Genomic DNA, 50,665 nt, shown 5'->3' with positions numbered 1-50,665 from the left:
AGGATCGTTGGGCGCGACTCTCATCATGGCGCGGGGACATATCCCCATAACGACGCCGGATAGATTTGAGCAAACCAACTACGCCATCAAAAATCAGTGTTGCAAAAACGGGGGCGACCATAGATTTTACTTCCTCGGACGCGGGTTGACCCTGGATTTGCCCGCGGGATCGTTAGCTATAATCGCGCGGTCAGGCGCTGTGATCCAGCGTCACGACAGGCAGGAAGGGTTACCCCCCATTCCCTGATCAACTCAGTTGCCGTTCCCCACAGGAGACTGGCATGTCAGACCGACTCATCATTTTCGACACCACCTTGCGCGACGGAGAACAATCGCCCGGTGCGTCGATGACCAAAGAAGAAAAACTGCGCATCGCCCGGCAACTCGAGCGCATGCGCGTCGATGTGATCGAAGCAGGCTTCGCAGCGAGCTCCGAAGGAGACTTCCAGGCTATTCGAGCAATCGCCAGCGAGGTGAAGGACAGCATTGTCTGTTCTCTGGCGCGGGCGAACGAGCGTGACATTTCGCGAGCCGCCGAGGCGCTGAAACCGGCCAGCCGTTCCCGCATTCATACTTTCATCGCTACATCCGCGCTGCACATGGAGAAGAAACTGCGCATGTCGCCTGATCAGGTCTATGACCAGGCGCGGCGCGCAGTGCGTCTTGCGCGCGGTTATACCGATGACGTGGAGTTCTCGCCGGAAGACGGGAGCCGTTCCGACCTCGACTTTCTCTGTCGCGTGATAGAAGGCGTGATCGACGAAGGTGCGACTACCATCAACGTCCCTGATACGGTCGGCTATGCCGTTCCGGATGGCTACGCTGCCTTGATCCGCGAACTTCGTGAACGCATTCCCAATTCTGATCGGGCAGTCTTTTCGGTCCACTGTCACGATGATCTCGGCCTGGCCGTGGCCAACTCACTGGCGGCCGTCAAGTCGGGCGGGGCCAGACAGATCGAATGTACTATCAACGGCCTTGGCGAGCGAGCGGGCAATACGGCGCTCGAGGAAGTCGTGATGGCAGTCAAGACGCGACGGGATGTCTTCGGCCTTGATGTGCGCGTGGACTCGACTCAGATTGTCGAAGCTTCGCGGCTGGTTTCGGCGATCACTGGGTTTACGGTGCAACCGAACAAGGCGGTAGTCGGCGCCAATGCATTCGCCCATGCATCAGGCATCCACCAGGACGGCGTGCTGAAAGCGCGCGACACCTACGAAATCATGCGCGCGGAAGACGTAGGCTGGAGCTCGAACAAGATCGTGCTCGGCAAGCTGTCTGGTCGAAATGCATTCAAGCAGCGGTTGCGGGAGTTAGGAATCGAGATCGACAGCGAAGCTGAACTGAATGCAGCGTTCGTTCGCTTCAAGGCCCTCGCCGATCAGGAAGCAACCGTGTCCGACGAAGCACTCGTCGCTTTGTCGCAGCAAGGCAAGGTCGCGGATACTACCGGTTTGCAGCTCTGACGCAGGGCGTCGGCATGTCTTCGCGTAAGTCGCTATTTCCCGGCTAAGCCAATGGCAATGGTGCGGTCCGAAGAAGACATGCCGTCGAAAACGCCAACCCCAGGGAAACGAACACCTCCGCGTTCGTTCTCCTCCCATTTCAATCTTTCACGGGTCGCCGTGCGAGTCTGGTGAGACCCGTCCCGTCATTGGTCGAATGAAAGTATGAAAACTGATATGCCTACACAATTTGCCGTGTCCCCCACCGCGACTCCGACTCCGCACGATCAGATCGTCGCGAGCATTTCAAACCCCGTGTTCGGTCGGGTGTTCACCGATCACATGGCAACACTCCGCTGGACCAACACGCTTGGCTGGCACGATGCGAAGGTCGAGCCTCGCCGGCCGTTTCAGATCGATCCCGCTTGCGCCGTGTTGCACTATGCGCAGGAGATTTTTGAAGGCATGAAAGCGTATCGCGGCGAAGACGGCTCGATCTCGCTGTTCCGCCCCTTCGAGAATGCCAAGCGGTTTCGTGCCTCGGCAGCGCGTCTTTCCATGGCCGATCTCCCGGAAACGCTCTTCGTCGAGGCGGTGGAATCTCTCGTCAAGGTGGACCGGGACTGGGTGCCTGGTGGCGATGGCAGTCTTTATCTACGTCCGTTCATGTTTGCCTCCGAGAGCTTCCTCGGTGTGCGCGCGTCACACGAGTACGTGTTCTGCGTCATCGCCTGCCCCGTAGGTCCGTACTTCAAGGCAGGCAAGACGTCGGTTACTGTCTGGGTGTCCGACCGATACACTCGCGCGGCGCCGGGTGGAACGGGTTCGGCCAAATGCGGCGGAAACTATGCTGCCAGCCTGATCGCGCAGACCGAGGCTGCAACCAAAGGTTGCGACCAGGTGGTTTTTCTCGATGCCGCTGAGCACAAATGGATCGAAGAGATGGGAGGGATGAATCTCTTCTTCGTCATGGACGATGGCTCTCTGGCGACGCCGCCATTGTCCGGCACGATCCTGCCGGGCATCACCAGGGCTTCGATCATCGAGCTTGCCAGGCGTGAAGGCATCGTAGTCAACGAAACGCCTTATGCTTTCGACGCATGGCGTGCAGACGCCGCGAGCGGCCGTGTCCAGGAGGTGTTCGCTTGTGGGACCGCTGCTGTCGTCACTGCGGTCGGTGAGGTTCGCCATGCCGCTGGCGAATTTCAGATCGGCAACGGGGGAGAGGGGCCCGTGACACAACGCATCCGCACGCAGCTGACCGGAATCCAGCGCGGCAAGCTCGCCGATCCTCTCGAATGGGTATATCGCATCGACTAAGGTTGAGTGCGCCTGGGTCGCGCTCGTCCTCTTCGAAGCGGGTGCGTGCGCGTCATGCGTCGCGCACTTTGCCCGTGAGGGCGACGGTCGGGACAAGGAAGGGCACGATATTGAAATCAGCCATGGAGGGCCACCGGCTGCAGGTCCACTTTCAGGTCGTGGTCGGCAGCCGCGATTGAACTGCGGCGCGCTGTCTGTCGCGAGGCAAGACCCGCGGCAGACAGCGTGTTTCGCCGGATCGACTAGAACATCGTATTGTCGTTGGCCGACTGCTCGGGCACGGGTTGAATCACATCCCAGTGCTCGGCGATCTTGCCGTGCTCGACGCGGAAGATATCCACGATGGCGTTGCCGCGGTCTTGCGGGTTGCTGGTCGAGTGAACATGCAGAAAGACGAGATCGCCGTCGGTCGCACTGCGCACGATGGCCGAACGGGCATCGGGGGCATGCTTGAAGTATTCGGTAAAGAAGCTGATGAACGGCGCGGACCCGGTGGGCACATGCGGATTGTGCTGAATGTAATTCGGTGCGAGCACGGTGCTAGCAGTCCTGAGATCGTGCCGGTTGAACACCGCATCGTAGAAGTTCACGACTAACGCGCGGTTGCGCTCTTCCTGGGCAATATCGCGAACGGCCGGATGAACCGGTGCGACGCTATCTTCTGCTCGGGCCACATGGCTCGCGATCAGCACAAAGAAAGCAGCGGCGGCTGCCGCGCGCTGGAGCAGGGAGATTCTGTTTGGCATGACGGTCCCCTTCTTTTCGTTGAAAGTCGGCGGCTGCAAGGACTTTAGCATTTGCAGGTGGCGACGACGAGACGGATCTTGCCGGTGCATCGACGCTTCCGCGCGGCTGAAACTTTCGCGATCGCTCGATGTAGGTGCTAAGTCCGATGTTTTCGGCCCTTCAGTTAGGGCCTCGACCGCTGAACCCACGGGGGCTCGGGTTAGCCGCGAATATTATTTTTCTGTCTCGGTCATGCCCTTAATGGGGCTGTCGGGTAGGTGGTTACAGACATGGAGCCGAACCCCTGGGTAACGGGGACCCAGTTGCCCATTCCAGACGGCGCCGTTGCCGTGATAAGCCGCATTGTCACGGCAAAAGCTTCTCGATGAGGAATTGAAGCATGAGGAGAGGGGAGCATCTGCCCATCGATCGGCCATCGTCGACGTTCAGGTATCGGCGTCGGTCAGGTGGCGGTAGATTACTATCCCGACATTCGCACTTCGGCAGATGCGAGCGTCAGCTTCACCGCAGTTGGATGCGTACTCCCGACCCTGTGCCGCCGTTCGAGCCGTTGCGGTACGAAGGACAGCTTCCGAGGTATCACAGTCATCCATGCGCGTTCGGGTTCGTCCCGCTCAGTTTGATCGGAGCTCGCGCACTCCTCGACCCAGTCTCCGGCGAAGCAGCGTTCGCAGAGTTGCGCCGTCTGCATAGCCGACTTCTGCGGCAATTGCATCCAGATCCATCGAGCTTGTCTCGATAAGGTGTCTGGCACGCTCGACCCGCCGATCCTGAAAGTAGGACAAGGGGGATTTGCCGAGCACGGCTTCGGCGCGCCTTTGCAGTGTCCTCGGGCTCGTTGCGAGGTCATGCGCAGCCCCTTGCAGCGAGAATCCCCTCGCCAGATTCGCGCGTGTCCATCGCTCGAATCGCTCGATGAGAGGATCACTATGTGCTAGGTGATCGGGGATGATATAGGGCGCCTGGGATACCCGTCCGTCGACCAACATGTACCGCGCCACGAGCGTGGCTAATTCCGGGCTCGCTTGCCGAATCAGCCAGAGAGCGAGATCCAGATGCCCCATCGCCGCGCCAGCGGTCACGAACGGCCCCGAAGGGACGAGCATGCGGTCCTGGTCGAGGCGAACCTCAGGGTAGCGGCTTCGGAATAGCGGGCTGAGCCACCATGTCGTGGTCGCCTCCTGCCCGTCGAGCAGGCCCGATTCGGCGAGGACGAAGGTCCCTATGCAAGCGGCGGCGATTCGGGCACCTTGTCCTTGCCAACGACGCAACTGTGTGCCGGCATCCCGTACGGCCGGACGTTCGAGACATTGCACCAACGTATCAGGTGTTCCGGCACTGATCGCGGGCACCACGATCCAGTCCGGCAGCGGCATGCTGTGCGCCTTTTTCGTAGGAACGCTCATGCCGAGCGCCGTCCTGATTCGGGTTCGGAGGCCGACCAACTCGACGTCGAACGGGCGTGGTTCGCCGGGACGCGCAACCGCTGCCAGCCCGTTCGCGATCCTCATGGCGTCGAGTACCACGGCCATGCCCGTATCGAACACGCCATCCAGGGGAAAAACGAAGATACGCATGGCGTAAACGCCTCGAATAATGTCATTTGAGATGCTATTTCCCCGGCCGGTTTAAGTCTATTCTGCGAGACAGAAAACCTTCAATCGAGGAGCAATGAATGTCTGAGGCTGCAGCAAGGAACGATACCGGTATCGCGCACCCGCTCGACGACGTCGTATGGAACGCGCTCACCAGCAAGCAGCGCCGCTTTGCATTCGGGGACGATCGAGCACTGCGGTTTCCGACCGCCATTGCGCGCTTTGCTGCCATGGCCGATGCCAGTCCGGCATCCTTCGAAGCCTTGCGTAGATTGATCGAGGCGCACGGTCCGGTTGCTTTGGTTACCCCGGGCGAGGTCCTGCCTCCGGCCGGGTTCTCCGTCATCACGCATACGACGCTGCTGCAGATGATCTGGCAAGGCAAGCTCGACCCAACGAGTGCCTTCGAGCACGTCAGGCTCGCCGAGCGTGATGTGCCGGAGATGCTCGCCCTGACCACTGCGACGCAGCCTGGGCCGTTTGGCCCACGCACCATCGAACTCGGCGACTATCTCGGCGTGCGCAGACAGGGCAAGCTGGCCGCAATGGCGGGTGAGCGCATGAGGCTCGACGGATATACCGAAATCAGTGCCGTCTGTGTGGATGCCGCTTTTCGAGGGCAAGGTCATGCGGCCGGCCTGATGAGGCTGCTGATTGCGGCTATCCGCGCGCGAGCCGAAACACCCTTTCTGCACGTGTTCAAACTGAACCACGCCGCTATCGCGCTCTATCGGACGCTGGGTTTTGTCGAACGGCGTGAGATGCATCTCATGGTGCTCGGGGGAGCGACGACATAGCCGGAAGGTAGAGGTGGCGAGTGGCGGCCGCTCGTAACACATGTTACCTGGCGTTCAAGACCGGCATGGTGGAAACGGGCCGTGCGAAGTCCGCCGGGCCGCCATCCCGCACGCTTGCTGTGGTTCGCGGCAGACCCGGTTCAACGTCGTGTCCCGGCGTACCTGCAATGACCAATTCGTCCGCGCGTATCGCGTAGGTGATCCATTTTCGGGCGAACTGAATCCACGTCCTGATCTTTGCATCGAGATATTGTCGGGAAGCGTAAAGCGCGTAAACATTGAGCTCCTGCAGATGATAGTCGGGCAGCACCCTGACCAGCGATCCCGCTCGCAAAGCGGAACGGATGGCGAGCGTCGGAAGGGTTCCGATGCCCATGCCTTCGTGCAATGCCGCCGCCATCGCCTCGGACATATTCACCTTGAAGCGGCTGGCGGGAAGCTGGAATTCGCGTTCTCCGTCCGGGCCCATGAGCAGCCATCGGTCCGACGCAAACATGGGCAACGCCAGTTGCAGACACGCATGGCTCGCTAGATCCTTTACGGTGCGAGGCATGCCATGGACCTCCAGATAGTGCGGAGCGGCGCACAGGACCGTGCGGATAGCCCCCAGATGATGAGAAATGAAGTTCGAATCCGGCAGCGCATCGGGCGACAACCGGATTGCCACGTCGTAGCCTTCCTCCAGAAGGTCTGGCACGTGCTGCGACAACGTCAGGTCAACGGTGACTTCCGGATAGCGCGCCTGATAGGCGGCAATCGCAGGTATGACGTAGTTCTGGCCGATGCTCGGCGTCGCATGAATCCTGATTGTCCCTGCCGGAATGGCGTGGGCGTCCGAAGCCTCCGCCTCGGCCGCGGCGACGGATGCCAGAATCTCGCGGCAACGCTCTAGATACCGTTGACCAGCTTCGGTTAGCGCAACTCGACGGGTCGTGCGGTTCAGGAGCCGGGTGCGCAGATGCCCTTCGAGCTCTGTGACCGAGCGCGATATCACAGGCGGCGTCGTTGACAGCTGATGTGCCGCTTTCGTAAAGCCGCCCGTGTCCACCACTGCGACAAAGGTTTTCATGTTTCTGATGGTATCCATACTCGGCGTCCGCCTTCAAAGAGGGATCGTTTCGGCGAAGAAGCAAAGCAACCTAGTCGGTAGCGGTGGCGGGCGCCAGCCCGTCCTTGCGCTGCCAGCCGCCGCCAAGCGCCTTGACGAGTGAGACGTCGGCGGCCATTCGGCGCGTCTCGATGTCGACCTCCGTCAGTCGCGCGGCAAGCTCGATGTTCTGCGCCTCGATGACGTTGTAGTAGTTGGCCAGCCCACCCGAATAGAGATGCGTCGCCTGTGCCGTAGAATCCGCGGCGGCGGTCACGGCGGCCTGCTGGCTGGTGGCCTCGCGAGCGAGGAGGCGCAGCGACGCGAGACTGTCCTCGACCTCGCCGTACGCATCGAGCACGGTCTGGCGGTATTGCGCCGCCGCCTCCTCATAGGAGGCACGAGCGCGGTCATTGAGCGCGCGACGCTTGCCGCCGTCGAGGAGGTTTACGACGGCCGAAGGGCCCAGTGACCACGCTTCTGCAGGCGCCGTGAAGAGGTGGTTCGGCATTGCAGCCTCGACACCGAGAAGCGCGTTCAGATTGAAGGCCGGGTAATAGGCGGCCTTGGCGACGCCGATGTCCGCATTGGCGGCCGCGACCCGGCGTTCCGCCGCCGCGACATCGGGACGCCGCTCGAGCAGAGCGGCCGGCAGTACCGGCGCGATTTCCGGCGGCGCTGCATCGAGCTTGTTTTCAGGTAACGCGAAGCCCGCCGGCGGCCGTCCCGTGAGGATCGCGATGGCGTGTTCGAGGTTCGTGCGCTTCAGGCGGATTTCGGTGGCCTGCGTCGTGGCGCTTTCGAATTGCGCCTCGGCGGCGGAGACATCCGGTTTGGCCGCGTACCCGATCTTGAACCTTGCCTGCGTAAGTTCCAGCGCTTTGCGATAGTTTTCGACCGTCCGGTCGACCACGTCCTGTTCCGCATCGTCGCCGCGCAGGATGAAGTAGTCGTTGGCGAGCTCGGCATGGAGGCTCAGATCCACCGTTGCGAGATCGGCGGCACTGGCCTGTTCCCGGTCCAAGCCGGCCTTGGCCTGGTTGCGTACGCGGCCCCAGACGTCGATTTCGTAATCGAAGTCGAGTCCGAGGCTGTAGTTCTTGAAGGATCGGTTCGGCAACGGATTCGCCACCTCGCGCGACACGCCCTCGTGCGATGCGGACCCGCTCGCGTTGAGCGAGGGGTAATAATCGGCCTGCGCCGTCCTTGCGTCGGCGCGTGCTTCGTCGTACTGGGCGACGGCAACCTTCAGGTTCTGGTTCGCTGCGCTGACCTGGTCTTCCAGACGGTCGAGCGTCGGGTCCTGGAAGATCCGCCACCATTGCCCGCGTGGCACCGAATCCCTTGGCGTCGCCGGCGTCCAGTCCGCGGACTCCTTGAAGTCGGTGGACGTTGCAATGGGGGGCGGCACGTAGATCGGTGCGAAATCACAGGCGCAGAGCAGGCACGCGACGAGTGGTACGCTGCGTTTCAGAAGTCGCTTCATGACCGGCCTCCCGGCGCCGGATTGCGATCGCTCTGCTGCCTCACGCGCTCGCCGTCAGCGAGCGAAGCAGGCGGGTTGAGAATGATCTTCTCGCCCGGCGCAACCCCAGTCGTGACTTCGACTGTCGGACCGAAGTCGCGGCCTAGCGTGACCGTATGCAGCGTGACGAGGCCACTACTAGTGAGGCTCGCCACGCGGACACCTTCGGCGCGAAACAGCAGCGCGTTGGCTGGAATGTTCACGCCGCGCTGCGCGACCGGCACCTTGAAGTGGACATCGGTATAGCCGCCCGGAAACAGTTCACCGCTCGCGTTGTCGGCTTCGAGCTCGACGAGCAGGGTCCGCGCTCCGGGATTGATTGCGTCGGCGGAGCGCGTGAAGCTCGCCGGGAAAGTCCGTCCCGGATATTCCGGGAACTGCAGCGTAGCCGTGACGCCGGGCTTCACGAGCGCCGCGTAGCTCTGCGGCACCTGGACATAGATCCTGAGCTTGCTGGTGTCGGCAACGCGGAAGAGTTCCGGCCCGCTGCCGCTGCCGGCATTGATGAGGTTGCCGACGTCGGTTTCGCGCGCCGTGACGACGCCGTCATAGGGCGCCGCGACCCGCTCAAACCCGACCAGTTGAGTCAGGCGCTCGACGTTCGCCTCCGCGGCGGCCACGAGTGCGGCTTTGGCTGTGGCATCGCTGGTGGCCTGATCATCCTGCTCGGCTGAGACCGATTGCGTCGGCAGCAACGCGTGGACGCGTTTTGCCGTTTGCTGCGCAATGAGGTTGTTCGCGTTTGCCGTTGCCAGGTCAGCCTTGGCCTGGCGGAGCTGCTGATCGACTTCGGGCGAGTCGATCTCGGCCAGGAGCGTCCCGGCTTTCACGTGCGCACCGATGTCGGTGTACCAACGCTTCACATAGCCGCTGGTGCGCGCGTAGATCGGCGTCTCGGATTCGGCCTGCACCGTGCCGGGCAGCACGAGCGCTTCGTCGGCGGGGCCGGCGGCGGCCGTGATCACGGAGACGGTCGGCAGCGCCTCGTCGTCGGTTACCTTGACGAGCGCCGCCTCGGCACTGTCGCGCGACCAGATGCCCCAGGCGATCGTGCCGATCACGAGGAACGCGCCGCACAGCGGCAGCAGCTTGCGGCCCTGCGTTTGATTTTTACTCATGTTCAAACTCCCTATCCAATACTGGTTGTTGCGTGGGGCCGGCTGCCGGCGCCTTCTTCTCACCGCCGTGGATCAGGCTGAACACGGCGGGCACGAGGAGCAGCGTGGCGACGGTGGCGAAGGCAAGTCCGCCGATGACGGCGCGGCCGAGCGGCGCGTTCTGTTCGCCGCCGTCGCCGAGGCCCAGCGCCATCGGCACCATGCCGATGACCATCGCGAGTGCCGTCATCAGCACGGGACGAAAGCGGGCGAAGCCGGCGTCCGTCGCTGCCTTCGACGCGTCGCCGCCCACCTCAAGCAGACGATCGCGGGCGAAGCTCACCACCAGGATGCTGTTTGCGGTCGCGACGCCGACGCTCATGAGTGCGCCGGTGAGCGCCGGCACGGAGAGCGGCGTGCGGGTCAGGAACAACATCCAGACGATGCCGGCCAGCGCGGCGGGCAGCGCCGTGACGATGATGAAGGCGTCGGTCCAGGACTGGAAATTGATGACGATCAGCAGATAGACGAGCAGGATCGCGAAAGCGAGACCGCCGTAGAGACCCGTGAAGGATGTCTTCATCGTTTGCACCTGGCCGCGCACCACGATGGACGAACCGCGAGGCAGATTCGCTTTCGCCGCATCGACGATCTTGTTGACGTCGGTCGCAACCCCACCGAGATCGCGGTCCTGCACGGCGGCGTAGATGTCGATCGTCGGCTTCACGTTGTAGTGCGAGACCACAGCCGGTCCCACGCTGCGCGTGATCGTGCCCACTGCCCCCAGGATTTTCGACTGGCCGCCTGCGGCCGTGAGCGGCACGTTGCGAAGCGCGTCCAGGGAATCGAGCTGCGGCTGCGGCGTCTGGGTGACGATCGGATAGGAGACGCCGTTTTTCGGATCGAGCCAGAACGTCGGGTTGGTCTGGAAGCTGCCAGTCAGCGTGAACAGCAGGTCGTTGGCCACCTCGCGCTGCGACAGGCCCACATCCTGCGCTCGGCTGCGGTCGACGTTGACGTCGAACTCCGGATAGTCGAGGTCCTGTTGGATGCGCACGTCGGCAATGCCCGACACGTGCCGCACCTGCGAGAGCAGTTGCTGCGCGAACGCGTCGTTGGCCTCGACGTTGAATCCGCTGACCTGGATATCGATAGGCGCCGGGGCGCCGAAGTTCAGGATCTGGCTGACGATGTCGGCAGGCAGGAAAGCGAAGCTCACGCCCGGATACGCCTGCGGCAACGATGCCCGCAACTGACGCACATATTCCGAGGTCGGACGATGCTTCTCTTTCAGCGTGATGAGAATGTCTGCATCGGCAGCGGTAGTCGGCGCGGAGTTGCTGTACGAGAGGTTGAGGGCGCTCACAGGTAGGCCGATATTGTCGACGACGCTAGATATTTCGGACCCCGGAATGGTCTTGCGAACGGTCGCCTCGACCTCATCGGTGAGTCGCGCGGTTTCCTCGACCCGCAGCCCGGCGTGGCCGCGCAGGTGTAGCTTGATCTGACCGCTGTCGACCGACGGAAAGAAGTTGCTGCCGAGCCACGGAATGAGCGCAAGAGACGCCAGCATGCAGCCGAGAAACACCAGGATGAAGAAACGACGCCGTGCAATCATGCGCACCAGGAGCCGGTGGTAGCGCAGCCGCAGTGCCTCGAAGCCACGCTGGAAGGCACCCTGCAGTCTGACGAACGGATTGCGCGAGTCTTGCTCCGCGTCGTGCCCCTCGTGCATCCGCAGCCAGTACTTCGCGAGGGTGGGGATCAGCGTACGGGAGAGCACATAGGACGCGAGCATGGCGAAGACGATCGCCTCCGCCAGCGGCACGAAGAGAAAGCGCGCGACGCCGGAAAGGAAGAACATCGGAGCAAAAACTATGCATATACACAGCGTAGCGACCAGCGCCGGCACGGCGATTTCCTGAGCGCCGGCGAGGATGGCCGTCTCGACTTCAGCGCCACGCTCGAGATGGGCATTGATGCTTTCGATAGCGACCGTGGCATCGTCGACCAGAATGCCGACGGCGAGCGCCAGTCCCCCCAGCGTCATGATGTTGATCGTCTCGCCGAGAAGCGACAGCCCGATCAGCGAGCAGAGCACCGACAGCGGGATCGAAATGGTGATGATGAGCGTCGAGCGCCAGCTCCCAAGGAAGAGCAGGATCATGAGCGCGGTCAACGCGGCGGCTATCACTCCTTCACGGACCACGCCGCTGATGGCCGACTTCACGAATACCGATTGATCGCCGATCGGTTGAATGTCGAGCGCGGACGGTGACGCGTTGCGCACGGATGGCAGCAGCGCCTTGATCTGGCCGATGATATCGAGGGTCGAGGCGGTGCCTGTCTTCTGGATCGTCATCAGCGACGCGTGTTGGCCATCGACGCGGACAATGTTGGTCTGCGGTGCCGCGCCGTCACGCACATGCGCCACGTCGTGGACGTAGACGAGCGTGCCGTTGACCGTTTTGATCGGCAGGTCGTTGAGGTCCTGAACAGCAACCGGACTGCCGTTCAGTTTGATGTTGTACTCGAACTCTCCTACCTTTTGCGTGCCCGCCGGAATGATCAGGTTCTGCGCATTGATCGCGTTGACCACGTCGTCGGCCGAAACGCCGCGCGCCTGCAGCTGCTGCTGGTCGAGATCGACTTGCACCTGACGTACACGCCCCCCGTACGGATACGGAATGGATGCGCCCGCAACGCCAACGAGCTGAGTTCTGACGAAATTGTTGGCGAGGTCGAAGAGACCCTGCTCCGGAATCGTCTTACTGGAAAGCGCCAGCTGGATGATGGGGACGCTGGAGGCGTTATAGGAGACGATAAGCGGCGGCGTGATGCCTGGCGGCAATTGCTTTAGCCACGTTTGTGCACCCGCCGTCAACTGACTCACCGGCAGATCGATGTTCGTGCCGGGACGAAAAAAGTACTTGATAACCGCAACACCCGAGAGCGACTGCGATTCGATATGCTCGATATTGTTGACCGTGATGAGCGTGAACCGCTCGAAGTTGCCGGTGATCCGGTTGCCCATCTCGTTCGGTGGCAGGCCGCTATAGTTCCAGATGACGCTGACGACCGGAATGTTGATATTGGGAAAGATATCCGTCGGCGTACGCAGCACGGTGAGCGGCCCGATTATGCCGAGCAGTAGCGCGAGGACGATAAAGGTATAAGGTCTTCTGAGTGCGATCCTGACGATCCACATAGTGACACTCCAATTGGGTGCAGATGCACTTGTTTCCAGGTTTCGTTGCTGACGGACGACCTGACGGTCGAACCGTCGAACGCACTCAGCTTCGTTGCGTCGCTCTCTTCGTCAATCCGCGCGCGGCACGTCCAGCGTCGTATCGTTGAAACGATTGAAGGTATTGGTAAACACTGTCAGTGCGATCGCAAGCGCAATTTCAACCAGTTGCGCATCGGTGTAACCGGCCTCCTTGATTGCCGCAAACTGTTCCGCGGTTATCGTGCCGCTGCTCTGCTGAATGAGCCGTACGAATTGCACAAGCGCATCACGCTTTGCATCGCCCGTGGGATTGCCTGCGCGGATCTGCTTGAGCGATTCCGGCGAAAGCCCCACGATTTTCCCGAGCATGACGTGGGCGCCAACACAATAGTCGCAGCCATTCAATTCGCTGACGACCACCTTTGTTGTTTCGATATCCTTACCGCCAAGCGTGCCTGCACCGAGGACCGCTTCAGCGTTCATATACGAATTGAGGACATCGGGGGACAAGGCGCCGATCGCGGCAAACAGGTTCGGAACAACGCCACCGGTTACTTTCCTGGTCACGGCGTAGGCTTCTGCAACAGCACCAGTGGCGGATGCGACGTCGGGTATGGAGATACGGCTCATTTGAGATTCCTTCGATGTGTGAATAGGATCCCAAACTTTAAATTAAGGCGTTGCGTTCGCCGAGTCGCGAATGTATCAAAGGCTCGCTCGAAAGGATCAATCTCAGGCTGCAACCGGCATCCGTCTCCCGACGATTCGCCCTTCACGGTTCACGGTGTAATCGGCACGGCTACCGATGCGCTGCCTTTGCCGTAAAGGCGCATGCCCAGCTTCACGGCCGCAAGGAAGCTGTCCAGCGACGCGCGCTGCATTGGGGCAGACAAGCGCGGCAAGACGACGGGCAGGGGGATGAAATGGCGCATCGCCTCGGGGCGCGAGAAGATCAGGGCGATACATGGCGGACGGCGCACTGCGAAAACTGTTGCGTCATCGCGGTGTGCCCGATAAGGGCGTGGCCGGTAAAACGGCGCTGTTCTTCAGCCTGTTTTCGCTAGCGATCCTGGCGATCGCCAAGCGTCGGCTGCAGTCGTCCCATCGGAACAATCCGTTATATGTCTCACGCGCGGTAAGTGAGGCCCGACGACGAGCCACACTCATAGCTTTCGAACCGGGGCTCCTGCGTGATTAGCGAGCGTCGCGTGCGCCTGGTGGCAGGCGCACGACGAGTGGTCCCGCGTTCACTCGCCCCCGCGATCGCGTTCACCAGCCGCGTCTGCCTCGTCGTCCGATACCTGCGGGGTACCGCCCTTAAGTGCCTGCTGCCGCCAGTCGCCCGGCGTCATACCCATCCGCTGAGCAAACACGCGCCCAAACGCAGACACCGACTGATACCCGACCAGATCGGCAACCGTCTCGATGGACGATGTAGATTTTCGCAATGCGTTCGCGGCGGTGCTCACCCGGATATCAGTCAGCAGGTCCATCGCGGAGCAGCCGAGACTCGCCTGAAAATGCCGCATGAACGTGGCGCGCGACATGCAGCATAGCCCGGCCAGTTCCGGAAGCGTCCACGCTCGAGCTGGGTCGCTGAACATTACAGCGGCCGCAGGCGCGAGCCTTGGGTGGGCGGCGAGGGCCAGCACCCCCGTACGTGCGTGACCGGCCTCACCGGCCGCCCGCAACGTCAACGCGAACAGCGCAGACGACAGCGCGTTCAGGATCGCACCGCTGCCCACTGCATTGTCCATCGCTTCGGCCCGCATCAGCGCGACGAGCCGGCTCAGACGTTCGACCTGCGGCAGGCTCTGTGCAGCGCTGCCATAGTCTTCGGTGCGTACCACGAGTTCCGACGGTAGATAGCTTCGGATTAACCGGTCATGAGGCGGCGCAACGAAAAATCGCCCGCACAACATATCCAGCGACTCGCCAGTGCCGCCATTTTCGCTAACCAGGAAACTACCTGAAACGCGTTCCTTGGACGGGACCGGTGCCGCACCGCTGCCGTCGTGCAACACATGCGCCGAACCGTGCGGCAGCAACACGATGTCACCCGCCCGTAATTCATAGGTCGCCCCATCATCCGAATTCTCGAGTAAGGCCGTGCCGGTCAATATGATGTGGTACGGTATTTCCTGAGGTCCGGCCTGGGTGTATTTTTTTTCCCACGGCGCTCCCAACGCGCACCGAGTTTGCAGTTTCCCGGTGACCGTCACGAGTTCCATGAATCGGGTGAGCCAGTCAGTCTGGTATTCCATATCGGACAACCCCATTGATAGCGGCAATACGACCGTTAAGCGCCGTTCGCCTGCCGAGCGCCAGATTCGCGGAGTAGACCGCAAGGCACAGATAGTCTGCGAGCATTCGATTTGCGGGGTGCCAGTGGATCCATGGATTTCATCTGCATCCCCTGTGGCTGGAGCCTGATGTGTCACAAGGCATATGACGTGCCATTAATCGCAATACAAAGAACGCCAGGCCGCTGCCGTATATACGACAGCCAGGTGTCAATGTCAGCGGCCCCGGCTATTCGCATTGTAGAGTTCTTGCGGCGGCGCCTGAGTGCCGCTATGGTCGCCGTCGGTCGAGAGCGCCTTTGGCGCCGTCGTTCGCTTCAGGCCGGCGCGCGACACAAGGCACCGATCTTGTTACCGTCCGGATCGCGCAGATAGGCGAGATAGAGGCTCTCTGACGCGGCCTCACGCATGCCGGGCGGCGCTTCAGCCGAAGCTCCACCGTTAGCGACCCCTGCGGCATGCCACCGATCGACCTGCTCGGTCGACTGGCAGGCAAAGCCAATCGTTCCACCATTGGCAGGGCTAGCACGCTGACCATTGATCGGCTGGGTGACGATAAAAAGCCCGGTGTCGGTGCGATAGACATAGCGCCTGCGCGCATCGTTATCGTCGCTGAGGCCCTCACCATAGCCGAGCGCGCCCAGCACAGCATCGTAAAAGTGCTTTGCTTTTTTCAGGTCGTTGGTACCGACCACTACGTGACTAAACATTGCTTCCATCCTACTTAAGTAAATAAACCACGCCCCATCCGATGCCGTGGCCGGTGCGCATGAAATACGACAATGCGCAACGGCCCAGCGACGCATAAATGCGCAATCACCGACGCGAAAAGACGTTTGGTGAGACGCGTGCGCCTTATCCGATCACACCGTGACGATGTTCGTGATGACCTCGATGTTGCCATGCACAGACTTCGAGTACGGGCAATGCTGATGGGTCAGTTGCGCGAGTTCCTCGACGACTTCCGTTCCCAGACCCGGCACGCGGACGGTGAGTTCGGCGCCCAGGCAATACCCGGCACCGGAGGACCCAATGCTTACCTGGATGTCCACGGAATAGTCGGGCGGCAGCGTGACCTTCTTCAGCGAGGCCACCCTCCCGAACACTGTGGTGTAACAGGCCGACCACGCGCCCGCAAACAACTGCTCGGCTCTCGGGTGCAGGTCGGTAGCGATGAACTCGAGGCTTTCGACGCCAGGCGCCGACAGCTTGAGGTCGAGGGCGCCGGGCTCGACATTGGGGTCGCGATTGATCGTGGCGTGGGTCGTGCCTGAGGCGAGAACTTTCTCGATCTTTTCCATGATTGATTCCTTCGATGTGTGGATAGGAGCCCAGACTTTAAATTGGGGCATTACGTTCGCCCAGTCGTGAACGGGTCAAAGGCACGCTCGAAAGGATCAATCGGTGGCAGGTGGCGTCAGTTCGCGACGCTTTACCAACGGCACAACCGCTGCTGTGGGTTCGCCGGGATCGGTCGACCCTTCTACTCGGCACCGTTGTACGCGTTCCGTCGAGGCCAAAGGAATCCGTTACGCGTACGGGCGCTTCGATGCGGAAACGGGCACGCGGCGCGAGCTCCTGCAACATGCCCGTAGCGGGCTGGACCACTTGGATCCGCCTGTAACGGACGGGCTTGCGAAAGGAGGCCAGTGATCCCGTACAACAACGCGGGCGTGACCACCTCTAGCGGCGAAGCGTCTGGATCGATTGATCCTTTCGAGCGTGCCTTTGACCCGTTCACGACTGGGCGAACGTAACGCCTCAAATTAAAGTTGGGGCTCCTTATCCACACATCGAAGGATCGCTAGCATGAAGTCCCTTATTCAAGCCGTTGTTGTTGCCGCTGCCCTTGCTGCTCCCGTTGCCGTGTTTGCCCAATCGAATGCGCCTGTCACCCGTGCACAGGTACGCGCCGAACTGATCCAGCTCGAGAAAGCGGGCTATAACCCCGCCGCCGCCGACGACACGACATATCCGGCCGACATCCAGGCTGCTGAAGCCAAGGTGGCAGCACAAAACGCTGCAACGGGCGTCGGCGGTGTCGCCAGCGACTCGTCGGACACGGGACGCCCGGCCGTCTCGAAGGCCGACTGGGACGCGATGTACAGCCATCCGTAACACGTTGATGGTTGTCGTGCCAACAGGATGCCGAAGGCATCTGGTCATTGAGCACGGTCCCCTAAGTGCGCAGCAACTCAACGTTGGATCTGTCGCTGTCACGGTGCCGCGATGGCGTTGTGACAAGACTGATTAAATGGAAGCTATTTTTTATTTGGAGTCAACCATGACCGGAAATACCGATGCCGAAATCCGCCACATTTATGAACGCTGGCACGAAACCATCCTGAGCCGCGATCTGGAAGGTCTGATGGCGCTCTATGCCGAGGACGCCATCCTCGAAACCCCTTTGATCCTGGTGACGCTGAAAGACAGCACCGAGGGCATCCTGAAGGGCAAAGCGCAAATCCAGCCTTTCTTCGACGCGGGTCTTCGCAAGCTGCAGAACGATCTCGGCCGCTGGTATCGAACGGGGACGTTCTTCTCCAATGGCCGGCAACTGACCTGGGAGTATCCGCGCGACACGCCGCACGGCGATCAGGTTGATCTTGTCGAGGTGATGGACATCGAGAACGGGTTGATTGCCCACCATCGGGTCTATTGGGGATGGGTCGGCTTCAAGGCACTCGTTGCCGGCTTGAACAAGCCCGCTTCATGAACACGCTGGACCCGGCGCCGCAGCACATTCACGCAGCGCCGGGCCTGGCAGTGTCAGCTATCAACGTCTTACCGGTAAGCCCTTAACGGGTATCAATGAACCTCGACGGAGAGAAACATGAAGCGAGAGACTATCCGCGTTGAACCCTTGTCAACGTATCTCGAGCGCTGGAAGGCGCCCACATCGGCGGTTACGCGACACGGCAGCCTGATCTTCGTATCTGGCTTTCCTCCGTTTGATCCAGCGACTGGAGATGTAATTGACGCACCCATCGAAAGACAAACTGAACTTGTGCTTGAGCAGCTGAAGCTGTGTGTGGAAACTGCCGGCTCGTCATTGGAAAACGTCCTCAAGTGTAACGTCTACTGCACGTCAGTCGATCAGTTTGCGGCGGTAAATGCCATCTATGCAAAGTACTTTCCAAAGGACCCCCCGGCCAGAATTTTCGTCAACGTGCCGGCCTGGCCGGGACGCTTTGACATTGAAATCGACTGCGTTGCTGCAGTGCTATGAGTAGGCGCAGCCCAGGAACATCATCAGTCTGTGCCATGATTTTCGACCGTCCTGGTGATGACGGTCGACTGCCGTAAAGGAGGCAGCGTGATGTCGACGTTGACTTTCGCGCGACGGACGAAGTCAATACCAAGTAGAGCACCAGCAGCGCGACTGATCGGGAACTGGCTTCCGCGCCTCAGGCCGTGCCGCATTACACGCCGGGCACGTGCCCGGAAATCCAAACACATTCCACGCTGGAGAAATTTCATGGTAAAACTATTGCACACAAGGCTACGGCGGCTGCTGGCGTCGACATCGTCGTGGTTCTCGCGCCTGGGCGGCATCGCGTCGAATCACTAGGCACGAGTACAGCTAAAGGCACCGGTATGGCTGAGAGGTCTTCGTCCCCTGGCTTACCGCTTTGCCCATGCCAAAAGCAACCATGGGTCGCTTCAGAAGGAAGCGGTTCAGTGACCTCAGTTCCAATCGAACAAAACGTATATGCCAGCGAAGCGCAAGCCAGACGCAAAAGCACCGAAAAAACGCCTGCCATCGACAAACTCGACTGTCGAGCTCAACCCAGACAGCGGCGGTACCATGCCGGCTCGGGCAGAAGCTGCGGGACCGGTGACTTGTGACGACGGTCTGGTGCGCACGCCATGGGCCGCGTCGGACGCGCTCCTCAGGGAGTATTACGATACAGAGTGGGGAATGCCCGTTCGAGATGAGCGCGGGCTGTTTGAGCGGCTCGCGCTTGAGAGTTTTCAGTCAGGGCTGTCGTGGATCACCATACTTCGAAAGCGCGACGCGTTTCGGGCGGCCTTCAGCAATTTCGTGCCCGAGGCGGTAGCGGAATTCGACGATGATGACGTGACGCGGTTACTGGCCGACCCTGGGATAATCCGGAATCGCGCAAAGATTCTGGCAACGATAAAAAATGCGTCAGCGACGATAGCGTTGCGCTTGGAAGGTGGCCTGGTCGATTTCATATGGTCGTATCAGCCAAAGAAAACGCCGATACCCATGACGGTGGCGGAGGTGCCAACCACGTCGGACGAGTCGATTGCGCTCAGCAAGGCACTCAGAGAAAAAGGATTCACATTCGTCGGGCCGACTACCATGTATGCACTAATGGAAGCGACAGGGATGGTCGACACGCACCTCGTAGGTAGTCACCGCCGTGGAAGTTCGGGTGTATGGCCGCGCGATTAAGCCGAGTACGAGCGTCGACCTTCGACGTTGTTTATGACAGCAAGCGCTGTACTGAAGTGAGAATCGACGGTCGTCAACGCACGACGACAAGCTTTGGGAAATCGACGTAAAAGGAACTGTGATCACCTGTGTGGTTCGCGAAACCAGGTTTGGTCAGATATCCACGGGGTTCAATGAAGCTGTATATGGTCCGCTTCGGTACTTCGTGCCAGCCGATATTAAACGCAAACAGCTTTGGGAAGAACTGCAACTCGCTGTACGGCAGGTTGTCGTGGATCCACCATGCCATTGACTGCCATGTGATTCCCGTATCGATCCTGTCGGCCAACCACGGCACGACTACGGAAGTGAGGGCACCCATGCCGTTCTTGTTGCGATGATCCCAGATGTGCCTCGCAGCGTTTTTCTCATTGGAGGCACAACTGAGCCGGTGCCGACAGCCAAATTCGTTCACCTGTTGAGAGCGGTAGCCTGAGCGAATCGCCAGCCGGCCAAATGTGGCTTGTAAAGGCTCAAGTAATTGGGTGCAGAGCTCGCGGCCAGATCGCACGGCAGCTGCCGGGTCATCTGGCAAATTTTGAAAGCTCTGAATGGCAGCGATCTCGCTGTGCAGAAAGTCGCGCATAAAAAAAGACGGGGACAATCTGGTGCGACCGAAGTCCTCTGCGGTTCTCACAGACCAATGCTTTTTCATCACAAGCTCCAGTTGAGTTTGTACGGACCGCCCGCGACAGACGGTTTCGGTGTAAGGATCCGAGCGGATACCGCGACTATCCGTGGTCGTCCGGAACTGTACCAGGACGTTGATTGACCATCAGGACAACACACCACTGTGAGAAACTCTTCGAAATCTTTTCTCGTTCCGGCTGAATTGTGTCGTCGAGCCAATGCGCCGGCACTCAAGCGCCACATTCCACATTACCAGGAATGTGCCGCGACTGCTCAGCTACCGAAGTACGTATTGCAAAACTCTGGCGGACCGACACATCCGTTGGCCGGGTTCGTGGCAGGCATTGCACAGCCTGCGAGAAGCAGCCCCATCGAAACTGCGGTCGCAACATAGATGACCGCACGCTTTAGCCATGTAGATCGATTCATGGGATTTAGATACTTTATTGATGCGCGAAGACGGTCGAGTTGAGCGTGGCTAGCTGGCCATCACGCTCCGCTAGCATGAGTTCCTGACGAACCTGCGTACGCGTCTTTTCCATCGCCGGTTGATCTTGTGGGGACGTCCATTCTCCATTCTGTGCCGGGCTCCCAGTTTGAGCGATTTGCGCGCCGTTGTTGGCGGGCTGCGCAGGCGCCGGGGTTTGCGCAAAGACGGAAATAGAAGCCGAACCGGCGATGAGAACAGTAATCAGATAGTGTTTCATTTGATGGATTCATTCGATGTGTGAATAGGAGAGCAAACTTTAAATTGAGGCGTTACATTCGCCCAGTCGTGAATGGGTCAAAGGCGCGCTCGAAAGGATCAATCGGTGACAGGTGGCGTCAGTTCGCGACGCTTTACCAAAGGGGCAACCGACTTAGGAGTTGGCTACGCCAACTCGTGCGCACTTGTGGCGGAAAATTGCAAAGTCAAAGACATGTCGATCTATCACCTTAGTGTGAAAGCGGTGTCGCGGTCGGCGGGTAGCAGTGCAACGACTGCCGCCGCTTATCGTGCTCAGGTTCAGATCGCGGATGCCAGTATCGGGCACGTCCACGACTACACGCGTCAACGCGGTGTCGTGTCCGCAGCCATGAACGGATCGCTTCAATGAAGCGGGAGCGACCCCGGCGGGATGGGCTACCGCGCAGAGTTAGAAAGCCGTCTACCTGACTCGGCAGATCCGTATCGATGTCCGATGCTTCAAGGCCGGGAAGGGACGAGGTATTTGCTCTCCCGGCCCGGGCAGTTCGGAAAGCGCGCGCGGCGAGTCTATGAAATCACACCCGTTGAGCGGGAAACCCCGGGCCGACGCCACGATCAAGGTCAAGGAGCTGTTCGGTGAACTGTTCTGGCAAGGTCGCTGACGAGTCATCGCTCTCGACCAGACGCCTTGGCACGCTCGCGCGGTTGCAGATGGTGCGGCCCAGGCAATATGGCCCGCACAGGGACGAAGCGGCACCATGCTCATCGAGGCACGCGAGGGTATGGAGGTCGCCCGGCCGCGGTATTCATCAGGCTACCGAAACCGTGGTGTGGATTTGCGGCGAAGGTGACGCGTTTCCACCCGCCGCACTCTGTGCCACATCCTATGGAGGACTTGTCGGATTCTTGAGCGTTCGTGGAAGACGAGGCGGCGGCCCAGGCTAACGTTCAAATTGAACTATCTATTCGCGCGCATCCGGTAGGCATTTCTTAGTCCGAACCCCGACTGCGGGACGAAGCAGGCTATCTGCTAGCAAAACGATTTATGGACGCAAAGGGCTCCGGCTGCGCCGTTATAGAGAGGTGGCGGCTGATTCTTCGAAGGCGTGGTGCGATAGGAAATGTTTCGACTTTCGGGCGCTGAAATCGGATGGCATGTGACCCTTTGCCGTCGCCTTCCGAGGTTCACGGCCGAGGTCCTATCCAAATCCGACGTTGGCGTTACGATGAGAGGATTTCGTAATGAGGCCGACCTACGATATGACTCAGGTCCATGACGGCGGGCGTTGCCAGCGTAGGGGTACATTGCATGCGCGTCGACGCTTGCGTCCGCCGAACGCCAGGCCAACTTCGATAGTTGTGTGCAGACGCCCGAGCCTGAGAGCCGTGGCAGCCGATCCGGCCCGGCCCCGCGCAAGTCACATCCGGTCCCCGTCACCACTTATCGTTGTCGTCAATCTCGAAGGCCGCGTTGCGGCCGAAGCAGTGGGAGGTTCACATGAGCATCGCTGCAGTCGGGACCCCGAACGTGCGGGGCGTCGACATGAAGCTTGAGGTCATCGTCATCCCTGTTTCTGACGTCGATCGCGCCAAGCGCTTTTACGGCGGCTTGGGGTGGAGGCTTGACGCCGACTTTGCCTCCGACGATGGCTATTTCCGCGTAATCCAGTTCACGCCGCCCGGTTCCGGGTGTTCGGTCATCTTCGGCAAGAACGTCACAGCGGCCACACCCGGCTCCGCACAGGGGCTGTACCTGATCGTCTCCGACGTCGAGGCAGTTCGTAAGGAGTTGCTGGAACGTGGGGTCGAGATGAGTGAAGTATTTCACGATGCCGCTGGCGCGTACGCCGGCCCGGATGATCCCTATCTGTTCGGGCGGATCCGCATTAGCGGTCGGGACCCCGAGCAACGCAGCTATCGCTCGTTCGCCTCGTTTAGTGATCCGGACGGCAATGGCTGGCTGTTCCAGGAGCTCACACATCGAGCGCCCGGTCGCCTGGACACAGACGCCACGACCTTCACCTCTACGGCGGATTTCGCGGCGGCGCTCCGGCGGGCAGAGGCGGCGCACGGCGAGCACGAGAAGCGGACCGGCGGCCAACGCGACGAAAATTGGCCGGACTGGTATGCCGAGTACATGGCAAATGAGCAGGCAGGCAAGGACTTGCCTTTGTGAGCGGCACCTCTGATTCTTCAACCGGCTCTTCTGCGCAGTAGAGGTCCCTGACGTGCAAGCTGGCGCGACCCGAGACCGCTTGAACGCAGCGCGGGTCTACTCATCGCCTCAGGAGAAGCACCATGCCCGATTCTTCGCAACTCGACATCGACCGAACCAATCCGGGCCGGTGGACGGTCACCTTCAGCAACCCGCCGATCAATATGTTTGTGCCTGCAACGATCGACGAATTTGCGGTGTTAATGACCGACCTCGAGGCGGACCCGTCAGTGAAGGTCGTACTGTTTCAGTCGGCGAATCCCGATTTTTTCGTCGCCCATCTCGACGTAGCCAGGGCAGCCGAACGGCCGGAGGTGCTGGGCCTGTGGCGCGACTGCGTGCTGCGCCTCTCGTCAGCGCCGGTCGTGAGCATCGCCAAGATTCGCGGCCGCGCGCGCGGCATCGGCAACGAGTTCGTGCTGGCCTGCGACATGCGCTTCGCCAGCCGGCAGAATGCGATATTCGGCAACCCGGAAGTCGGCGTCGGCCTTGTACCGGCCGGCGGGGCGCTGGAATGGCTTCCGCGCCTGGTCGGCCGGTCGCGGGCACTTGAGATTGCCCTCAGCGCTGACGATTTCGACGCCGACATCGCCGAACGCTATGGCTGGGTGAACCGCACGCTGGACGATGCCGACCTCGACTCCTTTGTCGATACGCTTGCCCGACGTCTGGCCTCATTCGACCGTGAAACGCTCGGCGCGGCTAAAACCCAGATCAATCGCTTCGGAATGCCAACGGCTACCGAACTCCAGTCGAGCATCGACCTGTTCTTCCCGGCCCTGGCCTCGCCAAGTGGGCAAGCCCGGCGCGCCAAGCTCAGGAACCTGGCCTACGGCGTGCCGAGCGACTTCGAAATGAATTTCGGCAGGTACCTGCCTACGCTTGGGCAGGCGGGCAACGATGACAAAGATCTGCCGCTCACCGGCGCGCCGAAGGGTTGAGCCTCTGCGAGCAATCCGTGCTACCCCCGCCAGCAGAGGCATTCGCACCCAGGTCTCAAGGGGCCGCAGGCGGCCTCTCAGCGATCCGACATGCGAAAGGATGAGATATGAAGATCGAAGGTTCTGTTGTTTTCGTGACTGGCGCGAACCGCGGGCTTGGGCTTGAGTTCGCGAAGCAGGCGCTCGAAAGAGGAGTGCGCAAGGTCTATGCGGGCGCGCGCAATCCGGCCAGCGTAGCGCTGCCGGGCGTCGTGCTCGTGAAGCTTGACGTGACCTATCCGGCGGCCGTGGCCGCTGCCGCCGACACGGCGCGCGACGTCACGCTTCTGATTAACAACGCGGGCATCGCTCGGCTTGGCAGCCTGACGGACGACGGCGCGCTCGACGCGTTGCGCGATCACTTCGAAACCAACGTGTTCGGCATGCTGTCGATGTCGCGGGCGTTCGCGGGCAACCTCGCCAGCAACGGCGGCGGCGCGATCCTGAACGTGCTGTCTGTTGCGAGCTGGATAAACCGGCCGATCCTCGCCGGTTACGGCGTGTCGAAGTCGGCCGCGTGGGCGGTGACCAACGGCCTGCGTCATTCGCTGCGCGAGCAGCACACGCAGGTGGTCGGGCTGCATGCCGGATTTATCGATACGGATCTGACGCGCGTGCTGGAAGTGCCGAAGGCGACGCCGGGCGACGTCGTGCGTCAGGCATACGACGCGATCGAAGCTGGGGCGGAGGAAGTGTCCACCGACGAGTTCACGCGGCAAGTGAAGGCCGGACTGTCGGCAGGCGTCTATCTGGACGCACCGGCGCCACAGTGAAGGCGCGGAAGCCCCTGTCAGTCAGGCCGCACGAGGGTGATATTGATCATGCTGCCAAGTTTGCAACCGCCGGCATGGCACCTGTGGCTCCGTTGAGCTCACGGATGATGCAACCGGACGACTACCCGTTGCTTGATGTCCCCACCTTGAGCCTATGACCGGGCACCAGGCCGCCTCGAGTCTTGGCGGATCACCATGCGATGGCCGCCCGGTGCCTGGCAGCCTGAGCGGGAAACGCTCCGGGGTTCGCCCCCTGACGGGCCGTACGGCTGGCCGCGATAACGCGGCATTATCAGCGCCGCTGACCGCCCGGCTGGCCGCAACCGGCGGGACGGCGGTCCGGAGATCCTTACTTGTGACGGAGCGGCCAATCGTTGCCGGGCTTGGGAGTATGGTTGCGCGTCGCTTAGGGACCGCCCGTCTGACCGGTGAATTCAGATATCGGACATCAGCGAGTTCCGGTGTCCAGTGTCATCTGGACAAGCAGCGCATACTTCTCCCCGGCAATACCGGAGCGCCTCCCTCACTTCTCGCTAACGAGTGCCAGCAACTGGTCGCGCAGCAGGGCCGTCGTCCGGTCAACCTCTTTGGGAGTAAGTCTTTCCATGTAGGCCGCCGTCAGCAGGGTGAGGGGATGGACGCCCAGCACGTCCGCGAGCTGCTCGATCTTTCCCAGTGTTGGTGACTTCAGACCCCGCTCGACCGTACTGATGTAGGTGCGGCTGGATACCAGTCCGAAATCTTCCTGGGTCACGTTAGCGATCTCCCGAAGCTGTTTCAGTGCTTTGCCCAGCGTGGCATTGCGGCGCATGCAAGTCCTCCGATAAAGGATTAGACGAACTCATTGAGAATACTAAAGGGCTACAACCTATAGTGTTCATTTGATTTGATTCACCGTTCTTTTTATGAACCACCGGAATCCGGCGAGCATTTTGCGGCTGGTGCCTCCAGAGGCGCTCGCGAGAGTCGGATCAGTGAGTCTGCAGTGACGGTAACCTGTGGCCGAAATCCTGTGGCGTCTGGAATTCAAGAAAATTAAGGGAAGGTTGATGTCAGTGACGGATACGGGCTAATTCGAGTCTCACCCGATCGGGCGGGACTGGTGAAACCTTTTCAGGCGTAATGCCGCGCCGGGTGCATGGAGGAGACGGTCAGCTTTCTGGTCTTCGCCGCAGCGCAGTGGTCCGTCGTTGCGGTAACCAGGCAGGGGCGACGAAAGATGCCGGTGCGATGGATTCACATTGGCGTCGCGTCGGCGAGTCGGAAATTTGAGTTGATGTTCTATGTTTGTAGCAAGTGAAAATAACCGTTTGCCTTCGTCGGCAGTCGCTTTCCAGCCCGAGGGCGCAGGCGTGTGGGGGGTGATCTCGCAACTGGTTCCGCGGGGCGTACTCATCCTCCGGGTCTCGCCGCGGCGCTCGCGGGACATGCCGGCGATCGTGATGATGGACCTGACCGGAAGCGCGCCGTCGCTTGACCCAGTTCGCTGACGGCGATACCGTGCTGCGCGGCGCCGCCGTGCTGAGCACGCGCCAGGCCCGGGAGGTCGAGCAGTGGACCCTCGAACCGCTGAGCGAGATCCGGGTAGGGGCGACCGAATACGATTCCAGCAGTGGGCGCGACCTTCCACCGCCGGATGGATCCGGAGTGGTTCCGGTCCCTTCCGCGTGGTGTGCAGGTCTGGGGCGACGTATGCCGGCGCGAGCCCGATGCGTGGCTCGCGCTCGACGATGACGACGCAGGCTGGCCGGCGGTGTGCCGGAGCCATCTGGTGCGCACCGATCCGGTGCTGGGCATCAGCGCGCCGGCGGTGCTCATGGAGCTGCAGACGCGGCTCGCGGCGCTCCACCGGTCAGGCGAGGACTAGCCGTGATAATCCGCCTTATCACGGCCAGCGCGCAATCGTTACGGCCGACGCGGTTCTGTGAGGGACTGACATGAGCAGGCGCAGACGACCGGTGCAGTTTCCGGACGAGCCATCCGAAGCACTGCGGGCGCGCCTGCGGCGTTTCGCGCAGGCGACAAACGACGAGGCGCGTCAGGCTGCCACCGTGCCGTTTCCCGCGCATGCGAGCGTGCTCGCCGGTCCGCTCCGTCGTCGTCCCGCGCGCTCACCGGGCGCCGGGCCGCAGCCGGCCGGCGGCGTGGGACCGGCTGCGGACCCGGACGACGACGGTGGGCAATGAAGAATCTGGCGGCGGCGTGGATGGCCAGTGGCGCGCGACAGCGTGCGGGTGGTCCAGGTCGCCTCAATATGAAGCAGGAGCGAACAGATGCTGAATGTCGAACGGACCGGTCGCCGCGCCGGGCCGCCGTGTCCCCGGAACGCGGGAAGGCGCGCCCGTCCATGACCGATACCCGATTTCATGGCGCGCTGGTGCATCCGATCCCGAGCGGGGCTGCGGGGGGCCAGGACAGCCGCTATTTCATTGACACCGAGTTCACCGATTTCCGGCGCTGCCAGCTGATCAGCATCGCCGTCGTGGGCGAGAACGGCCACGAGTTCTACGGTGAACGGACCGACTTCGATCCGGCACTATGCAGTGACTTCGTGCGCACGGTCGTGCTGCCGCAATTGGGGCAGTTCGACGGACGCGCGATGCCGTTTGACCAGTTGTGCGAGGCATTGCGCGCCTGGCTCGTGGGCATACCGGGCGACTGCGGGCCGGAGCGCTCGCCGATTATGCGGTGGTCCTGGACGATGCGGTACTCGGTGAGGTAGGGGAGCGGGCGATCGCGCGCAGTTATCCGAGATGGGCCACCAGCGTGTGGGACCTCGTTGCGCGCTGTCTTGCAGCCGCACTGAATCAGGGTCGCGAAGGGTTGCCGCCGCGACCGGCACAGCCAGAGGTCACGGTTCGCGTGAACGACGCAGGCTTCCACTATGTTCGTCTTGACGAAATTCCCGAGCCCGCCCGAACGTTCTTCGACCAGGCACTCTCCGGTTCGGGCATCCCCAATCACGGCTGTGCTTACGCGCACGCCTGGTTCGACTCTCTTGGCGGTCAACGCTGATGGAATGGGTCGACGCACACGCGACTAGAGGTCCTGGCCTGTGAGCGGCGCGGATCGCGTTTCTGGAATGCGGGACGGGCGGACAGCCCTGCCTGAGGGATCTATCCCCGGCAGGGAAATCCTGCGCAAATGGTCACCGTGTGTGTCGGGCTGGCCACTCCAATGACTTTTGCCCGGCCTGGAAGGTGGCTGTGTCCGCCGGAAGACCCGCGATCGGCGTCTTCGGCTCCGCCCGGCGCGGCGGTGCGCCGGTGGCCCGACGGGTTTTCCGGCGCTATCCGTGCATGGCGCTGGCCACATGGTCCCGGGCGGCTTCAACCACAGCCGATGGAACCGTCGCCAGGCATTCGCGCGGGCGTCTGCCATGTAACAGGCTGTTGGTCGATTCGAACCACGAAGCAATCCGCAATGGTGCGTAGCCCGCGAAAACGCCCAGAATTTCGTCAACCTCAGGGATCGGCGTGCCGGACTCATCGAAGAGATACCGCGGGTACAAGGTCTGGCCCGCCCGCTCAATGGCGAACACGCGGCCTTCATCCTTCCACCGGCCTGCTGCCACGTGCATATCTGTCGCGTCCGGCTCCTGCTGTTCGCCCAGCGTCGGCCCCATCAACCATTGCGTGCCGTTGAGCACCGCTTCGAGCGCTTGTGCCTCCAGCGACGCGCGCATCGGCGTCGGGGTACCTGGTTGTGTCATGGTCATTTGTCATCCTCCCGATGGGCAGGGCCGCGATATCCCTCCTTCATGCCACATGGCAGGGGCCGTGTGCGTGCACAGCGACTGGGTGCCCGGCGCAGTTGCCCGCGCCAATCGCTTCGCCGTTGTGCCAGACGGCGATGGCGCGCCTGCGGTACCGATGGCACAAGTAAAGCCCCCGCGCATTTTCTGGCAGAACGGCTCCATCCAGCTGGAATTCCCGGGCTTCTGAATCCGTCGATGTCGATGTGATGGGCGCGTCTAAATGGGAGGTTTCTCAACCCACGACAGCCGGTCACGCGGTCAGGCATCCAAGGGCAGCTGGCAGGGTGGTCCAGTCATCCACACCCGTCTGAATGAACTCACCTTGTTCCGCCATGATGATCCTACCCGCGAAGTCGCCGGGGAGCTGAGTCGGAGCGTGGGGACCATCGAGGCACACCAGGCCAACATCAAGGAAAAGCTGCATATTCGGAGCGGCGAGGACCTGATGCGCTTCGTCTTTCAGTGGATCAAGAGCCAATTGGGCCAGAGCTTGACCGCTGAATAAGGCAATCCCCTAGCCCCTTTTAGCAATTGCGCCTGATTCACGCGTTCGCGGCCAGTGCATACAGTGCAGTTGTGCCTGCCGGTGTGTCGCAATCCTTGGGCGGGGCAGGCAGGCGTAGCCCAAAATCTCGATGGGGGTCGCCGCCATGAACGCCAGACTTCCGCGAACCGATGTCGTTCTGATCTCCGCACCGTAGTGGCCCTCTGGATGGGCTGTGGGAGACAGGACTTGCCCATCCAGGCAGGGCCTTGAGCTGGCTTGCGTGTGCTACGCCGACGTTCTGATTGCAGATCAGAAAAATACTTCCAATATCCGACTCGACGGAACAACCAGCAGAACAGCCATCAACACCAGGAGAGCAAGTTGCCGGTGATGAAAATAGATCCAGGCTGAATGCCTGGGACCTATCCTGGAGCGGTCGCGATACAAAAAAAGGGAGATAACTCGGGAATAAAGGAAAATCTGCCCGGGTATTGCAAGAGCGTGCCGAGTCATTGCAAGAACCTTTGATGCTTTTCTAAGCGGCACGAAATCCCGGCGCAAACTGTGTGATTCGATCGGCGTCGGGCATGTCATGCATCATGCTGGAGAATACGATGAAAGCTCTGATTTTGATCCCTATTGCCGCATTGACGTTGTGCACCACGCTGGCCTATGCGGGTGACAACACTGACGTATCCAGCACGGCCTCCGACAGCAACGCAGCTATGACGTCGGACGCGGTCGGCGGCACGCCCGGGGGCGGTAGCATGAGCGGCGCCCCCCTTGGCAAGACTCGCGCGGAGGTCAAGCAGGAATTGCAGCGCGCCCAGCAGGACGGCACACTGGATCGCTTGAACGCGCTCTACGGCGGGCAGTGAGCCGATGCCCGGGATGCGTGTACGGAACGCGCCGCACAGCGTCCCGGGAGAATGGCAGACCCCGAGCTGACGGCAGCACGACCATGGCGAGCGGCACAACGATGAACACGACGGGACATCGCGTCGTCTGGACGTACTGCGGATAGCCGCAGTCTTTGACGCCATCGGCGCGTGCGCTCCGCTCAGATTCGCGCTTGAGCAGTCGACGCTGCCTCGCACCCCTGACCAGATGTCCGGCCCTTTCTACCCGTTGGAGAAAACGCCTGACCCGGGCGTTTAACACATAAAGTGGGTCCCTCGCGGCATATTTTATGCTCTGAATTTGGTTCGGTCTGGTATTCCCGTGGGGGCGCAATGAATCGTCAACTCGAAAAAGACATTGAACATCTTGAGCGCGTGATCTCGTTTATTTCCGCGGAATGCCACATCCCGCTGGCCTATTGGCGGCATCGGATCAACTCCGTATGGAGTGCATCGCTCGTGCCGTCGCAGGCAGGCCGCGTGAAAGGGCTCGACGAGGCACTGCGTTTGCTCGAAGCGCTCGAGAGGAGTTGACCTTCGGCGGAAGAAATGCCGCGTCACGTTTGACCATCCCGTTATGCACGTCTTGGGGAGTGGGGCTGCGGAAAAATGCTTGCGTATAAGCGAACAACGTTTACCCGGTACTAGTGAAACGTTACGTTACGTAGCAGGAGTGTGGGAAGTCACAGAACGGCCCGTAGTTTCTGCGTGCCCGAAAAAGTGAAATCCGTATCCTCGCAACACGTCGGCCGGACAGGACGGTGGCAGCCCAGCGAATCGCGATGAGCCGCGCGGCCGCCTCTGATCGGCCCGAAGCGGGCCGTCAGGGTATCGTGCAGGCAACGGCTGGCGTCGCATGCAAAACGGACATTCTTCATACGCGATATGCTGCGGACATTTCGTCAGCCACCCTTGCACATTGCTCGAGGCGGACTCAGCGAACAAAGGGGGCGTTGAAATTCTCGAGCGCGCCCTTCTCCATGTTTCCCGACAAGCCGGCAAGTCTGCGGTCCGTCGCCACAGGATTACCCGTCGAACGTACCGCCGGCCGCGCGGCGTCAAACTTCCGATCCCGCCGTGTTGGAGAGCGGTTGCGTACAGTTCCTCGCTGCGTCCTTGTTGACCAACAGCCGGTGGTCGCCTTGAATATAGAGAGATGGGGCCAGCCACGAATTTCCTGGAACGCGCGCGACCTAATCGTTTCTTTCGTCACAGGGAGAAGCGTATGTACGATCGCTTTGGGCAACGGCTGCTTCTCAGTCGCTGTGGCTGCTGCAATCCTTCGATCCCCGCCCCGGTCAATGAGAAAAGGCGAGGATTCCTCACCGGCGCCGCAGAGGTAGCGCTTTGCGCCGCAGCGATCGGGACTGGATGCCTTTCGCGCGCATTTGCGCAAGCGCCGGCTATCGTGAAGTCAGGCCTGATCGATGTACATCATCATCACATTCCCCCCTTCTATCTCGCTGAAAACCGTGAACGGATCACAGCGTCTTTCGGCGGCAAGCTCACTCCAGCGTGGAACACCTGGGCGCCCGAGCACGCAATTAACGCAATGGACGGCAGCGGTGTTGCCACCGCCATACTGTCGCTCACGACACCGGGCGTTTGGTTCGGTGACGCGCAGCAGGCACGGAAAACAGCTCGCCGGGTCAACGAGTATGCGGCGGATCTCGGCCGGACCTATCCGGGCCGCTTCGGGCTGTTTGCCGCCCTTCCGCTGCCCGATCAGGAAGGTAGTCTTCGCGAAATCGAGTATGCGTTCGACGTGCTGCAAGCAAACGGAATCGGTTTGCTGACCAGCTACGGTGACAGGTGGCTGGGCGATGCAGCGTACAGGCCTGTTTTCGAAGAGCTCGACCGCCGCAAAGCGGTGGTGTTCGTGCATCCCACCGTGCCATTCTGTTGTCGAACCTTGCTGGCAAACGTCCCACCGGTAGTGGACGAGATTCCGCAGGATACCGCGCGCGCCATTGCGAACCTGTTGTACACAGGCTCTTTCTCCCTATACAGAAACGTACGCTTTATCTTCACGCACGCGGGCGGCACCATGCCCATGATGTACGGACGTATGCTCGAGTTCCCTCCAGCAAACGTTGCGGAGAAGGCCCCTAACGGCATTGAGTACGAACTCCGTCGCCTCTACTACGACATCGCCGATACAGCCTTCGCTCCGGCGATCGCCGCACTTACCAGCTTGGTGCCGACGGCACAGATTCTTTTCGGGAGTGACAATCCCTACGCACCTTTAGCGGAGACAGTTCGCCGCATGAGGCAACTCGGCCTCTCTGACGCAGATTTGCTTGCCATCGGCCGGGAGAACGCGCTCGCGCTTCTGCCGCGTCTGACGCGGTGACAGCTTGCCCGACAGTGCTTGCCGAGCCGATACAACCACAGGTGCAGGCGCGATGATGGGAAGCAGCTTCGGCGGCTTTCTCCTACTGACCAAAGTCGTGAGTCCGACGGCAACTCGACTGCGGCTCGACCACGAACCTCGGCTGTCGACCCGGAACTGCCCCCCGACCCGGCGCGGACCCACCGGCTTCTTTTAAGAATTTACATCTGTCCTCAACAGCCGAAGGTCCGCAGTCAGGGCAAAACTCCCCCCGAATGTCCGCGAGTGGGTTTGGGTCAGCGACCGGACCCGGCCAAACCCGGTACGATACGGAGCTCGATCGATCGCTGATCGCAGCAGAGATGCGAGGGGCATGAAGCGACCCTAACCGGCCGTACAGCTTTCTCCAAAGCGGTCATTTAACGCTTGAATTCATCGGACTGCGCGGCATTTTGCGTAGGTCAGTTTGAATGATTGGTTAGCCGTCTGCTTATGCCATTCTCGACGCGGCATGCTTCACATGGAGGAATCAGGAGGCGGCGGGACCGGGAAATAGCCTCGTCGATTAAAGGCACGGTAATAGCCCTCTATCTGGTCGGCGAATGCACAGTTAATGGCGAGCAGTAGCGCCAAGCCAAGCTAAGCAAGAACGGGCGGTATAAAACCATTAGCAGCTAACGTTCGCCATGAACGGCGGCCTTTAGACCGACCGCTCGATGGAGGGGTTTGCGCCCGAAAGCAGGTGCAGCATAGCTTCCAGGCCAAGCACGTAGGCACAGTAGGTGACAGCATCGAAAGCCGTGACGGGGTCAAGGCTTATAAGCAATGGCCTCGATTTCTACCTTGGTGCCGACCATGTTCTTCGCCTGTAGTGTCGAACGTGACGGCTTGTTCTCGCGGAAGAACTCTCCGTAAATGCGATTGAATTCATCGAAGTCGCGAGCGTCTTCAAGCCAGACGGTTGTCTTCACGACGTCCTCGAGCCTGCAACCCGCGAGCGCGAGTACATGAGCGACGTTCTTCAATGCCTGACGTGCTTGAGCTTCTATCCCGCCACCGACGATGCTGCCGTCTTCGTCTCTGGCTACCTGACCGGATACAAACACAAAGTTGCCGGCCTTCGTCGCTAGCGAGCGTGGCAGAGTTTTTGTGCCCGGATTACTCTCAGCAAAGTATTCAATCGTCATTTGAATTACCTCCGCAAACTCGTGTCTGTTACGTCAGTGGCAATTGTATTGTCAACAATTTAGGCTGGTTCGTCGACCGTCCGCTTGTGGCCGATAGCACCAGTTCGCTGAGCGTCACACAGAGAAGACCTTTGAATCTTCAACGGCCGCTTTTCGCCGAGGTGGGTGAACGCGTACTACCGGCCATGAAGCGTCATTCGCTCGCCATGTCGCTCGGCCGTCCAAACGTCGGTTCAGCACCCATTAACGGCCGTTTGAGTTTCATCGCGCATGTTGCTGTCGTTCATGCATCCTCGGTGACGTCGCGCGTAAGCGCCAGTTCGGCGCACGGTCACAGTATCAGGAGATCTGGGTTCCTGATGCGCCAGCGAGCTCGTCGTCTGCTCACCGCGTCAGGCACGGGACGTCGGGCGGGAGTTGGAGTCACAGGCCCGTGCATGCACGGCATCATGCGTTGGGACTACCGGGAGGCGCTTCGACCGACCGGTGCAAAGGTCTCACGGACATACCTAGGCATGACGACTACATTGACGAGCTTTCTCGGCCCCGTCGAACACAATCGTGAAATCGGACAACTTGATGCTTTGCTGAAAGCTCGTGGTGCAGTCAATGCCGACATTGACGTCCTTCACCACATTCCCCCCTTGGTCGTGGCGGTAATAGAGGCGGTATTTCGGATCGGATGACCCGTGCATTTTCAGATGGCTTGCCGCGCTTCTTGCGCGTGAAAAATGCGGTGGGTTGTGCCTGACACATTTATCATGAAAGCGGCAGCGAAGCAGACCCGCCAGCGAAGCAAACCCGCAATACGCAGCCTTTCATCAAATCCTCACGCAGATGTTATCGGCGTTACCACTTATCGTAAATGCACATGTAAGAACTTATGGTCCGCGCGGCTGCGGACGGTTTCGAGAGACAACCAAGGCGATCGTCGCACTTCGCAACAATCTCATCGAGTCGGTCCAGCACCAGGAATGAGGGGTGTCGGACGCCCCGATCGACGTCACGCGCGCACGCGCCGCGCCTCATCCGAAAATCCGAAATGAGGCGCGGCGCGTTTTTATTCGAGCTCGTACTTTTCGCGCACCAGACGCCCGATCCCCATGCGGTCGAGGATCGCGAGCGGGCACAGGAAGGTCACGCGCACTGTGCCGGGCAGTCGACTGATATCGATCGAGCCCGTGATCGTCGCCCGATTCAGGACTTCTTCGTACGCGAGCCCCGTCACGCCCGCGGCGCGCCGCAAGCCGTTCTCGGTGGCCTCGTTCAGGTTGGCGCCGCTGCCGATGAACGTGATCGGCCCGCTCTCCTCGATCTCGCGCTGACCCCAGCGCGCGCCGAGCTCGGCCACCTTTTGCCGCTGCAAGGCGCTCATCGGACGCGCCATCGGCGGCAGGTCGTCGAAGTTCTGCAGCAGGATCGGTCCTTCGAGCGCGAGGTTCTTGATGACCTCGACGGTGATCTCGGTTTCGCCGGACACGTCGGTCGCGTGCCCCGCGATCTCGCCGTTGCCCTGTTGCGCGTGCATGTCCCCGAGATACACGCCGGCGCCCGGCACCTTGACGGGGCAAATCAGGATGCAACCCTCTCGGACCGAGTTGGTGTCCATGTGCCCGTCAGTCTTGGCCGCGTGCAGTTCCTCGCGCGTCAGCGCGTAGCGATGCGGCGCGCCGACCAGGTACTGGCCGAAATCGGCGCAGTTGTGCGAGTCGGGGATGTCGCGTGAGGGCGTCGTGCCGATGTTGCCGAGGAACGGGCGCATGTGCGCTGCCACGCCCGGGATGTCGGCACGCGCGAGCGACAGGATCGAATGCTGGGCCGCAAGCTCGGGCAGAGCCGACATCAATGGCGCGTTGCCTGCCAGGCCATTGGCGACCTCCTGATTGACGGTCACGCTGACCTGGTTTTCCTGATCGAGGACGATCACATAGCCATGCTTGAAGCGAAAGGCGCTGACCTCGGCGCCGCAGTGATCGCAGCGAATGGCGTCCTCGCCGATGCCTTCGACATAGCTCGCCGGGTGCTCCGTGCCGCACGCCGGGCAGAACTTGGCGACGAACGGGTCGCCGTGGTAACGGCCCTCGACGAATTCCATCATGCCCGAAGACGTCGCAACTGACGTGACGCGCAGCCGTTCAATCCTTAGCGCGACGGCGTCGCCGACCTCGGCCCCGGCGATGGCGACCGGTTGCGTCACCTCGTGGCCACCCTGGAAGGCCGGCGTGATCATCGGCCCCCAGCAGCCGGGCGGCGTGCTGGCGATCAGCGTGCCGCCGTCGGCGAGCGGACCTAGCATCGTCTGGCTGGGCCCGATGAGCCCGCTCGTGTAGGAAACGACACGCAGCCGTTTGACAGGCGGCTGCACCGTGATGGCATCGGAAACGAGGGTCGTCATGTTTGCTCTCCACGTGCCGCATCAAATGCGGCGTCTGTTTGTTTGACAGAGGAGCACGATCGCTCGTGGGGCCGATCGTGCGGGCTGGGGTGATTCGTCGTTCGCGCTCGTGAGGGGCCGGAGATCCAGATTTCGTCTCTCAAGGGCGTGTACGGGGCATTTACGTCGTATCGACACCGGTGATGAGCTCGCTGCCGAGCCAGCCGGCGAGCAGCGCGCCGTCCTTCACGATGCCGCCGGCTTCGCCCACCCGCGCGACGAGCATGTCGCACAGTCCGGTGAAAGTGCTGCCGGCCTGAATGCGGCGCAGCGCTTCGTTTTCGAGCGCGTCGACGCGTTACAGGCATGTTGATGGACACGGTCGCGCTTCCAGTCCTCTGTCCAGATGCCTGAAAGCGCTGCTCGTACCGGGCGGAGCTATGCATTAGCGCCGGCGATTCAAACGCTTCGCCGTACCTGTCGCCGGCCTCATGGCGTAGCCCTGGGCCCGAACCCCGAATATGCCTTCAGTGCAATGACCTTCGGAGGCTGAAGGAAGCCGGACTTCACCAGGGGCAGGGCAGAGAAGACAGCATCCAGAGTTTGTGGAGCATCGCCTTCCGCGATGATGCATGCGCCACCATCGCCGCGCAGCCAGATCTGCCTGACGATGCCATCGCGGTAGAGTTGCCGGATGACCTCCGACTCGGCTTCGCGCTCTTCCTGTGTGGGCGCGTCCATGGGGGTGGGAGTGGTGAGGGAAACCAGAACAAGAAATTGCATTGGATATCTCCTGCGTCAGAATAGCTTTCCAAGTGAAAGACGCTCGCGCACAGCCGCCTGCAGCCGCCAGCCGACCGCGCTCCGGCCACGTCGCTTCACTCGCGAAGCGCAGCGTCAGCGCGGCGGACATGGGTGTCTCCTTGCACGTGTCGAAAGCGGTACGTTACTGGCCACGATAGATGTCGTCGAACCCGATCGGCGCAGTGGCGAACGAACGGTCGCGCGTCGCGCGGAAACCCGACTCGGCACTGCCGTTCATCGACGGACCATAGGACGTTGTAGTGACATCGTGCGAGCGATGGAACACATGGGGCGCCGCGACCGAGTAGTTCGCGGGTTCCGGATAGCGCGTGTTGCTCTGCGGAATCTGGCCGGACTGTTCCGCAGCGACGAGTTCGGCGCGAACCTGGGCGCGCGTTACCGTCGATTGGGATTGGGCGTGGCTGGCAATCGGCAGACCAAGTGTAGCCACGATAAGGAATGCTTGATAAATGCGAGTCATGTTGAGCACCTTTTAGAAACGTTGACGTCCGCAACGAATTAACGGGTTAGGGATTTGCACCCGCGCAGCGATGGTGCGGGCGGGTGCCTGTTGGCATCAGGCCTTCGACGGTTCGCCGTCCACCAGCCGCCAGAGGCCGCGCGGGTTGTCGTGCCGGAGCGCCTCCGGCAACAACTCGTCGGGGAAGCCTTGGTAGCAGACGGGCCGCAGGAAACGTTCGATCGCGCTCATGCCAACCGACGTGAAACGGCTATCGGAGGACGCCGGAAACGGGCCGCCGTGAATCGATGCGCAGGACACTTCCTGCGGATGCGCGAAGGCATTGATGACGATGCGGCCAGTGCGGCGTTGCAGGACCGGCAAGAGCCGCGCAGCCAGCGCATGATCGGGGCGTTCGATATGCATCGTCGCCGAGAGCTGGCCACGGAACTGCCTGGCGAGGGCGATCAGTTGCTCGTCGTCCCGTACGCGCACCAGCAGTGCCGCAGGGCCGAAGACCTCTTCCGACAATGCCGGCTCTTCAAGCAGGCGCGAGCCGTCAACCTCGAAGAGGAATGCCTGCCCATCCCACTCGCCTTGGGGAGGACCACCCGCCGCGATCTGTTTCGCCCCCGCGGCGAGCTGACGGGCCACATTCTTCTGGTACGCCATGTTGATGCCGGGTGTCAGCATGGTGCGAGAGGGCATCGCGTTGATGCGGGCAATCAGCGCTTCCTTCAGTTCGCTGTAGCCGATGCCGTCGACGGCCAGCAGGATCGCGGGCTTCAGGCAAGCCTGGCCTACGTTCACCAGCATGCGTTCGGCGAAGCCGTCGCCAATCTCGCTGCCACGCGAGAAGAGCGCGATGGGCAGCACGAAGGTGGGATTGACGCTGGTCATTTCCGTGAAGACGGGGATCGGATCCGGACGCTGCTGGGCGCGCCGGAATAGCGCCATGCCGCCCGCCTCGGAACCTGTGAAGGTCACGCCCTTGATCAGCGGATGATCGACCAGCGCTTCGCCGATCGCATTGCCGTCGCCGCGCACCAGGGAGAAGACGCCTTCACGCAGGCCCGAGTCCTTAACGGCCTGCTGGATGACGCGGCCCATGATTTCCGATGCGCCCGGATGGGCGTTGTGCGCCTTCAGGATGACGGGACAGCCGGCCGCCAGCGCGGACGCCGTGTCGCCGCCCGCGACTGAGTACGAGATCGGGAAATTGCTTGCCCCGAAGATGGCAATCGGACCGAGGCCGATCTTCTGCATACGGTGATCCATGCGTGGCCGAGGTAGACGCTCTGGCTGGGCGGGATCGACCGTTGCCTGTCGAAAGCGTCCCTGACGCACGACCGTGGCGAACTGCCGGAACTGCGTGGCCGCCCTAGCGGCCTCCGCTTCGAGCTGCGCGGCCGGCAAGCCGGTCTCCAGCGCGGCGCGTAGGGCCAGTGCCGGGGCATTGGCGTCGAGCCCATCGGCAATGCGCTCCAGGAACGCCGCACGGACTGCCAGGCTCGTGTCGTTGTAGCTGTCGAACGCTTCGTCGGCCAGTTGCACCGCGCGGTCGACTTCTTCGATGCCGCCAAAGACGAAGTCAGGCGCGAAATTGAGATTGGTTGCGGGATTGAGCGCCTGCATCGCGCCCGCCGTGGCGCGAATTTCCTGTGCGCCAATCAGGAGATTGCCGGTCAGTTTCACGCTGGGCTCCCTTGCGTTTCCGTTGCCACAGGCAGGGCGGCAACCAGTTCGGACGTCGTCAGGATTTCATGGGCAAACGTTGGCCCGTTCAGATGGTGCGCGGCGTGCATCATCTCCTTGCTGAAGGCTGCCGTCGCATCGCGCACGAGCGTCACGTGATAGCCGAGTTCCATGGCAAAGCGCGCCGTGGATTCGATGCAGGTGTTTGCCAGAAGGCCCACCACGATCACTTGCGTAATGCCTTGCTGCTTGAGCTGGAAGTCGAGGTCGGTATTGGCGAACCCGCTCTGCCCCCAGTGTTCCTGGATGATGATGTCGCCGTCCTGCGGCACGAAATCCGGATGCCATTCTCCACCCCATGTACCCTTCGCGAAGGTATGACGTTGCTGTATCAGACGTTGCGTCGGATTCGGGTGGTCCCAGTTGTCGTAGTCGCCGGGCTGCCAGCGCCGATGCGGTACATAGAACACCTGGATGCCCGCCGAGCGTGCGGCCGCCACCGATGCGCGCAGGTTGTCGAGCAGGCGGACGTCGTCAGCAACGTCCCTGAGCAGCGGGAAGACCTTGCCTCCATGGGAAAGGAAATCGTTGTACGGATCCACCAGCAACAGGCCGGTTCGCGCCGTGTGATAGAGAGGATTAGACATTTCAGTACTCCTTCAGAAACATATGCGACCGGGGTCGCGTGTCGCAGTGGCGCCCGACTGCCTGGTTTGGGATGCGTGACGTCTCGCGCATCGGTACGAGCCAGTATAACTATGAATTTCATAGTGTCAAGAGCTACAAGACATCCGGGCGAACTGACGCGACAAGCACAAGCACAAACGCGTGGACCGTGATACTATGAAATTAATAGTTACTATTGGAGCGTCATCATGGCATCGGCAACGGATGAGAAGGCGGATACGGTGTGCCCAGTGGCGCGCTCGGTCGATGTGGTGGGCGACCGCTGGACGATCCTGGTACTGCGGGAGCTGTACATGGGCGCAACGCGGTTCGAGGAGATACAGATCCAGACCGAAGCAACGCCACAGATGATGGCCTCACGGCTGAAGGCGCTTGAAGCGGATGGCATGGTCGAACGTCAGCCGTATAGTGACAAGCCGTTGCGCTACGAATACCGCCTGACGGACAAGGGGTGGGCGTTCCATCCTGTGATCTACGCGCTGCGCGCATGGGGTGAAATTTGGTGCAAGGATACGGATGAGGAAGTGGCGATGCATTTCGTGCATCGCGAATGCGGTCACGACGTCGGGCTTGCCAACGTATGCCCGCACTGCGGGAAGCCAGTCGAGCGCAAGGACCTGGACGGCTCAATGGGCAACGATTACGCGACGGAACGAGCAGCGCGACGTGCTTCCTTCACGCGGAAATGACGGGAAATCACGAAAGGCGGCACGAGACACCCATGACGCCTGTGCCATGAGAGCACGCCTCACTCTGACGGGAACAGAAGTCCAGAAGCGAATCGGCCGGTTACCGGCTGACTCTTGATATCCGGCACTTGGCACACCTTCCGCTCGGTCAATTGAAGTTACAAGGTCGCCGTTCAACTGAGGCGGTCTTCGACTGATCCCGCCACCTTCACGCTCCCCGAACCTCCCGCGACACGCGCAGCGCATTCCCGACCTGCAGATCGTCCGCCGCACCGCCGATGTAGCGTCGCTCATGCTATTGGCGGCGGCTGTATCAAATCCTCTTCGCTTTTTCACACGCCTTCGGCAACGGTGAGTGCACTGCCACTGGATACCGTCTCCGCCTTTTCCATCGCCGGCGCCACCCCTGATCTCGCGCGGTTTCATCGGTCGTCGGTCGCTGCTATCGCAGCTGCGACACCACCTCGGTCCAACTACCGTTTGAGCACGAATCACCGCAAAGCATTGTTTTTCTTGACACTATGTTTTTCATAGTTATACTCGAACGTACCGATGTGTGAGACGTCACGCACCGTCCGTCTTGAGCAGTCGGCGCCACTGCGAGAAGCAACTTTGTACTCAATGACTTTCCGAATCCTAAGGAGGACAAAGGGATGTTCAGTCATGTAGTGGTCGGCACCAACGACCTGGAAAGAGCCAAGCAATTCTACGATGCCGTTCTGGGCACACTCGGCTATGGCAAAGGCCTGCTCCGGGCCATAGGCGACTATATCTATCTCTCCGACAATGCCGTGTTCATCGTGACCCGGCCGCTGGATGGCCGGCCGGCCACCCCTGCCAATGGCGGCACGATCGGCTTCACTTGCCAGTCGACCGAGCAGGTGGAAGCCCTGCATGCCGTCGCGCTCGCCAACGGCGGCAAATCGGTCGAGAACCCGCCTGGGGTACGCGACACCGAAGCGGGTCCGCTGTATCTCGCCTATGTGCGAGATCCGGATGGCAACAAGCTCTGCGCCCTGTATCGCATGCCTGTCTGACGGGGTCGACAGCGACGAAGGCTCGTCCGAACGTCTTTAGCCACGGGGCATTCAACGGCCCCTGCCGCAAGTCCGCCACGAAGCGCGGGCGGACCCATTCCGGATATCGCATCAACCGATAACCGGCCAGCCAATCCACTTACAAGCTGTGCACTCAGTGGGGAAACGCCACTGAGTATCAGGACTCCTTAATCTATCCACTTACCGAGGAATTTGTCATGCAAGATGAGCCCAACTTCAAGCGTCGTCGCTTTTCCGCAGCTGCGGCGGCAAGCATTACCGCGGGATCGCTCGGACTTTTCGGTCTTTCACAGAATGCAAGAGCCCTGACTACCGGTGCGCCACATCCGGGCAGTGACGGGGTTGCCGTTTATCCGTTTCATGTGCATTTTCCGGAATCGAAGCTTGTCGAATTGTGTCGGCGCATCAGGGAAGCAAATTGGCCTGAACGGGAAACGGTTTCGGATGACTCCCAAGGCGTGCCGCTCGCGACCATGCAGGCACTCGCTCGCTATTGGGCGACGGACTACGACTGGCGCAAGGTTGAGGCGAAGCTGAACGCACTGCCGCAGTACATCACTGAAATCGATGGGCTGAACATTCACTTCATTCACGTTCGTTCGAAGCATGAAAATGCCTTGCCGCTGGTCGTCAACCACGGATGGCCCGGCTCGATCATCGAGCAGCTGAAGATCATCGATCCGTTGACCAATCCCAAAGCCCATGGCGCGAGCGTATCGGACGCTTTCCACGTGGTGATTCCGTCGATGCCGGGCTATGGGTTTTCAGGCAAGCCGACGGCCACCGGCTGGGGTCCCGAGCGCATGGCCAAGGCGTGGGCAGTATTGATGAAGCGCCTCGGCTACACGCGCTACGTCGCCCAGGGCGGTGACTGGGGTGCGTTTGTCGTCGACCAGATGGGCTTGCAGGCGCCCACGGGTTTGCTCGGCATCCACACCAATATGCCCGCGACGGTTCCAGCCGACGTCGACAAGGCGCTCCAGATCGGCGCCCCGGCGCCAGCCGGCCTGTCAGCGGAGGAGAAGCGCGCCTACGAGCAGCTCGCCCTGACGTTCAAGGAAGTGGACTACGCCCGGTTGATGGGATCGCGTCCGCAGACGCTCTACGGCATTGCCGATTCACCCGTCGGCCTGGCCGCGTGGCTGCTCGACCACAACGATGCCGATGGCCAGCCGGCCGCGGCGGTCGTCTCGGCTCTGAACCGGACCACGAGCGCCACTGGCGAACTGACGCGTGACGAGATCCTCGACAACATCACGCTGTACTGGCTGACCAATACCGGAGTATCCGCGTCTCGTCTCTACTGGGAATACAAGGGCGGCTTTTTTAACGCCAAGGGCGTCAAGATCCCGGTGGCCGTGAGCGTGTTCCCCGGCGAGCAATATCAGGCGCCGCGGAGCTGGACAGAGAAGGCCTACCCCAACCTGGTCTACTACCACCGGGCCGAGAAAGGCGGCCACTTCGCCGCGTGGGAGCAGCCGACGATCTTCGCTCAGGAACTTAGGGCGGCGTTCAGGCCGCTGCGCTGAGCTAGTGGACGCGGACGGTCTTCCCCTCGCCGTCCGCGTCCTCACCCCACGAATTCTAAAGGCGTGTCGGCAGCCTTCTGCTGCCTTGCGCCGCTCAGGAGATTGATCATGTTCGGACTTTATTCGCTGATTGGCAGACGCAGTCGTCTTGCGGTTTCCGCATGGGTCGCGGCAGCCATCGGCATTGTTCTTCCCGCGGTCGCCGCGCACGCCGAGACAACACTTCCTGCGTCCGGTGGCGTAGAAGTCGCTGCCCAGCCGCCCATCACCTCGAACTCCGGCGCAGCGACGGCGCAGGCCTCCGTGATCGGGGTCGCCGCAGCGGCGTCGAGCGCAGACGACACGTCGATCCGTCCGTTCCCAAAAATCCACGTGTCCGACGAGGCTCTCGCGGACCTGCGTCGGCGGATCGCCGGGACAAAGTGGCCCAGACAGGGAACGGTAACGGATGCGTCGCAAGGCGTGCAGCTTGCAACGATGCGGGAGCTAGCGAGTTATTGGCAGTCGGATTACGACTGGCGCAAGGTCGAAGCAAGGCTGAATGCCTTGCCGCAGTTCGTGACGACCATCGACGGGGTGGACATTCACTTCATCCATGTTCGCTCGAAGAACAGGAATGCGTTGCCGGTGATCATCACGCACGGGTGGCCAGGCTCGATCGTCGAGCAGTTGAAGATCATCGATCCGCTGACGAATCCAACGGCCCATGGCGGGCGTGCATCGGACGCTTTCGACGTGGTGATTCCGTCGCTGCCAGGCTACGGGTTTTCAGGGCAGCCCACCACACCCGGTTGGGACCCTGCTCACATCGCACGCGCGTGGACCGTGCTGATGAAGCGCCTCGGATATAAACAGTTTGTGGCGCAGGGCGGCGATTGGGGTGATGCGGTATCGGAGCAGATGGCACTGCAGGCGCCACCAGAATTGCTCGGCATTCACACCAATATGCCCGCTACTGTGCCGGACGATGTCGCAAAGGCACTTCAGTTGGGCGGTCCCCCGCCGGCCGGCCTCTCGTCCGACGAGAAGCATGCCTACGACCAGCTCGATTTCTTCTACAGGCATGGCCTGGGCTACGCCCAGGAGATGGCAAATCGCCCGCAGACGCTGTACGGAATCGAGGACTCGCCTGTTGGCCTCGCCGCGTGGATGCTCGATCACGACGCGCGCAGCTATGCGCTCATTGCGCGCGTCTTCGACGGTCAGAGCGAAGGCCTGACGCGAGACGACATACTCGACAACATCACGCTCTACTGGCTGACGAACACGGCGGTCTCTTCGGCTCGTCTCTATTGGGACAACAAGCTCGACTTCTTCGCCCCGAAGCACGTCACCATCCCGGTGGCCGTGAGCGTCTTTCCTGACGAGATCTATGCGGCACCGCGGAGCTGGACGGAGAGGGCCTATCCCAGGCTCATCCATTACAACAAGCTCGATAAGGGCGGCCACTTTGCCGCGTGGGAGCAGCCCCGGCTCTTCGCCGAAGAGCTACGCGCGGCCTTCAGGCCGCTGCGCAACGAGTGACGTCCCAAAGCGCGGAGGGCTCGGCGCTTCGGGATTCAAGGTCCAGATGCCGCCGGGGCTCCAATGCAATTACAGGATCCCCATATGAAATCGAATCGAATCATTGCGGCCGCCGGTTCTGATCATCGGAAACAGCCTAGCGTTCTCGCCGATGCAGCAGCCCGCAGGCATCGGCCGCACCGAGGCCCACCGGCACGTGCGCGCCGGAATGACCCATTCCAGATCGCCGCTTTGTCTTGCTGCCCGGGTACCTCATTTGCTCGCTTGATCTACCGAGTGACTCGACAAGATCAATGACCGCTGTGCCCTCTGAAGCCGCCGTTCACGTCGCGCCAGTTCCAACGGCCGAAGAGGGTCGAACAGAGACTTTCGGGCAGCCGAGGCACGGATGCGGACCTCGCGTGAGCATTCGCGGCGCGCTTTGCTGATCTACACTGCTAATAGCGGGGCGGGAACAATGCTTGCGTGTCGCAAGTCAGATCAGCAGAAGGGTCCCAGACGTCTGATCCTTCCCGCCGGGTTTGTGCTGTTCGGCCATGTCGCGCTCCTAGGTATCAGCCGGCAGCACGACGGCATCGTCACTCGAAGGACGAAACGACTTGACGACGAGACGCCGGGTGCGGCCGCATGCCACCGGGCGGGCTGCCACCATCGTAGTGAAGGACACGTACTATGCGAAGAGCGCCTGGAACAAGGTCAATACTTCCCACTCTGGTGCTTTTGCTCGCCGGCTGCGCCGTCGGCGGCAGGCCGTATGCCGGGCCGCACCTCAGTCCAACAGAGTGCCGCGACCTAGCGGCGCTCAGGACCAACGCGCCCCCTACGATGGCGCAACACCATAGCGAACTGGCTGCCCTGAGGAAAGCGGGCTACGACCCGTCACCTTGGTATGACCCATATTACCCGGATGACCTACAAGCGGCACAGCGGCTGGTCGACTACTGGTTCCAAACGGAGTGCCAGCAGCCTCAACCCAGTTGAGAAGCCAAGGCGAATGCGGACCACTCCAGGCCGAGCGCGTATTAACTGCACGTCGCATCGCGGCAGTGATCCCTTGGCGCGTGCGGTGGAACTCATCCAATGGTCCGCGGGCAACGAGTTCATCCGACGCGGCACAGTTTTGATTGTCCACTGGTCCGACATTGGAGAAAAATTGCCTGCGACTGTGAACGAGCCCGTCGCCGCCGGCACGGCAACATTCAACCGTTACACCGTGACCCGCGTAGTTGAAGCACCGCGATTGACTGCCATTGGCGAGCGCGTCATGGTGAGCACGACCGTTGCGCCGACGAGCAGAAGGATGCCCGCGATGCCGAATGCCCAGTCATAACTGCCCGTCGCGTTGATCACGTAGCCCGTTGCGATCGGGGCAATCATGCCGAAGATGTTGCCGCCGACGACAACGAAGGCCATCGCCTTGGCCACATCGCGCGAGTTCGGAAGAAGATCGTTCAGCAAGGCGAAGTTTAATGACGTGGTGGAGGCGATTCCGGTTAGCGTGATCGAAAAAACCAGCAGGAGTGCAATCAGGTTCGACGTAAATGGCACGGCGAGGATAGCTGCGCCTGTCAGCATGGCGAGTGCAACAGCATTACGGCGGCGACCCGTGCCCACGCCGCTCTTCTTGAGGTATTGATCGCTTAGGCGGCCGACCAGAATGCAAAGCACGACGGCCGCGGCATACGGCACAGCGGAGAATAGTCCCGTGTGGGTGATGCTCAGGTGCCGACTGGTCTGCAGATAGCTCGGCAACCAGGTCAAAAACAGATACTGCGTATAGACGTTACAGCCTTGGGTAATCGCGAGTCCCCAGAGGGTCGGTGTGCGCAGCAACGACAGCAGACCCGAGGGCTGAGGCACAGCGTCAGACGTGAAGGCGGGTTTCGAATCCCGCTCGCGCACAATCTTGTCGCGTTCCTCGTTTTTCAACCAACGCACTTTCTCGGGCGCGTCGAAGAACATCAGCCACGCCGCGAGCCAGACAAAGCCGGTCGCACCCGCGACGACAAACGATATACGCCAACCAAACAATGCTATTAGCGAGCCGAGCATGACGGAGCAGATCGCTGGTCCCGCATAGGAACCGCTGTTGAACATCGAGGTGACCATCCCCCGTTCGTTTGCGGGGATCCACTGGCGGATGACCTTCGCGCCCACCGGATTGCTCGTCGATTCCCCCGCTCCCATCACCAGCCGTGCGGCCATCAAACCGAAGAAGCTGGAAGCGACACCAGTCAATGCCGTTGCCGCGGACCAGACGAAGATACCTACTCCGGCCATGCGTTTGGTGCCGAAACGGTCGATGAGAACGCCCATCGGCAACAGGAAGAGCGCGTAACTCCAGATGAACGAAGAAAACAGATACCCCATGCCGACCGCGGTCAGCTTGAATTCGCTCGCGATCGGTTTGGCCGCGATCGACAGGGCGATGCGGTCCATATAGTTGATCATCGAAAGTGAAAAGAGAAAGAGGGCGATCCAGCCTCGGCGATACGACATGGTTGTCTCCGTAGATTCTTGAGAATCTCGTGCCTCTGACAAACGGCAATAAAAGCGTTTTGTGAATATAAAACGCAATGATGGTCAAAGAAAAGCGGCCGGGCGGCCGCGCGATCGTAACTGCTGCGGTAAATCAGGCGTGCGGTGTGAAGATCTCCTGCGCATGCACCTTGGCACGCCGTGCACCTTCAATGTGATCCCGCAATAGAGCGGCGGCGCGCAACAGGTCGTGCTGCGCAATCGCGTCGAGAATGGCGAGGTGTTCCAATGCCTGCTCCTGACGAGGTTTGCGCGCTCTTGCCTGACGGTACTCGACGAGTCGCCGCAGGCGGTCCATGCGCCGTACCGACTGGGCGATGAAACGGTTGCCGGACCATTTGGCGATCGTTTCGTGAAACTCGCTGATCGCCTCGAACAGCTCGACCGAATTCATCGACAGATAGCCGCCTTCGGCGATAAAGCGCTGCCGGCGCCGCAATTCCTCCAGTTCGACGCGATTCGCGCTGAAGGTCGGCGACATGACGCCAGTCGGCTCGATGGCCGCCCGGAAAAGATAGCTTTCCTCGTAGGCGTCGACCGAATCGATCATCGGCATGAACTGCCAGCCGTGGCCCACCTGGCGCTCGAGCCAGCCTTCTTCCTGCATGCGGGAGAGCACGCGCCGCAGTTCGCTGCGCGAGACCTCGTATTGCCGCATCAGATCGGCTTCGGACAGGACGTCGGGCAGCCGATGCGCAAGACGGTCCTCGGCGATCTTCAGGTACAGCGGATCGTCTGGCTCCTCAAAAAACGGCGCCGCCACATCCGTCACGTCGCGGGCGGGCTTGGCCATGAAGAAGCCGCGATTGGCGTCGTAGTAGACCACCCCGAGCGTCACGAGATGGTGCAGGGCCACGTTTACCGGTGTGCGCGACGTGCCGATTTTCTCCGCAAGAATCGATTCGGCGAGGCGGTCGCCGATGGCGAGATCTTCACGCCTTGCCAGCGCAAGTATCTCCCGCGTCACGCGGGTTTGTAGCGGGGTCAGGGCCGCAGTGGTGGTGTCTTCGGAGGAGCGCATGGGGATCGCGGGCAAAGGACGGCCGTTCACGACCGCCCGGTAAGGCGATGCATCTGAAAGACCGATCTGCGATTTTGCCATTGCCTGCTTCTCCGGTGACTGCCGGTTTCGAGTTGCGCCAGGGTAACCACCGAGCACAAGGTTGTTTGCCTATTGCGTTTTATGATCATAGAATGCACAACATCGAAACGCAAGCAGCCCTGCATTGCCCTGGAGAAAACCCCGATGTCCCGCACCATTCCCAATCAGACCGTCGAATTTGTCAGCGTCGTCGACGCGATGTCGTCTCTCGACGCGGCGCAGTTCGCCCGCATGCCGTATTGCGTGCGGGTGTTCGCAGAGAACGTCGTACGCCGGCAGCCTGCCGCGGACGCCGCGCGCTATTTGCAGGCGCTGGCCGCGCGTTGTCACGACGTCGACTTTCCTTACTATCCGGCGCGCGTCGTCTTGCAGGATCTGCTCGGCACCCCGGCGCTGGTCGATCTTGCGGGTATGCGCGACGCGGTTGCGGAAGCGGGCGGCGATGCCACCACAATCAACCCCGTCGTGCCCACGCATCTCGTGGTCGACCATTCGCTGAATGTCGAGGTTGCCGGGAGCGACCCTGAAGCGATGTCGAAGAACATGGCGATCGAGCAGACCAAGAACGCCGAACGCTTTGAATTTCTGGCGTGGTGCAAGCAGGCGTTTTCGAATCTTGACGTACTGATGCCTGGCAACGGCATCCTGCATCAGGTAAACATCGAATATCTGTCGCCAGTCATCCAGGTGAAAGACGGCGTGGCCTACCCCGATACGCTCGTCGGCACGGATAGCCATACGACCATGATCAATGCGCTTGGCGTGCTGGGTTGGGGTGTGGGTGGCATCGAGGCGGAATCAGTGATGCTCGGGCGCGCGGTGTGGTTGCGCTTGCCGACCATCGTCGGCGTGGAACTCAAAGGCTTCCGGCAGCCAGGCGTGACGGCGACCGATCTGGTGTTGGGCATCACCGAGTTTCTGCGTAAGCAGATGGTGGTCGGTACCATCATCGAGTTTTACGGCGATGGCGCGCGCGCGATGACCCTGAGCGACCGGGCAACCATTTCCAACATGGCGCCTGAATTCGGCGCCACCGCAGCGCTCTTTGCGATCGACGAGAAGACACTCGACTTCATGCGTGTGACTGGCCGGTCGGATGCACAGATCGCGCTGACGGAAAGTTACGCGAAGGCGCAAGGTCTATGGGCGGACGATCTTGCCGAAGCCGAATATGATCGGACTTTGTCGTTCGACCTATCGGGTGTGGGCCGCGCGCTCGCGGGGCCGTCCAACCCGCACGACCGTGTGCCGTTGTCAGCGCTCGTCAGCCAGGGTATCGCTCGACCGGCTGCGCAACTCGCCACCGAGAAGGAAGAGTCGTCTGAAATCAGACTCGACGATGGCGCCATCGTCATCGCTGCGATTACGAGCTGCACCAACACATCGAACCCGCGCAACATGATCGCCGCGGGCCTGGTCGCCCGTAAGGCGGTCGCACTCGGGCTGCAGCGCAAACCGTGGGTGAAAACATCGCTCGCTCCCGGATCGAAACCGGTGGAATGCTACCTGCGGGAGGCGGAGCTGATGGCGCCGCTCGAGGCGCTTGGTTTCGGCATCATCGGCTTCGGCTGCACGTCGTGCAACGGTATGTCGGGACCTCTGCCAAAAGAGATCGAAGCGGACATCGTGAAGCGGGATGTTCATGCCGTCGCTGTCCTTTCAGGGAACCGTAATTTCAATGGCCGCATTCATCCGCGGGTGAAGGAAGCGTTTCTCGCGTCACCGCCGCTGGTGGTCGCCTATGCGATTGCCGGCACGATCAATGTCGACATCGAAAACGGTGTGGTCGCTACGGACAAGGACGGCAACCCCGTGTATCTGAAGGATCTATGGCCGACGGATGAAGAGATCGACGCGCTACTCAAGGCGAGCATCCATGGCGAACAGTACCTGAGCATTTACGCGGAGATGTTTCGCAAAGCCGGCCAGCTGGAAGGTAGCGAGGCAGTGCCGGCACGCTTTCCGTGGCGCGAAGATAGCAACTATATCCGCCGCCCGCCCTATTGGCAGGCGAGCCTCACGCAGCCTGCGCGATTCCAGCAGATGCGCGCCATTGGCGTGTTCGGAGACAACGTCACGACAGATGACCTGTCGCCGTCGGGCGCGATTCTTCCCGAAAGCGCGGCAGGCGAGTATCTGATCGCCAAGGGCGTCAATGCGGCGGAGTTCAACTCGTATGGCACGCGGCGAGGTGATCATAAGGTGGCCATTCGGGCGACCTTTGCGAACAACCGCTTGCGCAATGAAATGGCCGGTGGGAAGGAAGGCTCCCTCACCCGGATGGAACCGGAGGGCACCACGATGCGTCTCTTCGATGCAGCAGAACGCTATATGGAGCGTGGGCAGGAACTCATCGTCGTGGCAGGGAAGAACTACGGCGCGGGATCGTCCAGGGACTGGGCCGCGAAAGGCGTTCGTCTTATCGGAGTGCGCGCTGTCGTCTGCGAAAACTTCGAGCGCATTCACCGTTCGAACCTGGTCGGCATGGGTGTGCTGCCGCTCGAATTCTCGGAAGGAGTGACTCGGCGCACGTTGGCGCTCGATGGATCGGAGACGTTTTCGATCGAAGGTATCGATGGCGCGATCGAACCGGGTAGCCTTCTGACGCTGCGTATCGGACGCCGCAACGGCGAAACGTTCAGTACGTCAG

The 50,665-nt window shown here is 61.1% G+C and carries 45 protein-coding genes and 1 pseudogene (1 of these 46 running past the window's edge); 24 read left to right on the top strand and 22 right to left on the bottom strand.

The window, feature by feature from the left end; genetic code table 11:
• Positions 1 to 281 precede the first annotated feature (281 nt).
• A pseudogene (locus A6V37_RS16535) lies at positions 282 to 1,451 on the top strand (2-isopropylmalate synthase); the annotation flags it as partial.
• Between the two features lie 219 nt (positions 1,452 to 1,670).
• Positions 1,671 to 2,765: a branched-chain amino acid aminotransferase gene (locus A6V37_RS16530; RefSeq protein WP_064270213.1), complete on the top strand. Its 1,095-nt coding sequence runs from the start codon at positions 1,671 to 1,673 to the stop codon at positions 2,763 to 2,765.
• A gap of 242 nt (positions 2,766 to 3,007) precedes the next feature.
• Here the strand turns inward: A6V37_RS16530 and A6V37_RS16525 are convergent, their stop codons facing one another.
• The gene (locus A6V37_RS16525; protein WP_341272026.1) at positions 3,008 to 3,601 is read right to left on the bottom strand and encodes a nuclear transport factor 2 family protein; all 594 of its coding nucleotides are present in this window, start codon (positions 3,599 to 3,601) and stop codon (positions 3,008 to 3,010) included.
• A 525-nt stretch (positions 3,602 to 4,126) separates the two neighbouring features.
• On the bottom strand, positions 4,127 to 5,089 hold the full coding sequence (locus tag A6V37_RS16520) for a GlxA family transcriptional regulator (protein WP_064270214.1): 963 nt from the start codon (positions 5,087 to 5,089) through the stop codon (positions 4,127 to 4,129).
• A 98-nt stretch (positions 5,090 to 5,187) separates the two neighbouring features.
• Here A6V37_RS16520 and A6V37_RS16515 point away from each other — a divergent pair, with 98 nt between their 5' ends.
• Positions 5,188 to 5,904, top strand: coding sequence for a GNAT family N-acetyltransferase (locus A6V37_RS16515; RefSeq protein ID WP_064270215.1), 717 nt, complete (start codon positions 5,188 to 5,190; stop codon positions 5,902 to 5,904).
• Between the two features lie 43 nt (positions 5,905 to 5,947).
• Here the strand turns inward: A6V37_RS16515 and A6V37_RS16510 are convergent, their stop codons facing one another.
• The 8 genes from A6V37_RS16510 to A6V37_RS16475 form a co-directional block, all read right to left on the bottom strand.
• The gene (locus tag A6V37_RS16510) at positions 5,948 to 6,991 is read right to left on the bottom strand and encodes a LysR family transcriptional regulator (RefSeq protein ID WP_064270216.1); all 1,044 of its coding nucleotides are present in this window, start codon (positions 6,989 to 6,991) and stop codon (positions 5,948 to 5,950) included.
• Between the two features lie 52 nt (positions 6,992 to 7,043).
• Positions 7,044 to 8,477: an efflux transporter outer membrane subunit gene (locus A6V37_RS16505; protein WP_064286139.1), complete on the bottom strand. Its 1,434-nt coding sequence runs from the start codon at positions 8,475 to 8,477 to the stop codon at positions 7,044 to 7,046.
• The gene (locus A6V37_RS16500) at positions 8,474 to 9,634 is read right to left on the bottom strand and encodes an efflux RND transporter periplasmic adaptor subunit (RefSeq protein ID WP_064270218.1); all 1,161 of its coding nucleotides are present in this window, start codon (positions 9,632 to 9,634) and stop codon (positions 8,474 to 8,476) included. Before A6V37_RS16500 ends, A6V37_RS16505 begins: the two co-directional genes overlap by 4 nt.
• A complete protein-coding gene (locus A6V37_RS16495; RefSeq protein WP_064270219.1) occupies positions 9,627 to 12,821 on the bottom strand; it encodes an efflux RND transporter permease subunit in 3,195 nt (1,064 codons plus the stop codon). The genes A6V37_RS16500 and A6V37_RS16495 overlap by 8 nt, the downstream gene beginning before the upstream one ends.
• Positions 12,822 to 12,932: 111 nt before the next feature.
• Positions 12,933 to 13,472 (bottom strand): carboxymuconolactone decarboxylase family protein, encoded by a 540-nt coding sequence (locus A6V37_RS16490; RefSeq protein WP_064270220.1) that lies wholly within the window; start codon positions 13,470 to 13,472, stop codon positions 12,933 to 12,935.
• A gap of 617 nt (positions 13,473 to 14,089) precedes the next feature.
• Entirely contained in the window at positions 14,090 to 15,106 is a 1,017-nt protein-coding gene (locus A6V37_RS16485) for a cupin domain-containing protein (protein WP_064270243.1), read from the bottom strand.
• Positions 15,107 to 15,462: 356 nt separating this feature from the next.
• Positions 15,463 to 15,855 carry a VOC family protein gene (locus A6V37_RS16480; RefSeq protein ID WP_064270221.1) on the bottom strand — a complete coding sequence of 131 codons (393 nt, stop codon included), beginning with the start codon at positions 15,853 to 15,855 and terminating at the stop codon, positions 15,463 to 15,465.
• A 153-nt stretch (positions 15,856 to 16,008) separates the two neighbouring features.
• Positions 16,009 to 16,446, bottom strand: a complete 438-nt coding sequence (locus tag A6V37_RS16475) for an OsmC family protein (RefSeq protein ID WP_064270222.1) — start codon at positions 16,444 to 16,446, stop codon at positions 16,009 to 16,011.
• Between the two features lie 508 nt (positions 16,447 to 16,954).
• On the opposite strand from A6V37_RS16475, the gene A6V37_RS16470 reads away from it, so the two are divergent.
• The 4 genes from A6V37_RS16470 (at position 16,955) to A6V37_RS16455 (ending at position 19,568) form a co-directional block, all read left to right on the top strand.
• Positions 16,955 to 17,263 (top strand): DUF4148 domain-containing protein, encoded by a 309-nt coding sequence (locus tag A6V37_RS16470; RefSeq protein ID WP_064270223.1) that lies wholly within the window; start codon positions 16,955 to 16,957, stop codon positions 17,261 to 17,263.
• 136 nt (positions 17,264 to 17,399) lie between these two features.
• Entirely contained in the window at positions 17,400 to 17,861 is a 462-nt protein-coding gene (locus tag A6V37_RS16465) for a nuclear transport factor 2 family protein (RefSeq protein WP_423213154.1), read from the top strand.
• A 117-nt stretch (positions 17,862 to 17,978) separates the two neighbouring features.
• A complete protein-coding gene (locus A6V37_RS16460) occupies positions 17,979 to 18,374 on the top strand; it encodes a RidA family protein (RefSeq protein ID WP_064270225.1) in 396 nt (131 codons plus the stop codon).
• A 483-nt stretch (positions 18,375 to 18,857) separates the two neighbouring features.
• Complete coding sequence (locus tag A6V37_RS16455; protein WP_242665885.1) at positions 18,858 to 19,568, top strand: DNA-3-methyladenine glycosylase I; 711 nt, start codon at positions 18,858 to 18,860, stop codon at positions 19,566 to 19,568.
• A gap of 73 nt (positions 19,569 to 19,641) precedes the next feature.
• On the opposite strand, the gene A6V37_RS16450 is transcribed toward A6V37_RS16455, so the two are convergent.
• Positions 19,642 to 20,262, bottom strand: a complete 621-nt coding sequence (locus A6V37_RS16450; RefSeq protein WP_064270227.1) for a hypothetical protein — start codon at positions 20,260 to 20,262, stop codon at positions 19,642 to 19,644.
• Positions 20,263 to 20,680: 418 nt separating this feature from the next.
• Entirely contained in the window at positions 20,681 to 20,944 is a 264-nt protein-coding gene (locus A6V37_RS16445) for a DUF4148 domain-containing protein (protein WP_064270228.1), read from the bottom strand.
• A 1,479-nt stretch (positions 20,945 to 22,423) separates the two neighbouring features.
• Here A6V37_RS16445 and A6V37_RS16440 point away from each other — a divergent pair.
• The 3 genes from A6V37_RS16440 to A6V37_RS16430 all read left to right on the top strand — a co-directional run bounded on the left by A6V37_RS16440 (position 22,424) and on the right by A6V37_RS16430 (position 24,893).
• Positions 22,424 to 23,101, top strand: a complete 678-nt coding sequence (locus A6V37_RS16440) for a VOC family protein (protein ID WP_064270244.1) — start codon at positions 22,424 to 22,426, stop codon at positions 23,099 to 23,101.
• 122 nt (positions 23,102 to 23,223) lie between these two features.
• Positions 23,224 to 24,081 (top strand): enoyl-CoA hydratase/isomerase family protein, encoded by an 858-nt coding sequence (locus tag A6V37_RS16435; protein ID WP_064270230.1) that lies wholly within the window; start codon positions 23,224 to 23,226, stop codon positions 24,079 to 24,081.
• Between the two features lie 107 nt (positions 24,082 to 24,188).
• Positions 24,189 to 24,893 carry an SDR family oxidoreductase gene (locus A6V37_RS16430; protein WP_064270231.1) on the top strand — a complete coding sequence of 235 codons (705 nt, stop codon included), beginning with the start codon at positions 24,189 to 24,191 and terminating at the stop codon, positions 24,891 to 24,893.
• A gap of 523 nt (positions 24,894 to 25,416) precedes the next feature.
• Here the strand turns inward: A6V37_RS16430 and A6V37_RS16425 are convergent.
• Positions 25,417 to 25,704, bottom strand: a complete 288-nt coding sequence (locus tag A6V37_RS16425; protein ID WP_064270232.1) for a helix-turn-helix domain-containing protein — start codon at positions 25,702 to 25,704, stop codon at positions 25,417 to 25,419.
• Positions 25,705 to 26,505: 801 nt separating this feature from the next.
• On the opposite strand from A6V37_RS16425, the gene A6V37_RS16420 reads away from it, so the two are divergent.
• The 3 genes from A6V37_RS16420 (at position 26,506) to A6V37_RS16410 (ending at position 27,615) form a co-directional block, all read left to right on the top strand.
• Positions 26,506 to 26,760, top strand: a complete 255-nt coding sequence (locus A6V37_RS16420) for an HAD domain-containing protein (protein WP_131799910.1) — start codon at positions 26,506 to 26,508, stop codon at positions 26,758 to 26,760.
• A 70-nt stretch (positions 26,761 to 26,830) separates the two neighbouring features.
• Complete coding sequence (locus A6V37_RS16415) at positions 26,831 to 27,079, top strand: hypothetical protein (RefSeq protein ID WP_131799911.1); 249 nt, start codon at positions 26,831 to 26,833, stop codon at positions 27,077 to 27,079.
• Between the two features lie 161 nt (positions 27,080 to 27,240).
• The gene (locus tag A6V37_RS16410) at positions 27,241 to 27,615 is read left to right on the top strand and encodes a 3'-5' exoribonuclease (RefSeq protein ID WP_242665886.1); all 375 of its coding nucleotides are present in this window, start codon (positions 27,241 to 27,243) and stop codon (positions 27,613 to 27,615) included.
• Between the two features lie 567 nt (positions 27,616 to 28,182).
• Here A6V37_RS16410 and A6V37_RS16405 read toward each other — a convergent pair.
• Positions 28,183 to 28,611: a hypothetical protein gene (locus A6V37_RS16405; protein ID WP_131799912.1), complete on the bottom strand. Its 429-nt coding sequence runs from the start codon at positions 28,609 to 28,611 to the stop codon at positions 28,183 to 28,185.
• A 259-nt stretch (positions 28,612 to 28,870) separates the two neighbouring features.
• Here A6V37_RS16405 and A6V37_RS40085 point away from each other — a divergent pair, with 259 nt between their 5' ends.
• The 4 genes from A6V37_RS40085 (at position 28,871) to A6V37_RS16385 (ending at position 32,389) form a co-directional block, all read left to right on the top strand.
• Positions 28,871 to 29,155, top strand: coding sequence for a LuxR C-terminal-related transcriptional regulator (locus A6V37_RS40085; protein ID WP_082902802.1), 285 nt, complete (start codon positions 28,871 to 28,873; stop codon positions 29,153 to 29,155).
• Between the two features lie 596 nt (positions 29,156 to 29,751).
• A complete protein-coding gene (locus A6V37_RS16395) occupies positions 29,752 to 30,015 on the top strand; it encodes a DUF4148 domain-containing protein (RefSeq protein WP_064270245.1) in 264 nt (87 codons plus the stop codon).
• Positions 30,016 to 30,369: 354 nt separating this feature from the next.
• Positions 30,370 to 30,570 carry a hypothetical protein gene (locus A6V37_RS16390; RefSeq protein ID WP_064270237.1) on the top strand — a complete coding sequence of 67 codons (201 nt, stop codon included), beginning with the start codon at positions 30,370 to 30,372 and terminating at the stop codon, positions 30,568 to 30,570.
• Between the two features lie 691 nt (positions 30,571 to 31,261).
• A complete protein-coding gene (locus tag A6V37_RS16385) occupies positions 31,262 to 32,389 on the top strand; it encodes an amidohydrolase family protein (protein ID WP_064270238.1) in 1,128 nt (375 codons plus the stop codon).
• A 788-nt stretch (positions 32,390 to 33,177) separates the two neighbouring features.
• Here the strand turns inward: A6V37_RS16385 and A6V37_RS16380 are convergent.
• The gene (locus A6V37_RS16380; RefSeq protein ID WP_064270239.1) at positions 33,178 to 33,555 is read right to left on the bottom strand and encodes a RidA family protein; all 378 of its coding nucleotides are present in this window, start codon (positions 33,553 to 33,555) and stop codon (positions 33,178 to 33,180) included.
• A 515-nt stretch (positions 33,556 to 34,070) separates the two neighbouring features.
• On the opposite strand from A6V37_RS16380, the gene A6V37_RS16375 reads away from it, so the two are divergent.
• Positions 34,071 to 34,241, top strand: a complete 171-nt coding sequence (locus A6V37_RS16375) for a hypothetical protein (RefSeq protein WP_157447881.1) — start codon at positions 34,071 to 34,073, stop codon at positions 34,239 to 34,241.
• 374 nt (positions 34,242 to 34,615) lie between these two features.
• Here the strand turns inward: A6V37_RS16375 and A6V37_RS16370 are convergent, their stop codons facing one another.
• From A6V37_RS16370 to A6V37_RS16350, 5 genes are all read right to left on the bottom strand, one after another.
• The gene (locus tag A6V37_RS16370; protein ID WP_064286138.1) at positions 34,616 to 35,950 is read right to left on the bottom strand and encodes an acetamidase/formamidase family protein; all 1,335 of its coding nucleotides are present in this window, start codon (positions 35,948 to 35,950) and stop codon (positions 34,616 to 34,618) included.
• A gap of 468 nt (positions 35,951 to 36,418) precedes the next feature.
• Positions 36,419 to 36,712: a hypothetical protein gene (locus A6V37_RS16365; protein WP_064269324.1), complete on the bottom strand. Its 294-nt coding sequence runs from the start codon at positions 36,710 to 36,712 to the stop codon at positions 36,419 to 36,421.
• Positions 36,713 to 36,875: 163 nt separating this feature from the next.
• On the bottom strand, positions 36,876 to 37,214 hold the full coding sequence (locus A6V37_RS16360; RefSeq protein WP_064269323.1) for a DUF4148 domain-containing protein: 339 nt from the start codon (positions 37,212 to 37,214) through the stop codon (positions 36,876 to 36,878).
• 96 nt (positions 37,215 to 37,310) lie between these two features.
• Positions 37,311 to 38,888 carry an aldehyde dehydrogenase (NADP(+)) gene (locus tag A6V37_RS16355; protein WP_064286137.1) on the bottom strand — a complete coding sequence of 526 codons (1,578 nt, stop codon included), beginning with the start codon at positions 38,886 to 38,888 and terminating at the stop codon, positions 37,311 to 37,313.
• On the bottom strand, positions 38,885 to 39,535 hold the full coding sequence (locus tag A6V37_RS16350) for a cysteine hydrolase family protein (RefSeq protein ID WP_064269321.1): 651 nt from the start codon (positions 39,533 to 39,535) through the stop codon (positions 38,885 to 38,887). The genes A6V37_RS16355 and A6V37_RS16350 overlap by 4 nt, the downstream gene beginning before the upstream one ends.
• Before the next feature lie 228 nt (positions 39,536 to 39,763).
• Here A6V37_RS16350 and A6V37_RS16345 point away from each other — a divergent pair, with 228 nt between their 5' ends.
• From A6V37_RS16345 to A6V37_RS39220, 5 genes are all read left to right on the top strand, one after another.
• Positions 39,764 to 40,264: a winged helix-turn-helix transcriptional regulator gene (locus tag A6V37_RS16345; RefSeq protein WP_064269320.1), complete on the top strand. Its 501-nt coding sequence runs from the start codon at positions 39,764 to 39,766 to the stop codon at positions 40,262 to 40,264.
• 653 nt (positions 40,265 to 40,917) lie between these two features.
• Complete coding sequence (locus A6V37_RS16340) at positions 40,918 to 41,301, top strand: VOC family protein (RefSeq protein ID WP_064269319.1); 384 nt, start codon at positions 40,918 to 40,920, stop codon at positions 41,299 to 41,301.
• A gap of 218 nt (positions 41,302 to 41,519) precedes the next feature.
• Positions 41,520 to 42,851 (top strand): epoxide hydrolase family protein, encoded by a 1,332-nt coding sequence (locus A6V37_RS16335; protein ID WP_064269318.1) that lies wholly within the window; start codon positions 41,520 to 41,522, stop codon positions 42,849 to 42,851.
• A gap of 63 nt (positions 42,852 to 42,914) precedes the next feature.
• Positions 42,915 to 44,375 carry an epoxide hydrolase family protein gene (locus A6V37_RS16330; protein ID WP_242665837.1) on the top strand — a complete coding sequence of 487 codons (1,461 nt, stop codon included), beginning with the start codon at positions 42,915 to 42,917 and terminating at the stop codon, positions 44,373 to 44,375.
• 672 nt (positions 44,376 to 45,047) lie between these two features.
• Positions 45,048 to 45,356, top strand: coding sequence for a DUF4148 domain-containing protein (locus A6V37_RS39220; protein ID WP_075643507.1), 309 nt, complete (start codon positions 45,048 to 45,050; stop codon positions 45,354 to 45,356).
• 225 nt (positions 45,357 to 45,581) lie between these two features.
• Here the strand turns inward: A6V37_RS39220 and A6V37_RS16325 are convergent, their stop codons facing one another.
• Together A6V37_RS16325 and A6V37_RS16320 are read right to left on the bottom strand one after the other, a co-directional pair.
• A complete protein-coding gene (locus tag A6V37_RS16325; RefSeq protein ID WP_064269317.1) occupies positions 45,582 to 46,874 on the bottom strand; it encodes an MFS transporter in 1,293 nt (430 codons plus the stop codon).
• 133 nt (positions 46,875 to 47,007) lie between these two features.
• Complete coding sequence (locus A6V37_RS16320; protein ID WP_244174038.1) at positions 47,008 to 48,015, bottom strand: GntR family transcriptional regulator; 1,008 nt, start codon at positions 48,013 to 48,015, stop codon at positions 47,008 to 47,010.
• Positions 48,016 to 48,159: 144 nt separating this feature from the next.
• Between A6V37_RS16320 and acnA the strand changes: the two genes are divergently transcribed.
• Positions 48,160 to 50,665, top strand: partial view of an aconitate hydratase AcnA gene (gene acnA, locus A6V37_RS16315; RefSeq protein WP_064269316.1) — the 5' portion only. Its footprint extends 95 nt past the window's final position; the window shows 2,506 of its 2,601 coding nt (coding positions 1–2,506); it begins with the start codon at positions 48,160 to 48,162; the stop codon falls past the right edge of the window.

Origin of the sequence: Paraburkholderia ginsengiterrae (assembly GCF_001645125.1) — a bacterium.
Classification (GTDB): Bacteria; Pseudomonadota; Gammaproteobacteria; order Burkholderiales; family Burkholderiaceae; genus Paraburkholderia; species Paraburkholderia ginsengiterrae.
The sequence above is the reverse complement of the archived record's forward strand: the minus strand, read 5'-3'. Positions and strand labels throughout refer to the sequence as shown.

Coding starts and splice junctions, on each gene's coding strand:
- A6V37_RS16440 (WP_064270244.1), top strand. CDS start 22,424: ATGAGCATCGCTGCAGTCGGGACCCCGAACGTGCGGGGCGTCGACATG.
- A6V37_RS16505 (WP_064286139.1), bottom strand. CDS start 8,477: ATGAAGCGACTTCTGAAACGCAGCGTACCACTCGTCGCGTGCCTGCTC.
- A6V37_RS16320 (WP_244174038.1), bottom strand. CDS start 48,015: ATGGCAAAATCGCAGATCGGTCTTTCAGATGCATCGCCTTACCGGGCG.
- A6V37_RS16510 (WP_064270216.1), bottom strand. CDS start 6,991: ATGGATACCATCAGAAACATGAAAACCTTTGTCGCAGTGGTGGACACG.
- A6V37_RS16450 (WP_064270227.1), bottom strand. CDS start 20,262: ATGAAAAAGCATTGGTCTGTGAGAACCGCAGAGGACTTCGGTCGCACC.
- A6V37_RS16485 (WP_064270243.1), bottom strand. CDS start 15,106: ATGGAATACCAGACTGACTGGCTCACCCGATTCATGGAACTCGTGACG.
- A6V37_RS16365 (WP_064269324.1), bottom strand. CDS start 36,712: ATGCAATTTCTTGTTCTGGTTTCCCTCACCACTCCCACCCCCATGGAC.
- A6V37_RS16360 (WP_064269323.1), bottom strand. CDS start 37,214: ATGACTCGCATTTATCAAGCATTCCTTATCGTGGCTACACTTGGTCTG.
- A6V37_RS16460 (WP_064270225.1), top strand. CDS start 17,979: ATGAAGCGAGAGACTATCCGCGTTGAACCCTTGTCAACGTATCTCGAG.
- A6V37_RS16390 (WP_064270237.1), top strand. CDS start 30,370: ATGAATCGTCAACTCGAAAAAGACATTGAACATCTTGAGCGCGTGATC.
- A6V37_RS16380 (WP_064270239.1), bottom strand. CDS start 33,555: ATGACGATTGAATACTTTGCTGAGAGTAATCCGGGCACAAAAACTCTG.
- A6V37_RS16435 (WP_064270230.1), top strand. CDS start 23,224: ATGCCCGATTCTTCGCAACTCGACATCGACCGAACCAATCCGGGCCGG.
- A6V37_RS16495 (WP_064270219.1), bottom strand. CDS start 12,821: ATGTGGATCGTCAGGATCGCACTCAGAAGACCTTATACCTTTATCGTC.
- A6V37_RS16335 (WP_064269318.1), top strand. CDS start 41,520: ATGCAAGATGAGCCCAACTTCAAGCGTCGTCGCTTTTCCGCAGCTGCG.
- A6V37_RS16465 (WP_423213154.1), top strand. CDS start 17,400: ATGGAAGCTATTTTTTATTTGGAGTCAACCATGACCGGAAATACCGAT.
- A6V37_RS16455 (WP_242665885.1), top strand. CDS start 18,858: ATGCCAGCGAAGCGCAAGCCAGACGCAAAAGCACCGAAAAAACGCCTG.
- A6V37_RS40085 (WP_082902802.1), top strand. CDS start 28,871: ATGGGAGGTTTCTCAACCCACGACAGCCGGTCACGCGGTCAGGCATCC.
- A6V37_RS16370 (WP_064286138.1), bottom strand. CDS start 35,950: ATGACGACCCTCGTTTCCGATGCCATCACGGTGCAGCCGCCTGTCAAA.
- A6V37_RS16475 (WP_064270222.1), bottom strand. CDS start 16,446: ATGGAAAAGATCGAGAAAGTTCTCGCCTCAGGCACGACCCACGCCACG.
- A6V37_RS16430 (WP_064270231.1), top strand. CDS start 24,189: ATGAAGATCGAAGGTTCTGTTGTTTTCGTGACTGGCGCGAACCGCGGG.
- A6V37_RS16530 (WP_064270213.1), top strand. CDS start 1,671: ATGAAAACTGATATGCCTACACAATTTGCCGTGTCCCCCACCGCGACT.
- A6V37_RS16425 (WP_064270232.1), bottom strand. CDS start 25,704: ATGCGCCGCAATGCCACGCTGGGCAAAGCACTGAAACAGCTTCGGGAG.
- A6V37_RS16480 (WP_064270221.1), bottom strand. CDS start 15,855: ATGTTTAGTCACGTAGTGGTCGGTACCAACGACCTGAAAAAAGCAAAG.
- A6V37_RS16525 (WP_341272026.1), bottom strand. CDS start 3,601: ATGCACCGGCAAGATCCGTCTCGTCGTCGCCACCTGCAAATGCTAAAG.
- A6V37_RS16375 (WP_157447881.1), top strand. CDS start 34,071: ATGACGACTACATTGACGAGCTTTCTCGGCCCCGTCGAACACAATCGT.
- A6V37_RS16470 (WP_064270223.1), top strand. CDS start 16,955: ATGAAGTCCCTTATTCAAGCCGTTGTTGTTGCCGCTGCCCTTGCTGCT.
- A6V37_RS16345 (WP_064269320.1), top strand. CDS start 39,764: ATGGCATCGGCAACGGATGAGAAGGCGGATACGGTGTGCCCAGTGGCG.
- A6V37_RS16515 (WP_064270215.1), top strand. CDS start 5,188: ATGTCTGAGGCTGCAGCAAGGAACGATACCGGTATCGCGCACCCGCTC.
- A6V37_RS16520 (WP_064270214.1), bottom strand. CDS start 5,089: ATGCGTATCTTCGTTTTTCCCCTGGATGGCGTGTTCGATACGGGCATG.
- A6V37_RS16325 (WP_064269317.1), bottom strand. CDS start 46,874: ATGTCGTATCGCCGAGGCTGGATCGCCCTCTTTCTCTTTTCACTTTCG.
- A6V37_RS16490 (WP_064270220.1), bottom strand. CDS start 13,472: ATGAGCCGTATCTCCATACCCGACGTCGCATCCGCCACTGGTGCTGTT.
- A6V37_RS16385 (WP_064270238.1), top strand. CDS start 31,262: ATGTACGATCGCTTTGGGCAACGGCTGCTTCTCAGTCGCTGTGGCTGC.
- A6V37_RS16445 (WP_064270228.1), bottom strand. CDS start 20,944: ATGAAACACTATCTGATTACTGTTCTCATCGCCGGTTCGGCTTCTATT.
- A6V37_RS16405 (WP_131799912.1), bottom strand. CDS start 28,611: ATGACCATGACACAACCAGGTACCCCGACGCCGATGCGCGCGTCGCTG.
- A6V37_RS16410 (WP_242665886.1), top strand. CDS start 27,241: ATGACCGATACCCGATTTCATGGCGCGCTGGTGCATCCGATCCCGAGC.
- A6V37_RS16395 (WP_064270245.1), top strand. CDS start 29,752: ATGAAAGCTCTGATTTTGATCCCTATTGCCGCATTGACGTTGTGCACC.
- A6V37_RS16500 (WP_064270218.1), bottom strand. CDS start 9,634: ATGAGTAAAAATCAAACGCAGGGCCGCAAGCTGCTGCCGCTGTGCGGC.
- A6V37_RS16340 (WP_064269319.1), top strand. CDS start 40,918: ATGTTCAGTCATGTAGTGGTCGGCACCAACGACCTGGAAAGAGCCAAG.
- A6V37_RS16415 (WP_131799911.1), top strand. CDS start 26,831: ATGAGCAGGCGCAGACGACCGGTGCAGTTTCCGGACGAGCCATCCGAA.
- A6V37_RS16350 (WP_064269321.1), bottom strand. CDS start 39,535: ATGTCTAATCCTCTCTATCACACGGCGCGAACCGGCCTGTTGCTGGTG.
- A6V37_RS39220 (WP_075643507.1), top strand. CDS start 45,048: ATGCGAAGAGCGCCTGGAACAAGGTCAATACTTCCCACTCTGGTGCTT.